This is a genomic window from Wolbachia endosymbiont of Onchocerca gibsoni, from assembly GCF_029169405.1.
Lineage (GTDB): Bacteria > Pseudomonadota > Alphaproteobacteria > Rickettsiales > Anaplasmataceae > Wolbachia.
Genome location: NZ_JABUMP010000001.1, coordinates 551592 through 604357 on the forward strand (window position 1 = coordinate 551592; position 52766 = coordinate 604357).

The 52766-nt window shown below is 32.1% G+C and carries 57 protein-coding genes, 3 tRNA genes, 1 rRNA gene and 2 pseudogenes; 9 read left to right on the plus strand and 54 right to left on the minus strand.

What is annotated here, in order from left to right; translation table 11 throughout:
* Together HSX44_RS02065 and HSX44_RS02070 are read left to right on the plus strand one after the other, a co-directional pair.
* A pseudogene (locus HSX44_RS02065) lies at window positions 1-258 on the plus strand (pantetheine-phosphate adenylyltransferase); the annotation flags it as partial.
* Window positions 259-323: 65 nt separating this feature from the next.
* A complete protein-coding gene (locus HSX44_RS02070; protein ID WP_275602091.1) occupies window positions 324-548 on the plus strand; it encodes a zinc-finger domain-containing protein in 225 nt (74 codons plus the stop codon).
* A 31-nt stretch (window positions 549-579) separates the two neighbouring features.
* On the opposite strand, the gene HSX44_RS02075 is transcribed toward HSX44_RS02070, so the two are convergent.
* From HSX44_RS02075 to rpsB, 7 genes are read right to left on the minus strand one after another with little or no spacing between them, the layout of a single operon-like run.
* Window positions 580-1206: a phosphatidate cytidylyltransferase gene (locus tag HSX44_RS02075; protein WP_338063366.1), complete on the minus strand. Its 627-nt coding sequence runs from the start codon at window positions 1204-1206 to the stop codon at window positions 580-582.
* Complete coding sequence (uppS, locus tag HSX44_RS02080; protein WP_275602094.1) at window positions 1196-1891, minus strand: polyprenyl diphosphate synthase; 696 nt, start codon at window positions 1889-1891, stop codon at window positions 1196-1198. The genes HSX44_RS02075 and uppS overlap by 11 nt, the downstream gene beginning before the upstream one ends.
* 6 nt (window positions 1892-1897) lie before the next feature.
* Window positions 1898-2233: a hypothetical protein gene (locus HSX44_RS02085; protein WP_275602095.1), complete on the minus strand. Its 336-nt coding sequence runs from the start codon at window positions 2231-2233 to the stop codon at window positions 1898-1900.
* Window positions 2234-2239: 6 nt separating this feature from the next.
* Window positions 2240-2797: a ribosome recycling factor gene (gene frr, locus HSX44_RS02090; protein WP_275602096.1), complete on the minus strand. Its 558-nt coding sequence runs from the start codon at window positions 2795-2797 to the stop codon at window positions 2240-2242.
* 7 nt (window positions 2798-2804) lie between these two features.
* Complete coding sequence (pyrH, locus tag HSX44_RS02095; protein ID WP_275602097.1) at window positions 2805-3554, minus strand: UMP kinase; 750 nt, start codon at window positions 3552-3554, stop codon at window positions 2805-2807.
* Window positions 3555-3563: 9 nt separating this feature from the next.
* Window positions 3564-4439 (minus strand): translation elongation factor Ts, encoded by an 876-nt coding sequence (gene tsf / locus HSX44_RS02100; RefSeq protein ID WP_275602098.1) that lies wholly within the window; start codon window positions 4437-4439, stop codon window positions 3564-3566.
* On the minus strand, window positions 4420-5268 hold the full coding sequence (rpsB, locus tag HSX44_RS02105; RefSeq protein ID WP_275602099.1) for a 30S ribosomal protein S2: 849 nt from the start codon (window positions 5266-5268) through the stop codon (window positions 4420-4422). The genes tsf and rpsB overlap by 20 nt, the downstream gene beginning before the upstream one ends.
* Before the next feature lie 183 nt (window positions 5269-5451).
* Here rpsB and HSX44_RS02110 point away from each other — a divergent pair.
* Window positions 5452-5525, plus strand: a tRNA-Asp gene (locus HSX44_RS02110).
* Between the two features lie 190 nt (window positions 5526-5715).
* Here HSX44_RS02110 and carB read toward each other — a convergent pair.
* From carB to HSX44_RS02130, 4 genes are all read right to left on the minus strand, one after another.
* Complete coding sequence (carB, locus tag HSX44_RS02115; RefSeq protein WP_275602100.1) at window positions 5716-9021, minus strand: carbamoyl-phosphate synthase large subunit; 3306 nt, start codon at window positions 9019-9021, stop codon at window positions 5716-5718.
* A gap of 146 nt (window positions 9022-9167) precedes the next feature.
* Entirely contained in the window at window positions 9168-9917 is a 750-nt protein-coding gene (locus HSX44_RS02120; RefSeq protein WP_275602101.1) for an SDR family oxidoreductase, read from the minus strand.
* Window positions 9918-9927: 10 nt separating this feature from the next.
* Window positions 9928-10671 (minus strand): YihY/virulence factor BrkB family protein, encoded by a 744-nt coding sequence (locus tag HSX44_RS02125; protein ID WP_275602102.1) that lies wholly within the window; start codon window positions 10669-10671, stop codon window positions 9928-9930.
* 1556 nt (window positions 10672-12227) lie between these two features.
* Window positions 12228-12410, minus strand: a complete 183-nt coding sequence (locus HSX44_RS02130; RefSeq protein ID WP_275602103.1) for a hypothetical protein — start codon at window positions 12408-12410, stop codon at window positions 12228-12230.
* Window positions 12411-13139: 729 nt separating this feature from the next.
* On the opposite strand from HSX44_RS02130, the gene HSX44_RS02135 reads away from it, so the two are divergent.
* Window positions 13140-14504: a phosphomannomutase/phosphoglucomutase gene (locus HSX44_RS02135; RefSeq protein ID WP_275602104.1), complete on the plus strand. Its 1365-nt coding sequence runs from the start codon at window positions 13140-13142 to the stop codon at window positions 14502-14504.
* Between the two features lie 827 nt (window positions 14505-15331).
* Here HSX44_RS02135 and HSX44_RS02140 read toward each other — a convergent pair.
* The 7 genes and pseudogenes from HSX44_RS02140 to HSX44_RS02175 all read right to left on the minus strand — a co-directional run bounded on the left by HSX44_RS02140 (window position 15332) and on the right by HSX44_RS02175 (window position 23308).
* Complete coding sequence (locus tag HSX44_RS02140) at window positions 15332-16552, minus strand: heme biosynthesis protein HemY (RefSeq protein WP_275602105.1); 1221 nt, start codon at window positions 16550-16552, stop codon at window positions 15332-15334.
* On the minus strand, window positions 16549-17280 hold the full coding sequence (locus tag HSX44_RS02145; protein ID WP_338063354.1) for a hypothetical protein: 732 nt from the start codon (window positions 17278-17280) through the stop codon (window positions 16549-16551). The genes HSX44_RS02140 and HSX44_RS02145 overlap by 4 nt, the downstream gene beginning before the upstream one ends.
* Complete coding sequence (locus tag HSX44_RS02150; protein WP_275602107.1) at window positions 17273-18502, minus strand: lipoprotein-releasing ABC transporter permease subunit; 1230 nt, start codon at window positions 18500-18502, stop codon at window positions 17273-17275. The genes HSX44_RS02145 and HSX44_RS02150 overlap by 8 nt, the downstream gene beginning before the upstream one ends.
* Window positions 18503-19619: 1117 nt before the next feature.
* A complete protein-coding gene (locus HSX44_RS02155) occupies window positions 19620-20864 on the minus strand; it encodes a hypothetical protein (protein WP_275602108.1) in 1245 nt (414 codons plus the stop codon).
* A gap of 85 nt (window positions 20865-20949) precedes the next feature.
* Window positions 20950-21315 carry a succinate dehydrogenase, hydrophobic membrane anchor protein gene (gene sdhD, locus HSX44_RS02160; protein WP_275602109.1) on the minus strand — a complete coding sequence of 122 codons (366 nt, stop codon included), beginning with the start codon at window positions 21313-21315 and terminating at the stop codon, window positions 20950-20952.
* Window positions 21312-21691 (minus strand): annotated as a pseudogene (gene sdhC, locus HSX44_RS03935) (succinate dehydrogenase, cytochrome b556 subunit). The gene sdhD and the pseudogene sdhC overlap by 4 nt, the downstream one beginning before the upstream one ends.
* A gap of 113 nt (window positions 21692-21804) precedes the next feature.
* A 16S ribosomal RNA gene (locus HSX44_RS02175) occupies window positions 21805-23308 on the minus strand.
* Window positions 23309-23463: 155 nt separating this feature from the next.
* Here HSX44_RS02175 and HSX44_RS02180 point away from each other — a divergent pair.
* Window positions 23464-24072 (plus strand): hypothetical protein, encoded by a 609-nt coding sequence (locus HSX44_RS02180; RefSeq protein ID WP_275602111.1) that lies wholly within the window; start codon window positions 23464-23466, stop codon window positions 24070-24072.
* A gap of 395 nt (window positions 24073-24467) precedes the next feature.
* Here the strand turns inward: HSX44_RS02180 and HSX44_RS02185 are convergent, their stop codons facing one another.
* Window positions 24468-24983: a Smr/MutS family protein gene (locus HSX44_RS02185; RefSeq protein WP_275602112.1), complete on the minus strand. Its 516-nt coding sequence runs from the start codon at window positions 24981-24983 to the stop codon at window positions 24468-24470.
* 95 nt (window positions 24984-25078) lie between these two features.
* Here HSX44_RS02185 and rlmB point away from each other — a divergent pair, with 95 nt between their 5' ends.
* The 3 genes from rlmB (at window position 25079) to HSX44_RS02200 (ending at window position 27177) form a co-directional block, all read left to right on the plus strand.
* Complete coding sequence (rlmB, locus tag HSX44_RS02190) at window positions 25079-25849, plus strand: 23S rRNA (guanosine(2251)-2'-O)-methyltransferase RlmB (protein WP_275602113.1); 771 nt, start codon at window positions 25079-25081, stop codon at window positions 25847-25849.
* Between the two features lie 68 nt (window positions 25850-25917).
* Window positions 25918-26640: a Bax inhibitor-1/YccA family protein gene (locus HSX44_RS02195; protein WP_275602115.1), complete on the plus strand. Its 723-nt coding sequence runs from the start codon at window positions 25918-25920 to the stop codon at window positions 26638-26640.
* Window positions 26641-27177, plus strand: a complete 537-nt coding sequence (locus HSX44_RS02200) for a cytochrome c oxidase assembly protein (RefSeq protein ID WP_275602116.1) — start codon at window positions 26641-26643, stop codon at window positions 27175-27177.
* A 1601-nt stretch (window positions 27178-28778) separates the two neighbouring features.
* Here HSX44_RS02200 and HSX44_RS02205 read toward each other — a convergent pair.
* The 31 genes from HSX44_RS02205 to carA all read right to left on the minus strand — a co-directional run bounded on the left by HSX44_RS02205 (window position 28779) and on the right by carA (window position 45855).
* Entirely contained in the window at window positions 28779-29795 is a 1017-nt protein-coding gene (locus tag HSX44_RS02205) for a substrate-binding domain-containing protein (protein ID WP_275602117.1), read from the minus strand.
* A gap of 157 nt (window positions 29796-29952) precedes the next feature.
* Complete coding sequence (gene rplQ, locus HSX44_RS02210; RefSeq protein ID WP_410543448.1) at window positions 29953-30333, minus strand: 50S ribosomal protein L17; 381 nt, start codon at window positions 30331-30333, stop codon at window positions 29953-29955.
* 7 nt (window positions 30334-30340) lie between these two features.
* On the minus strand, window positions 30341-31411 hold the full coding sequence (locus HSX44_RS02215; protein ID WP_275602118.1) for a DNA-directed RNA polymerase subunit alpha: 1071 nt from the start codon (window positions 31409-31411) through the stop codon (window positions 30341-30343).
* A 21-nt stretch (window positions 31412-31432) separates the two neighbouring features.
* The gene (gene rpsK, locus HSX44_RS02220) at window positions 31433-31819 is read right to left on the minus strand and encodes a 30S ribosomal protein S11 (protein WP_025264195.1); all 387 of its coding nucleotides are present in this window, start codon (window positions 31817-31819) and stop codon (window positions 31433-31435) included.
* A 22-nt stretch (window positions 31820-31841) separates the two neighbouring features.
* Window positions 31842-32210 (minus strand): 30S ribosomal protein S13, encoded by a 369-nt coding sequence (gene rpsM / locus HSX44_RS02225; protein WP_275602119.1) that lies wholly within the window; start codon window positions 32208-32210, stop codon window positions 31842-31844.
* A gap of 59 nt (window positions 32211-32269) precedes the next feature.
* Window positions 32270-32923, minus strand: coding sequence for an adenylate kinase family protein (locus tag HSX44_RS02230; RefSeq protein WP_275602120.1), 654 nt, complete (start codon window positions 32921-32923; stop codon window positions 32270-32272).
* A complete protein-coding gene (gene secY / locus HSX44_RS02235; RefSeq protein ID WP_275602121.1) occupies window positions 32920-34248 on the minus strand; it encodes a preprotein translocase subunit SecY in 1329 nt (442 codons plus the stop codon). The genes HSX44_RS02230 and secY overlap by 4 nt, the downstream gene beginning before the upstream one ends.
* Before the next feature lie 3 nt (window positions 34249-34251).
* Window positions 34252-34722, minus strand: coding sequence for a 50S ribosomal protein L15 (gene rplO, locus HSX44_RS02240; RefSeq protein ID WP_275602122.1), 471 nt, complete (start codon window positions 34720-34722; stop codon window positions 34252-34254).
* Between the two features lie 3 nt (window positions 34723-34725).
* Entirely contained in the window at window positions 34726-35238 is a 513-nt protein-coding gene (gene rpsE / locus HSX44_RS02245) for a 30S ribosomal protein S5 (protein ID WP_275602123.1), read from the minus strand.
* A 12-nt stretch (window positions 35239-35250) separates the two neighbouring features.
* Window positions 35251-35625 carry a 50S ribosomal protein L18 gene (gene rplR, locus HSX44_RS02250; protein WP_275602124.1) on the minus strand — a complete coding sequence of 125 codons (375 nt, stop codon included), beginning with the start codon at window positions 35623-35625 and terminating at the stop codon, window positions 35251-35253.
* Between the two features lie 5 nt (window positions 35626-35630).
* Window positions 35631-36176, minus strand: a complete 546-nt coding sequence (gene rplF / locus HSX44_RS02255; protein WP_275602125.1) for a 50S ribosomal protein L6 — start codon at window positions 36174-36176, stop codon at window positions 35631-35633.
* A gap of 16 nt (window positions 36177-36192) precedes the next feature.
* Window positions 36193-36588, minus strand: coding sequence for a 30S ribosomal protein S8 (gene rpsH / locus HSX44_RS02260; protein ID WP_275602126.1), 396 nt, complete (start codon window positions 36586-36588; stop codon window positions 36193-36195).
* Between the two features lie 26 nt (window positions 36589-36614).
* Window positions 36615-36923 carry a 30S ribosomal protein S14 gene (gene rpsN, locus HSX44_RS02265; protein ID WP_014869294.1) on the minus strand — a complete coding sequence of 103 codons (309 nt, stop codon included), beginning with the start codon at window positions 36921-36923 and terminating at the stop codon, window positions 36615-36617.
* Window positions 36924-36940: 17 nt separating this feature from the next.
* Window positions 36941-37474, minus strand: coding sequence for a 50S ribosomal protein L5 (gene rplE / locus HSX44_RS02270; RefSeq protein WP_275602127.1), 534 nt, complete (start codon window positions 37472-37474; stop codon window positions 36941-36943).
* 5 nt (window positions 37475-37479) lie between these two features.
* On the minus strand, window positions 37480-37797 hold the full coding sequence (gene rplX / locus HSX44_RS02275; protein ID WP_275602128.1) for a 50S ribosomal protein L24: 318 nt from the start codon (window positions 37795-37797) through the stop codon (window positions 37480-37482).
* Window positions 37797-38156, minus strand: coding sequence for a 50S ribosomal protein L14 (gene rplN, locus HSX44_RS02280; protein ID WP_275602129.1), 360 nt, complete (start codon window positions 38154-38156; stop codon window positions 37797-37799). Before rplN ends, rplX begins: the two co-directional genes overlap by 1 nt.
* Window positions 38157-38165: 9 nt before the next feature.
* The gene (rpsQ, locus tag HSX44_RS02285) at window positions 38166-38399 is read right to left on the minus strand and encodes a 30S ribosomal protein S17 (protein ID WP_275602130.1); all 234 of its coding nucleotides are present in this window, start codon (window positions 38397-38399) and stop codon (window positions 38166-38168) included.
* Window positions 38392-38595, minus strand: a complete 204-nt coding sequence (gene rpmC / locus HSX44_RS02290; protein WP_275602131.1) for a 50S ribosomal protein L29 — start codon at window positions 38593-38595, stop codon at window positions 38392-38394. The genes rpsQ and rpmC overlap by 8 nt, the downstream gene beginning before the upstream one ends.
* 11 nt (window positions 38596-38606) lie before the next feature.
* A complete protein-coding gene (rplP, locus tag HSX44_RS02295) occupies window positions 38607-39020 on the minus strand; it encodes a 50S ribosomal protein L16 (RefSeq protein ID WP_014869300.1) in 414 nt (137 codons plus the stop codon).
* A gap of 11 nt (window positions 39021-39031) precedes the next feature.
* On the minus strand, window positions 39032-39652 hold the full coding sequence (gene rpsC, locus HSX44_RS02300; RefSeq protein ID WP_275602132.1) for a 30S ribosomal protein S3: 621 nt from the start codon (window positions 39650-39652) through the stop codon (window positions 39032-39034).
* 38 nt (window positions 39653-39690) lie between these two features.
* Window positions 39691-40041, minus strand: coding sequence for a 50S ribosomal protein L22 (gene rplV, locus HSX44_RS02305; protein ID WP_275602133.1), 351 nt, complete (start codon window positions 40039-40041; stop codon window positions 39691-39693).
* 5 nt (window positions 40042-40046) lie between these two features.
* Window positions 40047-40331: a 30S ribosomal protein S19 gene (rpsS, locus tag HSX44_RS02310; protein WP_275602134.1), complete on the minus strand. Its 285-nt coding sequence runs from the start codon at window positions 40329-40331 to the stop codon at window positions 40047-40049.
* Between the two features lie 3 nt (window positions 40332-40334).
* On the minus strand, window positions 40335-41159 hold the full coding sequence (rplB, locus tag HSX44_RS02315) for a 50S ribosomal protein L2 (RefSeq protein ID WP_275602135.1): 825 nt from the start codon (window positions 41157-41159) through the stop codon (window positions 40335-40337).
* A 1-nt stretch (window position 41160) separates the two neighbouring features.
* Complete coding sequence (locus tag HSX44_RS02320) at window positions 41161-41448, minus strand: 50S ribosomal protein L23 (RefSeq protein WP_275602136.1); 288 nt, start codon at window positions 41446-41448, stop codon at window positions 41161-41163.
* Entirely contained in the window at window positions 41445-42059 is a 615-nt protein-coding gene (rplD, locus tag HSX44_RS02325; protein ID WP_275602137.1) for a 50S ribosomal protein L4, read from the minus strand. Before rplD ends, HSX44_RS02320 begins: the two co-directional genes overlap by 4 nt.
* A 2-nt stretch (window positions 42060-42061) precedes the next feature.
* Entirely contained in the window at window positions 42062-42787 is a 726-nt protein-coding gene (rplC, locus tag HSX44_RS02330; protein WP_275602138.1) for a 50S ribosomal protein L3, read from the minus strand.
* Complete coding sequence (gene rpsJ, locus HSX44_RS02335; protein WP_275602139.1) at window positions 42784-43140, minus strand: 30S ribosomal protein S10; 357 nt, start codon at window positions 43138-43140, stop codon at window positions 42784-42786. Before rpsJ ends, rplC begins: the two co-directional genes overlap by 4 nt.
* Before the next feature lie 16 nt (window positions 43141-43156).
* Complete coding sequence (gene tuf / locus HSX44_RS02340; protein WP_275602140.1) at window positions 43157-44329, minus strand: elongation factor Tu; 1173 nt, start codon at window positions 44327-44329, stop codon at window positions 43157-43159.
* A gap of 77 nt (window positions 44330-44406) precedes the next feature.
* Window positions 44407-44478: transfer RNA gene (locus HSX44_RS02345), tRNA-Gly, on the minus strand.
* 4 nt (window positions 44479-44482) lie between these two features.
* A tRNA-Tyr gene (locus HSX44_RS02350) sits at window positions 44483-44565 on the minus strand.
* Window positions 44566-44679: 114 nt separating this feature from the next.
* The gene (carA, locus tag HSX44_RS02355; protein ID WP_275602141.1) at window positions 44680-45855 is read right to left on the minus strand and encodes a glutamine-hydrolyzing carbamoyl-phosphate synthase small subunit; all 1176 of its coding nucleotides are present in this window, start codon (window positions 45853-45855) and stop codon (window positions 44680-44682) included.
* A 217-nt stretch (window positions 45856-46072) separates the two neighbouring features.
* On the opposite strand from carA, the gene HSX44_RS02360 reads away from it, so the two are divergent.
* On the plus strand, window positions 46073-46561 hold the full coding sequence (locus HSX44_RS02360; protein ID WP_275602142.1) for a hypothetical protein: 489 nt from the start codon (window positions 46073-46075) through the stop codon (window positions 46559-46561).
* A gap of 94 nt (window positions 46562-46655) precedes the next feature.
* Here the strand turns inward: HSX44_RS02360 and fmt are convergent, their stop codons facing one another.
* The 4 genes from fmt to HSX44_RS02380 all read right to left on the minus strand — a co-directional run bounded on the left by fmt (window position 46656) and on the right by HSX44_RS02380 (window position 49272).
* The gene (gene fmt, locus HSX44_RS02365; RefSeq protein ID WP_275602143.1) at window positions 46656-47564 is read right to left on the minus strand and encodes a methionyl-tRNA formyltransferase; all 909 of its coding nucleotides are present in this window, start codon (window positions 47562-47564) and stop codon (window positions 46656-46658) included.
* Between the two features lie 18 nt (window positions 47565-47582).
* A complete protein-coding gene (gene rplT, locus HSX44_RS02370) occupies window positions 47583-47948 on the minus strand; it encodes a 50S ribosomal protein L20 (RefSeq protein ID WP_275602144.1) in 366 nt (121 codons plus the stop codon).
* A gap of 20 nt (window positions 47949-47968) precedes the next feature.
* Window positions 47969-48175 carry a 50S ribosomal protein L35 gene (rpmI, locus tag HSX44_RS02375; protein WP_275602145.1) on the minus strand — a complete coding sequence of 69 codons (207 nt, stop codon included), beginning with the start codon at window positions 48173-48175 and terminating at the stop codon, window positions 47969-47971.
* Window positions 48176-49137: 962 nt separating this feature from the next.
* On the minus strand, window positions 49138-49272 hold the full coding sequence (locus HSX44_RS02380) for a MerR family transcriptional regulator (RefSeq protein ID WP_275602146.1): 135 nt from the start codon (window positions 49270-49272) through the stop codon (window positions 49138-49140).
* Window positions 49273-52766 lie beyond the last annotated feature (3494 nt).

Here is a 52766-nt window from a genome sequence, read left to right on the forward strand (position 1 = left end):
AAAACGCTTCTGTTACCATCAAGGGACTTAGAACAGTATCGGATTTTAATTATGAGTTTCAAATGAGTTAGGGTAAATTATAAACTTTCCATAAAATTGAGACTATATTTCCTCCTGCTCTGAAGACACTCAATTTATCTCATCAAGTTTTGTAAAAAAAATAGCAAGATTAGGAGAAAGTGTTAGCAAATTTGCTCCAGAAAGAGTTCAAAAGAGTTGATTAACTTCAACATGAATAAAGCAAGAAGTGAAGAATAGTATTTATTTTCCACTCCCAAATATATATATTTAACACATAAAATACTATAAACCAAAGGAGCAACATGACAGAAGTAAAGAATAATAGTGTAATAATAGTTTGTTGCCGCGGCGATGAGAAAGATAATGGTTCTGGTCATCCGCTAATATATTTGTATAAAGAAAAAGGAAAAACATTTTGTCCTTATTGTAATAAGCTGATGGATGAAGAATTTAAATCTAAAGAACCTAAACCCGCTGATAAATCTATCATGGAAGCAGCCAACAAAAGGAGAAAAATCCATGGGTGAACTTTAACAGCATTCCACTTTTTAAAATTAGCTAATTTATACAGATAGCAATAAGAGGAGTAGTGAAAATGAAGCTATCCATACGATCAAGTATTCCTCCATGGCCAGGTATCATACTTCCACTATCTTTAACATTATAAGCTCTTTTAATAAGAGATTCAGTGAAATCACCAAGTTGCGCTAGAATAGCAACTATAAGTCCAATTATTGGAGAATAAAAAATTGAAAATAGACCTAAAAATACTGATCCAAGAATCGCGCATATCATTCCAGCTAAGGTTGCACCAAAAAATCCTGACCAAGTTTTTCCAGGACTAACAATTGAGCAAATTCTGGCTCCACCAAAATTCTTACCAAACAGATACGCAGTAATATCAATATTCCAAATTGTTAAGATGAGCCATACTAATGTGTATTTCCCTTGTGGTAGATTATATAGGTATATCAACGAAGCATTCGGTAGTGCAATCAATAACAACGCGAAAACATATAAGATCCTGTTCCCCTGAGTTAGATTATACCACTCAAAAGAAGATAGAACTGCTATCGAAAGAACCAGTAGGTAAAATGATAAATCACTGAAATATATAGAAAAAAAGAATATAAGCAATATTATTATTGAAGACAGTACTCTAATTATAAAATTGTTATCTACCATACCTTTTCTCTCTTTTTGCATAGTCTTCTAATGCTCTGCTCAAATCTTGACAAGAAAAATCAGGCCACAAAGTATCACAAAAATATAATTCAGCGTAAGCTGCTTGCCATAATAAAAAGTTACTTAACCTTTTTTCACCACCAGTGCGAATTAATAAATCCAACTTTGGCAAATCTTTAGTATACAAAAATTTTTCAAATCTGTCCTCTGACACAGAATCAATATTTTCTTTTATAATTTTACTTATAGCATGTATAATTTCTTGTTTTGCTCCATAGCTAACCGCTACAGTAAGTAATAAGCTATCATTCTTACATGTCATTTCTTCCACTTTTTTTATTTGATCAAATACTTTTTGAGGTAACAAACTTAAATTTCCAACAAAATTCAATTTAATATTATAGTTACAAATAAAATCAACTTTATCTTTATCTGTCAAAGCAAAGTAAAGTAAATCAAATATGCAATCAATTTCTTCTTTGGGCCTGAGCCAATTTTCCATAGAAAATGCATATAAAGTTAAACATGGTATAGTTAAAGTTATGCAATACTTAGCAATATCGTATGCAACCTCACTACCTTTTCTATAACCATCAATTTTTATTTTCCCCTGCTTGTTTGCCCATCTACTATTACCATCCATTATGATCGCTAAATGTTTTGGTAGAGATTCTAAGTTCAACATTCAAATTTAACCAGGTTTTGACTTAAGTGAAAATTCTTTTGATTTCAGCTGGTACCTAGAAAGCACCATCTCAATATTCCAATTCTGAGATCCAGAAACCTTGATTGTAAACAATAAGCACATCAAGTTGATGAGCATAAAAGCAGCTGGTCTTATGTTATAAAATACAATATTCTTAATAAAGTTACTAAAAGCTGGATTCAAGTATCGGAAAACTGAGATGACACCCTTCCTGGCAGAAACTATTCTTAAACCGCAACACTCATACAGTCGCGCATCAGCTACCCGTATAATACCTTTTAAAGTAATTTGTTTTTCCTCACTATCGAAGGCTCCTTTCATATTAACTTAGCAATGCAATATCTCCTTTTCTTTAATAGACAATTCATCATCAATCTTTTCAATATTATCATCAGTAATATTTTGTATTTGCTTTTTAGCACCATGAAAATCATCCTCTGAGATTTCTTTACCCTCCTGCATTTTCTCTATTTCTTCCATAGCATCTCTACGTATATTTCTAATAGCAACCCGCGCATTTTCAGCGAACTGGTTCAATAATTTTACTAATCTTTCACGAGTTTCTTGCGTTAGATCTGGAAGAGTTACACGTATAGCATTACCTTCAACAACAGGGTTTAAATTTAGATTAGCACTTAATATAGCATTTTTTACTTCACCTATAATACTAATATCCCAAATTTTAATTGACAAAGTTTTATTATCTGCAACTGAGATACCTGCAACCTGATTTAGTTTTTGATGCCCACCATAGATGTTTACAACTATGCCATCTAGTAATGATGCGTTAGCTCTGCCGGTACGTATACCTTTAACATCATTATGAAAAGACTGAATAGTCTTTAGCATCTTTTCTTTTGTTTTAGTTTTTACCTCGTTCAACATAAATTACCTATCGTTTACAACCTGATAAAACTATAGTATAAGTACCAAGACCCTTAATAATATTAACTATTTTTTCCCCTTTCAAAGAAAAAACTATAATTGGAATAGAATTCTCACGCGCAAGAGAGACGGCTGATGCATCCATAATTTTTAAATCACGCGTTAATAAATCCATATAAGAAAGCCTATCATACATTATGGCATCTTCATTTTCCTCAGGATCAGCAGAGTATACACCATTTACTTGAGTGCCTTTCAGGATAACATCACAATTCATTTCAATAGCACGTAGAGCTGCAGCTGTATCTGTAGTAAAAAATGGATTACCAGTACCAGCTGCAAAGATTACTACTCTACCTTTTTCTAAATGACGAATAGCTTTTTCCCTTATATAAGGCTCACATATAGTGGTCATAGGTATTGCAGACAATACTCTAGAATTTACTGAATTTTTTTCTAAAAAGTTTTGCAAAGTTAGAGCATTGATTATAGTTGCAAGCATTCCAATATAATCACTACTTGCTCTTTCACAACTACTTAAAGATGCAGATGATGAACCACGGAAGATATTACCACCACCAACTACAATACATACTTGAACTCCAAGCTTGTAAACATCAGCTATACCTTTGCACAATTGATCTATAACTTCTATGTCGTGACCAAAAGGTCGTGATCCCATTAAAGCTTCACCAGAAATTTTCAATAATACCCTAAAGTACTTTAGCTTACTTTTCTCATCTGTTGCAGCAGTCATTTCTAACTACTAATTTTTATTACCCAAAATGAATAACTTATAATCAGACAATTTAATAGAAGAATTCACACTCAATTCACTCAACTTTATAAAATCAGAAATTTTTATCCTATTATCTTTGATAAATTTCTGCTCCAGCAAAACAACTTCTTCATAATACTTGACCATTCGACCATCTACTATTCTCTTTGTTACTTCTTTAGGCTTATTTAAGCTATTTACTTGTTCTTCAACTATAGAACGTTCATTATTCAACTTTGTATAACCTAAATCATCTATAGAAAGAGCTTCAGGCTTCATAGCAACTACGTGCATTGCTATTTGCTTTCCAATTTCCTGTAGCTTTAACTGATCACCTGATGACTGCAATGCAACCAAAGCCCCAGTTTTACCTAAGTTAGGTATATCACTATCACCATGCACGTAGCCAGCAATAACCCCATCCTTAACTTCCAGGTAACAAAGCTTGCTCAGCTCTACTTTTTCACCAAAAACAGACGTATTATTTATAATAGCTTCTTGCACTGTACCAATACCTTCATACTCAGCACTTTTTAAATTGCCAATGCTAGTACAACGTTTTTGATAAGCAATTGATACTAAGTTTGAAATCAACTCTATAAACTTTTCATTTCTCGCAACAAAATCAGTTTCACAATTGAGTTCTATCAATACACCACGGTTTTTATTTAAATGCATAGCAACTAGCCCATTCAAAGTTACCCTGTCAATCTTTTTATCAGCTTTAGTAAGTCCTATTGTACGTAATCTATCAATGGCTTTTTTAATACTACCATCACACTCTTCTAATGCTTTTTTACAGTCACTTAAACTAAGTCCTGTTCTACCGCGCAGTTCTCTTATACTATCTTGATTCATTTTCATCTATCACTAGCTCCTTTCCATCTCCTTTATGAACCTTACTATACCTCTTTTTAGCTTGTACAACATTATTTCCCTTCTCCTGAATAAACTCACTACCCTTTATATCACCAACCTTAACTCCAGACTTTGCCAAACTAGATTCTATCCCAGATAATATACAGTCAGCAGCTAACCTGCAATAAAGTTCTACTGATTTTCTTGAGTCATCATTCCCTGGTATAGGATAAGTAATATCATCCGGATTAGAGTTAGTATCAAGCACTGCAACTATTGGAATCCTTAATTTTTTAGCCTCTTTGACTGCAATGTGCTCTTTATTAGTATCGATAATAAATAAAATATCTGGAATTGCTCCCATTTCCCTAATGCCACCTAATGCTTTATCAAGTTTTTGCCTTTTCTTTTCAACATTCCCTAATTCTTTCTTCGTTAAAACGCTATTCTCATCATTTAAAATTTTCTCACACTGAATTAGAGTTTTTATCGAAGAAGAAACAGTTCCCCAGTTAGTAAGCATACCACCTAGCCAACGATAATTTACATAATATTGACCACAACGAATTGCTTCACTTGCAATAATATCTAAAGCCTGAAATTTCGTACCGACAAATAAAATGCGACCACCTTGAAATGCAACATCATATAAAGCTCTCATTGCCACCTGTAACAGTGGTAGTGTTTTTCGTAAATCAATTATATGTATACGATTTTCTTGATGTACTCCATATATATACGGAGCCATTTTTGGATTCCATCGACTAACCTTATGACCAAAATGCACACCAGATCCAGCTAAATCACGCACAGTAACTTCAGGCAAATTTACCATTCCAATTCCTTAAAATAGTTCATCTTTACATGGCAGAACCGTAACAAGACTATTTATATGAGCCATATGTGAAATAAAATTATTTTCATGATAATATAAAGAAGATTAAAATGCAAATAAAAAAATATTGACAAGATGAAGCATACTTATTAACCTTAAAAGTAAAGTTTCAAAAGGAAATGGGGNGGTGTAGCTCAGTTGGTTAGAGCGCATGCCTGTCACGCATGAGGTCATGGGTTCAAGTCTCATCACTCCCGCGTATAAGTTTCCTACAGAGCTTAAGCTTACTCTATTAGCTTTTTCTTCTTCGATTTAGATATATAACTTTATAGTAAATGAATCGTAGTATAATGCCAACAAATTTTAACTTCATTAGCTACAAGTAAAGAAAATTCTACTCCAAAAATATTAAAACTATGTATACAAAATTATTTTCACTTTTAGCATTTAAATATTCTGTATCTGTTGTAATGACTTCACTTCTAGCTTGCTATTCTTTAAATATTGGATTGCAAGCACTAGTGCTCTGCCCCCAGAAGCTGTAGTGCTATAAGCGATATTTTCCGAAATAGCAGTTCTACGAACATCTTTGCTATCTGAAACTGATTTTACACCTTTTGAAGTATTAATTACCAGATTTATTTTTCCATCTTTAAGCATATCAACTATATGAGGTCTGCCTTCTCTCACCTTATTCACAGCCTCTGCAGCTATACCATTATTATTCAGGTACAAAGCTGTACCTTTAGTGGCATATATCTCGAAACCCAGTTCTTCCAACATTTGTGCAACTGACAATATATACTCTTTATCATCATCCTTCACTGAAATTAGAGCTTTTCCTTCCGTTGGTAACTTATATCCTGCAGCCATGTACGCTTTCGCAAGCGCAGCTTCGAAGGATGAGTCAATTCCCATCACTTCTCCTGTTGACTTCATCTCAGGACCAAGTAAGGCATCAACTCCTAAAAAACGCGAAAACGGAAAAACAGCAGCTTTAACTGCAAAGTGATCAATAGATTTTTTTTCTTGGTCTAACTTTTTGCCTAAAATAACTTGAGCAGCAAGCTTCGCGATAGGAATATTGATTGCCTTAGAAATAAAAGGAACTGTGCGACTAGCCCTTAAGTTCACTTCAAGTATATATATATCACTTTCTTGAACGGCAAATTGAATATTTATCAGACCTTTAACTTTTAATTCAAGAGCTATTCTTTTAGTTTGCAGCTTAATTTCCTTCACAATTTTGTCACTTAATGTATTTGCTGGTATCGAACAAGTTGAATCACCGGAATGAATTCCAGCCTCCTCAATATGTTCCATAACCCCTGCAACGAAAACTCTTTCCCCATCACATATAGCATCAACATCAATTTCAACTGCATTTACCAAAAATTTATCAAGCAACAACGAGCCATGTCCAAAAATTTTAGTTTGACTAAGAACATATTCCTTAAAGCTGTCAATATCATGTTTGATTGACATAGATTGACCACCCAAAACATAGGATGGCCTAACCACTAATGGGAACCCAATTTTCTCTGCATTAGCTAATGCTTCTTCCACCGAAGAACAGATAGAACTCTCAGGTTGTTTTAAATTAAGTTGCAAAATAAGGTTCCTAAATCTCATACGATCTTCAGCAAGGTCTATAGAATCAAAAGATGTACCTAAGATATTAAAACCCCTTTTATTTAACGTTTTGGCTAATTTTAAAGGCGTCTGACCACCTATTTGGACTATAACACCAACCAGTGTGCCGTTTTCCTGCTCTTTACTTAGCACCTCAAGTACATCCTCTTCAGTTAATGAAGCAAAATATAAACGATCAGCAGTATCATAATCAGTTGAAACAGTTTCAGGGTTACAATTAATCATTATTGTTTCATATCCCATTTCTTTAGCAGCGGAAACTGCATGCACACATGCATAATCAAACTCAATACCTTGACCAATACGGTTTGGTCCACTACCTAAAATGACAACCTTCTTTCGGTCAGAAACGTTTGCTTCGCATTCTGCCTTATTCATAATCTCTCCTTCATAACACCCATACATATAAGCAGTACTAGACTCAAATTCAGCTGCACAAGTATCTACGCGTTTATAAACAGGTTTGATGCTAAACTTCTTTCTTATTGCTTCAATCTGCTCTATCCGATCTGGCATAGTTCTAGCACTTGAAGCCGAAATCTGCATTTGGATCTCAGTGTCAGCTATATGAATGACAGAAGTAGATTTATTGCTTAAACTTGCCAACCTTGCATCCGAAAATCCCATCTTTTTTAGTTCTAATATCTCGTGTGCAGCTTCAGGCAAACCGGTTTCCTTAATTTTCTGTTCAGCTAAAATAATTTGCTGTATATTCTGTAAAAACCATGGATCATACCTTGTAATCGAATTTATTTCTTCTATACTCATTCCATGACGCATTGCATCAGCAGCAGCCAGTAATCTGTTTGGTAGTAATTTTGCTAATTGAGATTTTATATGATTAACATCTGTGCCATTAGAGAACACTTCATCAAGCCCTGTAAGACCAGTTTCAAGTGAACGGAAAGCTTTCTGTATTGATTCATTAAAAGTACGTCCTATGGACATTACCTCTCCCACTGATTTCATAGAAGTTGATAATTCACAATCTGTTCCCTTAAATTTTTCAAACTCAAAACGAGGAATTTTAGTGACAATATAATCAACCACCGGTTCAAATGCAGCAGGTATAGTTGGTGCACAGTCATTGCGTATTTCATCAAGCGAATACCCAATAGCAAGCTTAGTTGCAACTTTTGCTATTGGATAGCCTGTTGCTTTTGAGGCAAGCGCAGAAGAGCGAGAAACCCTTGGATTCATTTCAATCACAACAAGGCTCCCATCTTCTTTAGGATTGACTGCAAATTGAACATTTGCACCACCAGCACTAACATCAATCTCTCTAAGTACTGCTATAGACGCATTTCTCATTTGTTGATACTCTGCATCGCGTAGAGTTAAAGCAGGAGCAACAGTAATGCTATCACCTGTATGAACTCCCATAGGATCAACATTCTCTATTGAACAAACCACTATACAGTTATCTTTACAATCACGAATAACTTCCATTTCATACTCTTTCCATCCAATAATGGATTCATCTATCTGAACTCCATTTATTGGTGAAACTTTTAAGGAGTTTTCTGCAATGTTGAAAAACTCTTCCTTATTATATGCTATACCACTGCCTGCACCGCCAAGAGTAAATGATGAACGGATAATTGCAGGCAAACCGACATAATCTAAAGCTTCCTTTATTTGCCTTTGATTTCNTATAATCATACTTTTAGGATACTTCAGCCCTATCTTATCCATAGACTGACGAAATAGCTCTCTATCTTCTGCTTTTTTAACTGCTTTTCTACTTACACCGATAAGCTTTACGTTATATGTATCCAATATTCCATCATCTGCAAGCTTCATTGCACAATTTAAAGCGGTTTGCCCACCCATAGTTGGTAATATTGCATCCGGCTTTTCCTTAATTAAGATTTTTTCTATGATCTCAGGTAGTATAGGTTCAATATACGTTGCATCAGAAAATTCAGGATCTGTCATTATAGTTGCAGGATTAGAGTTCACCAGAATAACTTTATAACCTTCATTCCTTAATACTTTACAACTTTGAGTTCCTGAGTAATCAAATTCACATGCCTGACCTATAACTATCGGACCTGCTCCTATTACTAATATAGATTCTATATCCGTGCATTTTGGCATAATATAACACAATCCTTACTTGAGTAATGTTACCAATCTTTCCTATAAATGTGAATTTTTATTGAATTTATGAGCTATATAATCAGGTGAAAACAATAGGTAATTTAAAATTAGTATAGTTTCCTAAAGAACGATATTCATATAACTCATTCAATAGATTTGCTCAATGGTAATATTTTTCCTGATATGTCACAATCCTCAGAAGCTAATTCCACAAATTTATCTGTCAGTTTATCAGATAACACTAGTTCAGGCATATCCTTTCCAGGAAAGGCTTGTTTATACATTTCGCTGTCAACAGGTCCCTCTGGATACACAGCATTTACGCATAGTTTTGTATGTTTTGTCTCAGATGCATATATCTTTACCATGATTTCTAGTGCAGCTTTACTTGCAGCATAAGGTACCCAATATGGGTAAGAAGATGGAGAAAGTGTTACTTCTGATGTCATGAATACTATCCTTCCAGAATTAGATTTCTTTAACACAGGATCTAAGTTTTTCAATAAGTACCAATTAGCAATAAAATTTGTATTCATTACATTCTGTAGCTCTTCAAGTTCGCAGTCATGAACAGGACTTAACTTACCTAAAATTCCAATACACGCAACTAATATATCAAGTACCCCAGACTCTGATAACTTCAGGCTCTCCATCATATTTGCTAATATCTTTACATTTTCAAAATCTAAAAGATCAAGCTGAATTAGCTTCACAGAGCCTTCTTTAAATCCTTCAAGTTTTTCAATTTCACTATATAGCGGCCTAAGATTATCAACAGATCTTGAAACTAAAATTACATACGCACCTTCCTTAATAAACCTTTTTGCAACAGCAGACCCTATTTCACTTGAAGCTCCAGTAATTAAAGCTATTTTACCTTCCAATTTACCCATCTATTTCTCCTCAGTGAAGCCCATTAAAGTATTTTAGCTGAAAATTAAACTTTGCTCCATATATAAAAATTAAACTTACTACATAAAAAAATAGTAATGACACTACCACACCACCTAAACTCCCGTATATCAAATCTAGTTGGCCAAAGGAAGCTTTTAAGTACTGCTTGAAAACCAAAGCAGAGATTGTCCAAAGCATAACAGCTACACAAGATCCAGGAAATACATCCGACAAGTTTTGTTTTATATTTGGCAATATAAAATATAGCCAAGAGACTACTATAAAGAGTACAAATTCAATAAGGAGATATTTTATGTAACTCAGTCCGTTATAGGAAAAACCTACTAGCATTGGCACTGATGCAGAGAATATTATAGTTAGAGTTATAATAAACGTAATTGCTAAAAATTGCAATATACTTAATATTCTCCTTAGTACATAAGGAGGAGAAACCGGAACTTTATAAGCTTTATTTAATGTCGTTCTAAGCCCCTCAACCGTTGATGAAGCAGTCCAAATAGCTCCTACAATTGCCAAAGTCAATAAACTATGTGGCGGACCTGATATTATCTCCTCAATGCGCGGCATTAAAGATGCTAAAATGTCTTGTGGCATATTGTCAATTATAGATGTCCAGCCAATGTTATATTGATCTAAGAAATTTGCAAATATTGATGCCAAAGCCATTAAGACGATAAGAAAAGGAAATATTGATAATAGAATTAAAAATGACAAGTATCCTGCATGCTCCATTCCGTCATTATAAATTGTATCAATCAAAGCACGATAAAGATAATAAATGATATTATAAAACTTATGCAGTAACTTATTCACTACAATGTAAATAAACTAAATAATATATTTTAAATGAAATAAAATGTATTTTTAAGTAAAAAACCCTTTAATGACATTAAAAATTGTTATGTATTACCATTTTTTTGCTGTTATAAATCCCTTCTTTTATCATTAAAGCCTTCAATGTTAGTTTTTAAAATAAAAGCTATAGAAATTACTTGATAAATTTTAACAACTTCATTATCTCGATATTAAGAGTGTTTTGACTACAAAGTCTATTTTTGGTATAAAGATTTAATGGTAAAATTTTCACTAAAAACTTAAAATTTAAGTGTCTTTTTTCGTGGATTATACAAGACTATAGTAGTTCCACATCTTTCAAGTTTTCCTTTACACATGGCTAAGTCGCGCTTAAACTAAGTGAAAGACTATCAGTGTTAGTTCATGGAATTAGAGAGTTAGGATCAGCTTCATCAAAAAAGTCTTGTGTACCATCAGAAGTAAAATTATTTGAGCTAATGAAATGGCCAGTGTAACTTTTCTTTTTTTCGATTACAAATAATTACCTACATCTTTTTCCTACTGTAAAAATCAAGTCCCTTTTAAATAGGTTAACTCATAATCATAATATTTCGGGGTTAAGTTCCTACTTTTATAACTTCTTTTTCATTTATTACAGGTAGTTGATTAACTCTTGCACTTTATAGTAGTTGTTTACTTTCTTCTCGCAATTACTTTAAACTTTTATTTAATTCATTAACCACTTTCACATTACATTTCAATTGTTCAAATATAGTTAATTTATATCCAGTTAAACTTTTATTCTCTTATCTCAATTTACCAATTTCTCACTTGAACCTTTATTCACAGCTTATACACCTTAGTCTTGTGTTCTACTCTCGTTACTCTGCCTTACCATTATGTTCAAAACTTCAGTTTAGGATTGACATAGCTACTGTTTCTCCTGACCTTCTTACTATAATATTATTCTGCAATTACTCTAGATTCTCTTTAACAAATCCAATTCCTCTTCTGCAATTACTAACAACATATTTTTCCTTTCTTTTGAGCTATAACACTAAGCTTTCCTACTCTCTTCTAAGTATTTCCCTTGTTTAGCTTACCTGCCAACAACTTATTACCTCTCTATTAGATCGTTGATTTATCATTCCTAACCTTCTTCTTTTTCTCTGCGTAGCCAATTTAACACTTCAGCCAATTCTTGATCCTTTAATTGCTCCTTACTTAACTGATCTATTACATCAGCTATTCCTTTATTCTATTTGTTAATTGAACTTTACTTTTTTACCTGCCAATTGAGATTTTAAATCTATTATTTCACTATCTTTATCTTTTAACTCTTGCTGCAATTCACTTATTCTTTGCTCTAACTCCCAACGCCTTAATTATTTTAGCCAATTTTTTTGTCTTCTTTTTTTTAACTTATAGCCTTTTAAGTTTCTTAACTTTTTCTTCCAAAGCTTGCTTCTTTATAGCCTTCTTCTACTATTTTCTCACCACAGTTTTTTAACTCTGCATTTTTTTCCTAAGATACCAGTTCCTTCTTCTAATTTCTTTCCCAGCTTATGCGTTTCTTCACCACTAAACTCACTAACACTAAACAAAGCCTTTCCCCATAAAGAAAAGGCGAGTTTTCCTTCAAGAGAAGAACATAAATTACTGCTCGATATAGACACTACGGTAACATAGGTGATCTCGTGTCAACATTACTTACTTTAGTATCTGGCTGATCTCCTCTATTTTAGAGCATATCAGCAAAAGCGTGATACAAAGTTTTTCTATTAAGAAATAACTTCTTTATTCTGTTTAACTAATCTCAACATTTTATTTTCTTCTCCTTTGGCAATAGATCCATAAACCTTGAATCACCAAATTTCTGTTCATCAATTATCCCTTATACCATCTCAGATCTTACTGCTGTAGTAATATCACACCTACACTATCACCCTTTAGAACCTTTATCTTGTTAGTTAATTGGCTTTTTACATAAACCAGAGCTAGGGGAAACTATAGTTCCCATCACTACTACTTTTCTTGAATACAGTTACTCGATTAACTTCTCCTAAAGGCATACTTCAAATCTAATCTCCTTATTAGCCTCTAAAATAGAGATAGTCTTCGTTAGCTTTTTTTCATTTTCTAACCTACTTTTAACGAAATCCTAAAATTACCACAAGACTCAATGAAACTCAAAATATTATTTTTCCTCTGCTTATCCACATCCAAATTTTGGTTTCTAACAAACATACTTTCATTCTTCTTCTACGTAAGTAGACTTTTTCCCTTTGCATTGCTTAATTTTTCTAAAAAATATACTTAAACTTAACTAACTATACAAATGAATAAAGAAGAAACTTGAGCATCTATCTACAATATTATATAGTAGTTATCCTAAGCAACACAGTATGGACAATACTATTATAAGAAAATATGATATTAGAGGTATAGTAGGCAAAGATCTACAGATCAATGATGGATATGAAATAGGCAGAAAATTTGGCCAAACCGTATCCAGTGTTTGTATAGGCTATGACAGCAGGATAGATTCACCAAGTATAGAAAAAGAACTAATCAGAGGTTTGACTTTGTCCGGAGCAAATGTTACACGTGTTGGACTATGTTCTTTACCCATGCTCTACACTGCAACACAAATTATGCAGGCAGATCTTGGTATTATGATTACTGCTTCACATAACCCCAGCAAGTATAATGGCTTTAAATTTTTTAGCAGTAAAAAAACTTACTCAGATCAAGAAATAAGGGAAGTTACAAGTAATCCGATTAAAAACAGTACAAAAACTGGAAGCTTAATTAACATAAATATATATGGCGAATACATTCGCATATTAAAAAGTGCATTAAAGACCAACAATACTACGCAAAAGCTAAAAATGGCCTGGGATTGTGGAAATAGTCCAGTAAGTGGAATTTTAAGGCACATTGAAACAATCCTATCTGGTCATACGCATATTGTAGTCAATAACTCTATAGACGGAGCATTTCCACTACATGATCCAGATCCTATAGAAGAAAAAAACCTCGCTCAATTAATCGATATCGTACAAAAAGATAAATGTGATCTTGGCATTGCACTTGATGGCGATAGTGACAGAGTGTGCTTAATTGACAATAAGGGTAATATCGTTTTCAACGATCATTTATTTATGATTTTCGCGCGTGAAGTACTAGAAGAATATCCACAAAGCAAAGTTATTGCTAACATAAAAATGAGTATGAAAGCACACGATTTTGTCAACAAGTTAGGAGGACAAGTAATTATTTGTGCTACTGGGCACTCACTAATTAAGAAGAAAATGTTAGAGGAAGAAGCAAAGTTTGCTGGTGAGTTAAGCGGACATTTTTTCTTTTCTGAACTAGGTTTTGATGATGGAATGTATTCTGCTATCAAAGCTATTGACATTCTGCTCAAGAAAAACCAAAGCCTATTTCAGATGATTGAGGATTTACCAAAATTATATATCACTCATGAAGTGAAAATTGTGGTTAAAGACGAAAAAAAATTTCAAATTATTGAATTAATAAAGAAAACACTAAAACAACAAAATATCATATTTTCAGAGTTTGATGGCATTAAAGTAACCAATAACGATAACAAAGGCTGGTGGCTTCTTAGAGAATCAAACACACAAAATTGCATCACAGGAAGATGCGAAGGAAATACTTTAGAAGACTTTGAACTTACTAAAAAGACTTTATTTTATTATATTGATGAAGTAAGGTCCCTTAATTGTAACCATCAAAATAAGTAGTTTATAAAGCTCCCCCTACCCTGTCTTCTTATGTTTCCCATAGTGAGTGTCCTTAAGGTACACACCAAAAAAAGGCTAACAAGGTTGCTAAAGCATTACACTTAATAATATTCAAATTAAAAATATTAACTAAATTTAGCTAGTATGCAGGAGAAATTTTATGTTTAAAAGAATCAATTCAACAAATTTTTTGACAAGCCTAACTTGGTAAAGGAAATGTGTAAAAGAAATACATACTGCACGAAGCAATACTTAGAAAAGGTAAATTTATATCACAAGGCATGCAGTAATAATAAGAAATTAAAAATTTTTGATAAAAACAATATAAAGATTATCAAAGTGAATGCAATAAAAAAGCACTAAATGAAAGAGAGAAGTGTGAGAAAAAATGCAGCATTAAAAAAAATTATAGAGGAAGCAACAGAAAAATACTAATGATATAAAAGATAGCACAATAAATCAAGTAGCAGAGGAAGAGTTATAAAATGCAAAGAAAAGACTATATCGGAAGCAGTATTATAATATAAGCAAGCGCATGAAAAAGCAGAGAAAGAATATAAACAAGATCAAAATAAACAGAGAAAAAATGCGTATAAAATACGNNAAAAGTAAAAAGCTTATGGAAAAGCCAGATTATGAACCTTATGTAGAGGCATGATAAGAATATAACCATAATGGAAGAAAATCGTGCAAATAATACCTCTATTACGGCACTTGATCTTTTATATAACAAATAACACTGTTCTTCTTTTAGAAGAAAACAGTAAAATAGATAAACAAGACAGCAATAAGAAACTTTAACTTAAAAACAGTTAAAATGACTTATATTACTGAACATAATATATACAGTTAANGCTATTGCAACTTGAACACTTATAGCCCCACTGCTTTAGCTTTTTATTACAATCTGCACATTTCCAATATGGATCAGATATAGCCTCTGAGTCCATCTTGTTTAGCCAATAAATTACTTGTTCATACTCTTGTAATGCAACTTTGAGCTGTATCATAATAAGATAGATTGACACATAATTAGCTTTTCTCATAGCAATATCTAAATGTTGACTTGCAAGATCATATTTACTTAAGCTAATTGAAGATAAAGCAAGTAAACAATAACTAAAATAATAATCAGAACGTAGGTTATATAGCTTTTCAGCACCTTTACTATTTAAACTAATGTAAATCTTAGCTGATTGGGGAGTAGGATTTACTGTATACTCTTCTTCTAACACTACAGAAGCTTTTCTAATTTTTCCAAGTTTAATATATAACTCTGCTCTTAAATAATTAATTGGCTGAAAAGCTGCACAATAACTTTGTGCTTTAAATAAAGAACTCAAAGCTTTCTTGTAATTCCCTTTATTTTCATATTGTTTTGCCGAAGCACAATAAAAAACCGCTAACATTTTCTCACAATCAAAGGGAAGAAAAATATTAAACTTTATAGCTTCCTTTAACTTCAAAATTGCGTTAATCCAATCCTCGTGCAATATGCAACGCTCTATTTGAAAGGGAATAGACAGAATTTTATCGTTAATTGAACTAGAACAATACTCTATGAATTTTTGAAAGACTGCTTTTTCTTGTTTAAGATGAACAATTAGCTTATTAATTACAAGGAGAGCTAAGTTAAGATTTTTATTTGCAACATTTAATAAACTATTGCTAAAAAAGCTATAATTTCCCATCTTACATGAGTCAAAGAGCTTTATTAAAGATAATCTACCATTTTCTCCACTTAAATTCTTAACTAGCCTGTGCGCATTTTCTATATTGCCTAAATCCATACTAAATAAAGCTTCAAAAAGAAGCAATTCCTCTCTATCTCTTTTTCTATTTCTCATACTGACAAATATTGATAAAATAAAAAAATAAAAATATATAAGTACAATTAATAAAAATAATAAAAGTACACAAGTGAAAATAATAAAATACAGATCAACACTTATGATGTAACTAACTGATTCCAACTTTATTACTTCACCACCCATCTTGATCCACATGCCAAATAAAAAAGAGAGAGTGAGAACTATAAAATAAATCATGAAATATATTGCAATAAATACCGATATATTGTTGAAATATTCTTATACGCTATAATAAAACTATTTAATCTATTAAGCCATGGTTTAAATTCTGGGTGTGTTAAATTACCTACTACAGTAGTTATTTCTTGCCAATTATTATCGTTTATTAACTCCTCAATCTCTACAAGTTTCATCCTTAGTGGATCATTTTTATCTTTTATCTTTACCCAGTTTGAAATAATTTTTTGAAATAGTATACTTTTATTATAGTTAATAGCATCAATGATTTTCTCAAAAGACGATCTCAACTCGTGTAAAGTACTTACCTCTTTCAAACCTCCCAATTCACTTAGAGCATTTTCTAATTCTGGATCATCAAGTTCTAATATTAAGGGCCTTATTGCGTTTACATAATCATCAAGTTTTTCCTTTTTTAACAACGAATTCTTCATTTTAACTACAAGTAGCAGTAATTTTGCAATATTCTTATGCCTTGAACTACCATTATCTTGCTCACATTGAGTGAGTAAATTTTTCTTTAATTCAAATATTTTTTTTTCTATTCTAGATTGGTTAACATCAAGCAACATCTTTAACTCATCTATTTTTTCTGCTAAACTCTTTATATTACTTTCGCTTTCTCGTTGATTCATTTTTAAAAATATTATGCTGTTTATCATAATATAAGTAATACTCAATACCATAATCAAAAACCAGCTTATATACTGTCGTTGAATATCATTCATAACATAGTATCTCCGCAGGATCTTGCGCAGCTGCTTGTAATGCAGGAGCAATTGTTGCTAAAAATGACAAGAATAGTGCAAGTATAGAAATATTCACTACGTCTTGAGGAACTAATATTACTGGCAAATTTGAAAAAAAGTATATCATAGGGTCGAGCAGTTTGATATTAGTAATATTTTCTAAAAATACTCTAATATTTTCAATGTTAAGAGAAAAAACAATACCCGCAATACACCCGAGGCAAGTTCCTGCAATACCAATAAGTAGACCACAAGTGCAAAATATACGTATAATACTTCCACTTGTTGCCCCAAACGTTCGCATAATTGCAATTGCGAATTTCTTTTCTTGCACTATTATCATTAAACTTGAAACAATATTGAATGCCGCTACAATTATAATCAAAGTAAGAATTAAAAACATTACATTCCTTTCGGTTTTTAAAGCATGAAAATAGTTGCTATGTTGTAACTGCCAACTTTCAGCTCTCATTCCTGTTTTTTTTTCTATAGCACTTGCTAGTTCACTCACCCCAGCAGTGTCGTCCACAAATACTTCTATATTTCTCACGCTATCTTTATAATTAAAAAAAGCCTGTGCTGATTTTATGGGCATATATATTAAAGTACTATCATACTCGAGCATACCCATATCAAATATTGCTACAACCTCATATTCTTTCACTTTCGGCATTACACCAAATAATGCATCAAATCCTTCAGGTGATATAAGCACAATTTTATCGCCATAATTAATGTTTAAAGCTTCTACTAATCGAGCTCCTACTATTACCCCTTTATCAAATTCTTTCGCATTACCCACAATTATATTATCTGTAATAGTAGTAGTATAAAATAAGTCTTTAGTTGACATGCTTCGTACTATGCTACTTGCAATTCTATCATTTGCCGCAACAATAACTTGATCATTGGTCATAGGAATTGCTTTTAATACACCTGGAATTTTCTCGATAGATTTTGATACTGCACGATAATCTGAATTTACGTTTCTATCGAAATAAACATTAATATGACCATCAATACCAAGTATTAAGTCAAGTAACTTTACCTTAAATCCATTCATCACAGACATCACCACTATTAGTGTTGCAACTCCAAGAGCAATGCCAACAATAGAAAACAAAGTCGTTATAGAGCAAAACTTAGCATTTTTCGCCTGTAAATAGCGAATAGCCATAGTAACTTCAAAGGTAATGGACATTATAAAACATTTTGAAATTAAGCATTATATCCCTAAAATATCACGCAATTATAAATCTTTCTTTACTTAAAAACTAGAGATTTTTACCTTCCTAGATTTAGAAAACTCTCTACTTTAAAAAGCCAACTACCTAAGTAGAAGGCTTATACTTCTATTTTTAATCTTATGAGAAACTTTACTTAGAATCTTTATTACATAATCTTTTGCTATAACATAGCCTGTCATCTAAATTATTATGCCTAACCCCTGATAGGACCATCATATAATATTCTATTCATTTCATAGTGATGAAATCATTTAGAAATAAAGCTTAATAAATTAATAAAAAGATTCTTTATAAATAAGAAAACCTTTACACACTAAAATTGCACTACAAAATCTCCATTCCTCAATTTCTTTAGTCATGATTAGAGCATCTTGCTGCTTCATAAATTTTATCTAATAAATTTTTAACCTCACATATATAGCGCTTTGCTTTAAACACAAACACGCTAAAACTCCAGTAACAACTATTACTAAACTCATTCAGGTTTCTCTATAGAATTCTCTTCACTATATGGTACTTCTCCATTCTAATTATAAAGTACATCGATACAGCTATATTCACAACCAAATTCAATAAAGCTTCACCTCAAAAAGGACCATAAAGTCAGTCTTATAGACTATCTAAGATGTTTTTTGAGCAGAAAGCATAAAAATTACTTTAATCTGAAGGCAGAACCAACATTATCTTGTTCCCATTGTAGAAAAGTGCAACAATATGCTATTCAACTTTTACTAGTTTAAAATTACTTCATATTCTGCAACACATATGACTCATTCATCACAACAGCTTATACCCATATATTTATAGCAATTATAGGTAACACACAGCTAGTTTCCTAGTTTCAAAACAAAGTGTTCTAAAACAGAGCATTATAGCTAAATATTTTCTGAAACTACTTTGTCTTATGGCTTATACAAAGGCCAAAATATACTACCACCACATAGTGTTATAGGGCACATTTAGTTAAGATATTAACTAATACTTTATGCTAAGCATAAAATGCATACAAGCTCTTGCCGTAAAATGATTAAAGTAGAAAGTGGATAATATTAACTTAAAAGTAACCACAAATTAGTACGTATGTAGTTTATCGTCTTGCCCTTGCTGTGAGTTTCTCCTATTTTGCTCCTTCCTAATGTAAACATTGCTGTTCCTCTGATTTCTAAACTCAACTATCCTTTTATCAATTTCATTTTGCGATTTCTTTCTATTTAAGCTTTGCTTCTCAGACTTATTTATATCTTCACTACTATTAACTCTCTCTTCTAAGCCTTTTTCAACAAATAGCTTCCTAACATTAAGCTCTTTCCACGTTCCTATAATCTTTTCATCATCTTTATCCCTTAATTCTTCCCTTTTTCCAGCTCCAATAACGCTAAAGTCTTTCATGAATTCTTTCCAGTACTCACGTAATTGACAATTCCACATAGTCAGGTAAGCATCACCATACTTTTTTTTATTTGCTACAAACAATAAAATTGGAGCTTTCAACATAGTAGTTCCTATATTTACCAAGTTCTTCACCATTATTGCAGTGGTAAATAAAAAGTAACCACAAGATTTTGCAATTAAATTTTGCCTTCTCATTAAATACTCAGCTAACTTCATAGGAATGAAAGCTAACAACTTAGCACAAATCTTAGCTAAGCCTGCAATAAAGACAACAGAAACAGATATAAGACTCTTATCTAGCTCAAGGTTATTACCCTGAGCTCTAATTTCAAAAAAACTAGTGCTTAATTTTTTATAATCACTAGTGTATAATAATTCTCCGTTTCTTCCTTTTTCATCAATGAACTCTTGAACTTTACCTTCTTTACTTTTTTCCTTTTTAGTCAGTACAGAAGAATTAATTAACTTAAGTAAACTAGTGTCAATCTCAAAAACTGGTAAATGTCCTGCAAGATCAAATTTTTTAAACTTAAATGGCTCATAAAACCCACGATAATCGTCATTACAATCATGTTTGTCTCTATTAACCTTACCTTTATCAACTAAAAATTGAATAGTAAAATAACTTTTACCGTCCCTTGTTTTAAAAGGTTCTCCTTTTTCATCTGATAAAACAGAAATTAAATTATATTTATATCCACCATAACGAAGCTTATACATATCCTTATTATTATCTTCACCTTTTTCGATTTTACCAAACCTAACAATATGATCATAATTCTCTGGATATCGACACTTCCGCCCGTCTTTGTACACCATCACCTTTCTGAGGTCTTTGACGTAAATTTGAGATTCAGATGGAGCAAATAGATCTTTTATCTTTAGTACAAGATTTGTTCCTACTTTCTTTAATACCTCCAACATATTATTAAACTAAGATCACTATAAGCACTATAGTTCAATAATAAAACCAACACGTTAATAACATATTAACATAGAGTTGACGGTCTTATAAAAAAATATGCCTGTAAAAGAAAAAAATTGTAAAGGCAAGGACTATATAAGTGACGCTCGATAAGTACTTTATGCATGTAATTATAAAAAACTTTATAGGTATGCTATGTATATAATCTTCGCATACTACCTGTATTCCAAGAACTGCATGCCAAAAAATATAAAATAGTAATATAACAAAAAACAAAAGTTCTAGAGGATGATCAATAGCCTGAAGTAATTTTTCATTAAAAGATAAAGAAGTATTTGCATAAAATGCACAAAAACCCAAATAGATAAACCAAGGGAATAAAAGTAGCAAAACCACTGCAGAAATACGCTGTACCCACCAATAATGTACTGAATTTCTAAACTGATTCATATAAATATAAATAAAAAAGCCATAGTAAAAAGAAGCAACATTACCGTCAGTAGTATAGCACTTTTCGAAACATCAGTAATTCTTAAGTTAAACCCAACATCCCATAATAAATGACGAATACCATTGAAAAAATGATATAGGAAACCTACAAAACATAAAACGTAAGCTAATTTAGCAATAGGAGTAGATAANNCAATACATTTAAGTACTTTACTATAAACAGTTTAGGAAAATAAACATGTAATATAAAATACCAAGAAAGCATTACTAACAAAAGAAATAGCAAGATACCAGTTAATCTATGTATAATAGAGAAAAGATTAGTAATTTGTATTTTATATATTTGTAGATGTGGAGAAATAGGCCTATCACTCATAAAATCTCATACCAAGAAATTAGAATAGGAAGATCAAAACAAAGAAGAAGTAAAGACAGCAGTATAGTGCATAATAGCACTACCATTAAAAGCAGTGAGCTATGCACAAAGCCTAAGGAGGTAATCCAGCTGCAGATTCCCCTACTGCTACCTTGTTACGACTTCACCCCAGTCACTGATCCCACTTTAAATAACTCCTTCCTTACGGTTAGGTCATTAGCTTCGAGTGAAACCAATTCCCATGGCGTGACGGGCAGTGTGTACAAGACCCGAGAACGTATTCACCGTGGCATGCTGATCCACGATTACTAGCGATTCCAACTTCATACACTCGAGTTGCAGAGTGCAATCCGAACTGAGATGGCTTTTAAGGGATTAGCTTAGCCTCACGACTTTGCAGCCCATTGTAGCCACCATTGTAGCACGTGTGTAGCCCACTCCATAAGGGCCATGATGACTTGACGTCATCCCCACCTTCCTCCAGTTTATCACTGGCAGTTTCCTTAAAGTCCCCAGCATTACCTGATGGTAACTAAGGATGAGGGTTACGCTCGTTGCGGGACTTAACCTAACATCTCACGACACGAACTGACGACAGCCATGCAACACCTGTGTGAAACCCGGCCGAACCGACTCTATCCCTTCGAATAGATATAATTTCCATGTCAAGGAGTGGTAAGGTTTTTCGCGTTGCATCGAATTAAACCACATGCTCCACCGCTTGTGCGGGTCCCCGTCAATTCCTTTGAGTTTTAATCTTGCGACCGTAGTCCCCAGGCGGAATGTTTAACGCGTTAGCTGTAACACAGAAAGTAACCTTCCCATATTTAACATTCATCGTTTACAGCGTGGACTACCAGGGTATCTAATCCTGTTTGCTCCCCACGCTTTCGCACCTCAGCGTCAGATTTGAACCAGATAGACGCCTTCGCCACTGGTGTTCCTCCTAATATTTACGAATTTCACCTCTACACTAGGAATTCCTCTATCCTCTTTCAACCTCTAGACCAGCAGTTTTAAAAGCAATTCCAAAGTTAAGCTTTGGAATTTCACTTTTAACTTACTAACCAGCCTACGTGCTCTTTACGCCCAATAATTCCGAATAACGCTAGCCCTCTCCGTATTACCGCGGCTGCTGGCACGGAGTTAGCCAGGACTTCTTCTGTGAGTACCGTCATTATCTTCCTCACTGAAAGAGCTTTACAACCCAAAGGCCTTCTTCACTCACGCGGCATGGCTGGATCAAGCTTCCGCCCATTGTCCAATATTCCCCACTGCTGCCTCCCGTAGGAGTCTGGACCGTATCTCAGTTCCAGTGTGGCTGATCATCCTCTCAGATCAGCTATAGATCATAGCCTTGGCAGGCCATTACCCTACCAACTAGCTAATCTAATATAGGCTCATCTAATAGCAATAAATCTTTCCCCCGTAGGGCGTATACGGTATTAGTTGTCGTTTCCAGCAATTGTTCCGTACTACTAGGTAGATTCCTATACATTACTCACCCGTCTGCCACTAAGTTATACTATAGCAAGCTATACCATAACTCCGTTCGACTTGCATGTGTTAGGCCTGCCGCCAGCGTTCATTCTGAGCCAGGATCAAACTCTCAAATTTAAACTTCAACCCATAAAAGGTTGAGGGTATATCGGATAAAATCCGATAAAGAATAATTTAGCTTTATACTGCTGTCTTTATTTCTACTTTAGAAATATTTTTAATCTTCAACTATTCAAACAACTTTAAAAATATTATTATATGATATAATCATAGTGTCAATATGTTTTTGCAAATCAAAAGCATTAATATATAAATATACATTTACTAAGAGTACTACTATGAAGAAATACATCCTTTTACTTATATTAATACCATTTCTAGTTATTATCATATTGTACTCATTATATAATATTGATAGCACAAAGCAATCTATAACCGCAGGCAATAAGTTTTATAAAGCATTATTTTCCAAAAAAGATATAAAGTTATTAGAGGAAATAGGCTCAAGTTGGAAGTGTTTAGCAAATTTCGAAAGCGCATTCAACCATATCTCAAATTTAACACCAACAGATGCAGTATCTATTTACAACGATATAGCAGATGATCAAGATATTCCTAATGTTCTACGTGAATTAGCACAATATTTAGAAGTAATGAGTTTATTTTACAATAATGAAAAAATAAATAAAGATAAAATTAATAATTTAGAATCAAGTATAGTATACCCTTGTTCAAGTCAAGAAGCTATTGCTATAATAAAGATACATAATAATGACATCAAAGGCGCAGTTAAAATATTACACTCATTATTAAATGACAGAAAATGCCCTACTCTAATAAAAGCTAACGCACAAGAATTACTTCGGATATATGAAAGTTAAAAGACTGCTTTTGTACATGGCAGAAATGGAAGAAGCTATTTAATAAACTTCACTAGTTCCTCTTAATTATGGTACTAAAGGTACTCAATTACTTTTAATCCGTGCAGATTAAAAGACGAAAGCATTACATAGTTGAATTCTCATATTTAATTTTTATGCTATGTGTTTCATGTTCTCTTTTTTTTATCTAGTAAATTTTTTAAAAAATTATAACTAAATGTTAGTTGTATTAAGAATGCAACTGAGTCGCAGTTTTAAAATAGACATTAACCAAAGTCTGTTTTACCTTTTTCTTACTTAGCCAAAAGGCCATCAATGTTTGTAGCTAAAATAACGAAAAAGCGACTAAATTACCCTTGCTCTTTACAAATTAATGCTTAAAACTCCATCAACAACTAAGCCAATCTTCTATGTAATCTAAGATTTTTATTCTTTCTCAACAAGACATAAAAAGCTCCTTTACCACCATGTTTTTTTGTAGCTTGTCGACAGTATAGAACCATATGCTGAATTTTAGTATCATTTAACCACTTACTTAAATTATTTTTTATAATATCTGTTTTACCTACCGTACTTCCTTGTCCTGTAATTATTAACAAACATCTACTCCCTACTTGATAACTTTTAATAATAAAACCCACTAATCTATAGTAAGCATCCTCTATACTATAGCCATGTAGGTCAAGCTTATCACTTATGAAACATTTTCCTTTATCAACTTTTAACTTTGTGTTGTAGTCAAGACAAAATGGCAAGTTACCATTATCAATATTAAGAAAATTTTCTTGTAAGTAAGATGCATCTTTACTGACTATAGATTTTATATTTACTTTATGATCAACTCTTAAAGTCACTTTTTCAGACCTTATTGGTTTAACGTTTTTTTGCCAATTTAACTCATTATTTAACATAAATACACTATAATCATATCTTACAACTTTACAATAATATCTAAGCATANGTAAAATATTACTTATTTTATAGAAATACGATCCCCAACAGTACAATGAAACCATTAAAAATTAATGAAAGTTTTTGGCTGTATGGAAAGCACACTTGCATGTCAGCACTAAAGAATAAAAATAGGCAGTGTATAAAACTGTTAATAACAAAAAGTTTCTATAAGGAACATGAAAAAGAAATTAGGCAATGTGTAGATAATAAGGGCATTAAATTCCAATTAGTAGAAAATAAAATATTTAACAATATTTTACCAAAAAGTGCTAATCACCAAGGAATTGCTTTAAAAGTTGCTCCTATTCTCCACAGCTTAAGCATTGAAAAAATAACTAAAAACTCAAGCGAAATTTCCACTATAGTTATTTTAGATCAAGTTACTGACACACATAATATAGGGTCAATTTTAAGAACATCAGCTTGTTTTAATGTTGATGCAGCAATTTTACCTCATAACTATTCACCAAACGAAAATGCATCTATTGCAAAAGCAGCAAGTGGAGCATTAGATATTATGCCGCTAATATACATTACAAACATAGTAAAAACTATGGAGCATTTAAAAAAGGTCGGCTATTGGTGTTATGGATTTGATAGCAATGCTAAAGAGCATATAAATGAAATAAAAAGATTTTGGAAAAAAAGAGTAGTTATTTTTGGCTCTGAAGAGAAAGGAATGCGGAGATTAGTTAAAGAAAATTGTGACTATCTTTTAAAAATCCCAATGTCAAATGCAATTGATAGCTTAAATGTTTCAAATGCAGCAGCAATAGGATTATACTCTATATACAGTAAAACACCGCATATAATAATAAAGTGATTTTTTTACTTGATAAAGATATAGTTTCGTACTACAATAACGCTAAGGAATAAAAAGGAGTCATATTTATGTCTTACATGAGAAATGAGCGAGGTGTTTGCTCTCAAGGTATTTATTATAGCGCTGGACTTAGGAGTTACCTAACTAAAGTATATAATTACATGGCTCTAGCTTTAGGTATTACTGGACTTATTGCGTTTTTGACGGTGTTTTCTGGTCTTTTTCAGGTAATTTATTCCAATCCAGTTCTGTCACTTATAGTGATGCTTTCTCCAGTTGTACTAGTATTTTATATGTCTTTTAGGCTTCAATATCTGAGCTCTCAGTCTACAGTTACTGTATTTCTCTTATTCTCAGTCTTAATGGGGCTTTCCTTATCCCATATCTTCATAGTTTACATAGCAAAAAATATAGCAAGAGCATTTTTTATTACATCGTTTATGTTTGGCTCCATGGCTTTATATGGTAATACTACAAGAAAAGATCTGACTAGCATGGGTTCTTTTCTAATTATGGGAATCTGGGGATTAATCATTGCGTCCATAGTTAATTTATTTCTTGGAAGCAGTTCTCTCTATTTTGCAATATCATTCATATCAGTAATAATTTTTACTCTAATTACTGCATACGATGCTCAAAGGATAAAAGATGTCTATTATAGGTACAATGATGGATCAGAACTCGCAGCCACTAAGCTAGCTATACTTGGTGCAACTAATCTTTATTTCGACTTTATCAACATCTTCCTCAATCTACTTAGGTTACTTAACTTGTTTAATAATAGAGACTAGATGTTTTCCTTCTTAAGAGGAAATAGTAAAGGTTCTATAGCTTTTTTTTTGATATCCTTAGTGATATTAATGCTATGTCTTACATACATTTCGGTACCACTATATAGTACCTTTTGTAAAGTTACCGGGTATGGCGGCACAACGAGAAAAGTAATCAACACAACAACAAATATAACTAATCAAAAAATTAGAGTCTATTTTAACGCTGATATAATGCCAGATTTATTATGGAAATTTTACCCAGAAACTAGCTACATTGATGTGAACATAGGGGAACAAAATTTAGCTTTCTATTACGCAAAAAATTTATCTGATCAGCTTTCGCTTGGAATGGCAGTATACAACGTCACACCTTTTAAAGCAGGTAAGTATTTTAACAAAGTTGCATGCTTTTGCTTTGAAGAACAAACGCTATTGCCGAAACAAAAAGCAGCCATGCCAGTTTCCTTTTACATAGACCCTGAGATCATGCATGATAATAGCACAAAAGATTTAAGTGAAATAACACTATCATATACGTTTTTCAAGCTTAAATAGTAGGAAATGGAAGAAAGGTTGTAAATCTTGTTTCTAAAGTACATATATGAGTCGTAAACGCAGCAAAAAAAACTTTTTTAATTAACTAAACACTACTGCAACATTTGCATAGCAATCCAGACAACATTTATGTATAGGTAAGTGCGTCAGCAACCTTCTACTATTCAAAGTATCAAGATTAGTTTTTTCTTATAATGAATATAGTAAAGATATAATTATAAATATAAAATTCTTAATTATTTTAAATGATATAAAAACTTATGTGAAGGAATTATATGTACCAAATCAATCAAAATGCATTCTAGAATATAGAGATTGTTTACCACTACAATAAAATGTGCTTGTTCAACGCGATACAATTAAGCAGCGATTTTATCGCGAAGAAATCTTATGTAGGTTCTCAAATTTATCTTATACACTAGATTAGCTATTTCTCCTATTAAGCAACAAGAGTTTGCTTATGCAAAAATAGATTGGCAATATTTTTACAAGTGTGCTTTTATCAAGCAACAATTTTTAAAACAATAGAAATAGCTTCATTTCATTACCAAAAGAGAAAATAACCACTTAACGAAAGATTTTGATTCTATCCGCTTGCAAAAAGCAACTACATTCCCTAACTAATTAAAGGCAAAAAAGAGCCAAGACTGAAATAAAGTCTCTAATTCATGTGATCATATATCACAATGATACTCCTAAGTTAACATTTTAATATAACTAAAAATAAAACAATAACTATCTTGATGAACAAAAGGCTTATTCATCCATAGTAAATATAGAACAGTTTTGTACTTTTAAAGTAGCTAAGAAAAGCTAGAGAACCCAAGGTTATAAAGACGATTAGTATGAATTTCAAGTAAGAAAGTATTATAGAGTATCCAGAATTACTATAGGAAGTATAAGCCCACTAGTTGATACCATTAAACATTCCATGATATGTTGTGTTAAATAATGAAATATCAGCCAAAATAATAAGAAAATATATATATCAAGAAATCAGGCTATAATGATTCACCACTTCGTGTATTTAGTAATCTTCTTTTCGTAGTATTTGAATACTTAGAATAAAGTAAATTATTTAAGACTTAGAACTTTGAGAATCTAGAAAAAAACTGCAATCACTATACAACAATTAATTATACCAAAATCTTCTATGCAGTGTGTAACATTGCTCTCCATAGCAGAATTTCCTAGAGACAGCCTATTTCAACATCACTAAACACAAGTTGCTCATGTTGTCTATAAAAGACAGATCTACTTCAATCAATACATTAATATAACTCAAGACTATCCAGGATAGAATAACTGCAAACAAGAAATAAAAACAACCCAAATATAACTGACAACCGCAAAAACTGCTGATATTCTACGCAATCTACTCAACTTTACCCAGCAAAAAAAGTTGAACTAGATGTGCAGGTAATCATATAAACGAGCTAGGAAAATTTTTCATCCGTAGTACAAATACTTATCAGTAATAACAATAATCACCATCATTAAGCCGAACAACAATAGAAATATTTCAGTAATAAGCATAATTGAATATAAGACCTGCAAACGTTAGTAACTTTCTATAGATCTATTTTCTAAAACAAAAGATATTACACTATATCATAAACTTTCGCTAAAACTTTCTTTATATCATCATTCGAAAGCGGAATCAGACCAAGCCTAGATAAGTATCCATTCTTAGCACTGATTGAATCTATCACCTCTCTAATGAACTCTTTTAATCCATCAGTGATATTTAAGTGCTCTTTTTTTATGTAAATATACAGAGGCCTTGCTAGTATATATTTTCCTGACGATATATTTTCATAAGTTGGTTCAATTCCTGCAATTGTGCTCCCTTGTACTTTATCTTGGTTCCTCACTAAAAAGCTAAAACTAAATATCCCTAAGGCATTTCTATTGCTTTTCAATTTTTGAATTATTATATTTTCATTACTTCCAACTTCTATGTATCTTCCATCATCTCTTATACTACTGCATGCTTTTTTTCTTTCTTCTGGATCCTTATAGCTCTCTTTGAAAACTCTTGAATTCATGCATGAGTATTGATCAAGCATAACGAAATTAATCAAAGTATTATAAGTACCTGTATTTTGATGTGGACCATAAATTTCAATTTCTGTTTTTGGTAAAACATGATTTATATCAAACCAAAACTTCTTATTATTTTTAACCAGTTTACCATTTTCTTCGGAATACGCAGATAAAGTTTCGAACAAATCTTTTTTTGTAAAATCAAACTTATAACTTTGATTCGAATTTGCAATTACAACTCCGTCATATCCAATGATGATTTCTACCACTTCATTAACCTTATTTCTCTTACATAACTCTCTCTCCGCCTCCTTTATAGGACGAGATGAAGCAGCGATATCTGGCGTGTTCTTTCCTATACCTGAACAAAACATCTTGAATCCTTGGCCACTTCCTATCGATTCTACAACTGGAGTTCTAAAAGAAAATACACGACTGAAGTCTTCAGCTATAAATGAGATAAAAGGAAAAACCGTCGAAGATCCAACAATTCTAATATATTTCCTTGCATCAACATCTGATAGCGGCATAAACACTACAAATATAAAAATTAAGAGAAAGCTCCTAGGCATTATTTTTCATTAAAGATATAAACCTATAATTATTATAACAAAAGATCAAATTAAAAAATTCCAACTAAGGTACAAACTATTTACCATAAAAATAGATAATTATAATAATAATTAATTTTTATAACTACTTTAATTTCTTCTTTTTTTATTACTAACTTTACTTTTTGCTACAGTATTCCCTATCAACAAGTTCTACCACCGCCATTGAAGCACAATCACCTTTTCGGGTGTTAAACTTTATTATTCTAGAATACCCACCTTTACGATCTTGATAACGGGTAGCAGCTAAAGCTAGTAACTTATCAACTGCTAACTTATTATTATGAAGGCGCGAAAGTAAAAGCCTTCTGCCATATAAAGTATTTTTATTCTTAGCAATTGTAATAAATTTTTCCACATACGGGCGAAGCTCCTTAGCCTTCGGCAAAGTAGTTATAATCTGCTCATGGTTTATTAAGGAAATAGACAGGTTCTTCAGCATCGATAATCTGTGCTTAGTTCGACGAGAGAGTTTACGCTTTTTTATTCTATGTTTCATATATCATTCAATCTTCATCAGTATGTTGTCTAGCTAATTCATCTATATTCTTAGGTGGCCAATTTGGGATATTCATACCTAAAGATAAACCAAAATTATTTAAAACTGCCTTGATCTCATTCAAGGACTTTCTGCCAAAATTAGCAGTCCTCAACATTTCACTCTCCGTTCTCTGAACAAGATCACCTATATAAGTAACATTTTCATTTTTCAAACAATTATGTGACCTAACAGACAACTCCATTTCATCTACCTTACGTAATAAGATAGGATCATAACCTAAATCTCTATAACTACTAGACGAAGAAACTTGTGACGACTTTTTATGACTCGCATCAGAGTTAATAAAGGGCTGCAGTTGCTCTTGTAATATCCTTGCAGCAGAATCAACAGCTTGACTTGGAGAAATTGTACCATCAGTTTCAATCGACAATATCAACTTATCCTTATCAGTAACTTGACCAACACGACTATTCTCTGCTTTATACGAAACCTTGTTAATAGGACTATACAAAGCATTAACTGGGATGAACCCCTTTAAATCCCGTTCACTAATAAGCTTCAAAAGCTCGTTTTCTTTATATTTGGTAACAGGAAGGTAGCCTTTTCCACTAGCTACATATATAGTCATATTGAGCTCCACATTCTGCCCGAGGGTACATATTAGCAAATTCTTATTAACAATAGAACACTGATCATCAGCTTCTATCATTCCAGCCACTACTTGACAAGGCCCTTTAGCACTCAAATTTAAGCTCTTATTAAGAGTACCATTCAATTTACACCTCAACATACCTACATTCAATACTATATCAGTTACATCTTCTCTTATCCCTTGAATTGAAGTAAACTCATGAGTTACACCTTCAATTTTTATTCCATAAACAGCACTACCTATAAGAGAAGATAACATCACACGCCTCAATGCATTACCAAGCGTCAAAGCAAAACCACTCTCCAATGGTTCTAATACTATATCACCTTTTTCATTTGAATTACCTGGTAATACCTTGATTGAATTAGGCCTAGTCAATTTACTTAAACTACTAAAAACAGTAACATTGTCATTACGATACATAAAATACCCTTTTTAAATATTCTATACTCTTCTTTTTTTTCTTAACCTACATCCATTATGAGGAATTGCGGTTTTATCTGCAATTGAGGTTACTGTTAACCCACAGCCTTGGAGTGCTTTAACCGCAGCTTCAGCCCCAAAACCAGGACCACATATTATCACGGAAACAACTTTCATACCAAATTTTTCTACCGCAATCCTTGCAGCAGATTCTGAAGCTTTCCCCGCAGCATAAGGTGTAGATTTTCTTGAACCTGAGAAACCATGTGCGCCAACAGAAGTTTGGTACAAAGTGTTACCTTGAACATCAGTTACATTTATAAAAGTATTGTTAAAAGTTGCACGAATATGAACAATTCCAGTAACAAACTTCTTTGTACTTTTACTAACTGTTCTGAACTTCTTCATAAATTCATAATAACCACAAATTTTATTTCTTTCCAGCAATAGATAAACGAGACCTACCCTTACGAGTCTTAGCATTGGTATGAGTCCTTTGTCCTCTTACAGGCAAACCTTTTCTGTGCCTCACTCCTTTATAGCACCCCATTTCTACTAAAGACTTTATATTCATAGCCACTTCTTTCCTAAGTTCACCTTCTATGGTATAATTTTGTCTAATGAAATTACCGATCCTCTCTATATCCTTATCTTGTAATTCTGAAATACGTTTACCTTTATTAATTTCACAAGCACGGCAAATTGTATTTGCAGTAGCGATACCTATACCATATATATAAGTTAATGCAAAAGGAACACATTTCTTTACTGGAACATTTACACCTGCAACGCGTACCACTAATACCCCAATACTTCATTAGTAATAATTTTTAACTTATACCATAAAATAACTTAGAATCAAATCAAATTACAAGAAATTTTGCTCTCAATCTTTTGTTTCACCTGAACAATATTGAGATTAGCATTAACTGTTAACAATTTATCTTTATAATATTCACGTAAACCACCTATTTGTACATAATACTCACTTATTCTTTTACTAATTATAGATAAGTCAGAATCATCAATTCTTCTTTTCAGCCTTGTCCTTTTACATTTTATACAAACAAAATTATCGTTCTTCTTAAAAAAAGATACACTATATGTGCTCTTACAATCCAGACATATAAGTCGATTTCTTAATCTATCAATTGCAATCTTATCATCAATCTCTAACTCAATAACAATATTCACATTTCTATCATATTTCTCTTGCAAAATTTGGGTTAGAAAATAAGCTTGATTTAGATTTCTCGGAAAACCATCCAATAAAAAATTATCATCACCTATCAATGCAAGCTGATTGCATAATAATTCAAATATGACCTCATCTTGAATTAAATTACCAGACTCTACAGTATTCTTTATTTCTTCACCTAACTCACTATTGCTAGATATAATACTTCTCAATATATTTCCTACTGAAATTAACTTTAAGTTATACTTTGCTACTAGAAAACTTGACTGAGTACCTTTACCGGAACCAGGAGGACCAAAGATTATAATAATCATCTTAATTTTCTTGTTCTAGACTCATACTTCTTTATCCAACTATCATACCTATTCGAAAAAATGTAAGATTGTATTTGCATAATAGTATCAGTAACAACATTGACTATAATCAATAAGCTTGTTCCACCAAAAATAAACGGTATACTATAATAATATCTTATAACTTCAGGCACAGCACATATAACCACTAGATATACAGAGCCAATAAATGTTAACTTTAGAACTATTTCTTGAAGATAATCAGAAGTATGTTTTCCAGGCCTTCTACCAGGTATAAAACCACCATTTCTTTTAAGAAAATTAGCATTTTCTTCTGAATTAAATATAAAATTGGTATAGAAAAAGTTGAAAAATACTATAAGTGCTAAATAAGCTATAATATAAATTACTTTATTTGCTACAAAGCAATTTAAAATAAAATCAGAAAAAGCATAACCCTTATAAAAATTTGCAATTGAAATAGGGGTTAATAAAATTGCATTGGCAAAAATAGTTGGTATTACACCAGATAAATTAATCTTTAACGGTATATAGGTAAAATCGTCATTATGTAACTTTTTAAACTGCTTTCTAGGATACTGAACAATGACTTTTCTATAAGAAGACTCTGTAAAAATAACTAAAAGCAACAGCAAGAAAAATACTATTAAAATAAAAAGTATAATAAGCAACGATATACTACCATTTTTATTCAATGTCAACAGTGACGAAAAAGCACTATATAATTCTGATATTATACCTGTAAAAATGATTAATGAGATACCGTTACCTACACCACTAGCACTAATTTGTTCACCAAGCCATATTAGAAATATCGTTCCACCTAAAAGGCTAAAGGCCCCTACTGTACGAAACATAAAACCAGGCTCGACTACAATCAGTACTCCTTCCTTATTCATTCTTTCTAATCCTATTAAAATAGTAACTGATTGAAATAGACAAAATACTATAGTCATATAATATATGTAAGAACTCATCTTTCGACGTCCCAATTCTCCATCGTTCTTAACTTCACTAATTCCTTTGATTGCAGAAGATAATAACTGCATAACTATAGATGCAACTATGTACGGCATAACACTTAATGCCAAAATTGTCATTCTAGCTAATGCACCACCAGAAAACAGATTAAATACTCCAAAGACACCAGAACCTTCTTTAGGGAAGATATCATTAATTATATNAAGATTAATTCCAGGAATAGGCACATAAGTACCCAAACGATAAAAAATTAAAGCGATTAGCGTAAAAAATATACGCTTCAATAAATCACCTTTATACAATAATGCAGTATCCAAATTATTAAATGCGGACTTGCTATTCATTATTTATGATAGTACTTCTACACTACCACCAACTAAAACCACAGATTTTTTTGCAGCTTCCGATGCAAAGTCAACATAAAACACACATTTCTCACTCAACTTACCTTTATTAAGAAGCTTGATTTTGTTCTTAACAGACTTTATAAAACCTAATTTACATAGTATTTCCTTATTTACAACAGAACCTTTTACTATCCTTTTAGCCTCTATTAAACGCTGCACATCACCAACATTAATTATTGAGCATATATTTCTACGTACAGGATTAAAACCTCTTTTAGGTAAACGAGTATATATAGACTGTTGTCCACCTTCAAATCCATTTATAGAAACACCACTCCTAGCCTTCTGCCCTTTATGACCCCTACCAGATGTTTTACCTCTACCACAACCAATACCTCTACCTAGTAACTTAGATTTTTTTTTCTTTGACAACTTATTAAATATAGAGTTTAATTTTATAGTACTATTCATATTTTACCTATTTTCAACTATCTCACTAATTTTTTTACCTCTTTTGCTCGCAACTTGACGAGGAGATAACATACTACTAAAAGCCTCAAATACTGCATAAATAACGTTATGAGGATTATTCGATCTCATAGACTTAGCTACTACATCTTTTATACCTAGAACTTCAAAAACTGCCCTAATCGCCCCACCAGCAATAATACCTGTTCCAGCTCTAGCTGCCCTTAAAACTATCTCACCAGAACAAAACTTAGCTTTAATGTCATGATGTAGAGTTCTACCTTCACGCAAGTATACTCTAATCATCGATTTTTTTGCAGCATTCACAGCCTTTACTCTTGCTTCAGCAACTTCTGCATGTTTACCCATTCCACACCCTACTCTACCCTTCTCATCTCCAACAACAACTAAAATTGAAAATGAAAATCTCCTACCACCTTTTGTAACTGTCGTCACTCTCCGTACTGAAACTAAAAGCTCTGATAAATCGTCATTACCTCGTAAATTCTTTACAGCCATATCCAAAACTTCTTAAAACTTAAACCCAGAATTTCTTAAAGAATCAGCAAATTGAGAAATTAACCCTGTGTACTTATATGGTCCGCNATCAAATACCAATTTTTGTTCTAACTTCATATTAGATAACCGCTCAACCATTAAAGAAGAAACTTGTTTTATAGTTTTAGCGTTAACCTTACTTTTACATGCATTCCTAATTTTAGCATCTAAAGTAGAAGCAGAAACGAGAGTTACTCCCTTTTCATCATTGATTAACTGAACGTAAAAATGCTTATTAGACTTAAATATGGACATACGTAAACGTTTCTTATCACCATTATTAAGCTTTTTTCTATTACGCAACTTCCTTTTTTCAAAATTACTCAGAAAATTATATAACCTTCTCATCTTAATTAATTTTTTTTACTTACAACTTTACGCAACATAAACTTGCCTTTCATTATAATACCCTTACCTTTATAAGGGTCATATTTTCTAATTTTACATATATCAGATGCTACCATATAGACTTTCTGCTTGTCCATGCCACTAACTACCAAGTGAATTGGTTTTATACACTTAATTTTAATATCTTTAGGCACTTTATACTTAACATTATGACTATAACCAAGATACAAAGTCAAATATTTACCATCACACTCTGCTTTATACCCTACACCATTAACCTCAAGATCAACAGAAAAATCATTAATCATACCATTAATAATATTATTAATATTACTTCTATAAGTACCCCACATAGGCTTTATTTCATCATAATCACCCTTGCCTTGATTAATAGAAAGCAGCAACTGATTATCAACAACACAACACACAATACTACTGTTTAATCTAAGTCTTTTTTCTGCTTTAACACTTTTTATCAATATCTCACCATCATCATACTCAACTGAAACACCAACAGGAATATTTACAGGTGCGGCACCTACACGAGACATAAACTTCTCCTATTACTTAAAATACACGACACAAAATTTCCCCGCCAACTTTTAACTTACGCGCATTGTAGTCCGTCATTACCCCTTTAGACGTAGATATAATAAAAACACCAAGCCCATTATATGCTTTAGCAATATCCTTATACCTAGAATAACGACGACAACCCGGTTTTGATACTCTAACTATGTCAGTAATTACAGGCAACCTCTCGTAATACTTCAATTTTATAACAAAAAACGGCACATTACCTGTAACCTCCTTCTGATAATCAAGAATATATCCTTCATCTTTCAAAATCTTCAGTATAGAAGAATTTACTCTAGAGAACAAAACTCTCGTTGTCCTATGCATTGCTAATTGAGCGTTACGTATCCTTGTTAAAAAATCCCCAATACTATCAGATAAAGCCATAATATACTCCTTATATTATATTATATTCACCAACTAGATTTTGTAACTCCTGGGATTTTTCCAAAAGCACATAAATCACGCAAAACAATTCTACATAAACCAAATTTCCTATACACTCCCCTTGGCCTACCAGTTAAAATACACCTATTTCTAATTCTGATTTTAGAAGAATCTCTAGGCAATTTTTTAATTAACTTATTTTGAGCAGCAAACCTTTCATTCATAGGCATATCTTTATTGTTTACTATAGATTTTAATTCCCTTCTTTTTTCCTTATACTGATCACACAACTTCACTCTACGAAGATTCCTTTGTATCATAGATTTTTTTGCCATATATTTATCCTCTCTAATCAATCAAAAAAGGGAAATCTAAAAGCTAGTAATAACTGTTTTGCTTCTTCATCACTACTTGCACTTGTTATAATATTTATATCCATACCTCTAATTTTACTTACTTTATCATAATCTACTTCTAAAAATGAGATATGTTCCTTTATTCCAAAGGAAAAATTACCATTACCATCAAATTGTTTTACACTGAATCCTCTAAAATCCTTTTCCCGTGGCAAAGTGATATATATCAATCTTTCTAAAAATTCATACATTTTATCCCTACGTAAAGTTACCTTACAACCTACTGTAGCATCTTTTCTTATCTTGAACCCAGAAATAGATTTTTTTGCAGAAGTTAAAACAGGCTTTTGCCCTGTAATTAAATGTAGACAACCAAACGGCTCATTTATTGCTTTACTATCCACAGCAGCATCACCAACACCCATATTAATACATACCTTAACAAGCTTAGGCACTTGCATTACATTGCTATAGTTAAACTTATCTTTCAAGGATTTTATTATGCTACCTTTATACAATTCTTTAAACATATTACCTAATCTATTACTTCCTCAGAAACTTTCGCAAAACGTACCTTTTTACCATCTATAACCTTAAACCCTATTCTAGTTGGAGCTTTATATTTAGGATCCAACATTGCAATGTTAGATATATCAATAGCCAATTCTTTACCTAATATACCACCACTATTACCTGCTTTTGGCTTGGTATGCCTTTTATAGACATTTACTCCAGAAACAATTGCCCTTTTTTTAGCATTATGTATTAAAATTTTAACTACCTTGCCAATTTTTCCTTTATCCCTGCCAGCTAAAACTATAACGTCATCGCCACTTCTTATTTTCGCACTCATTATAAAACCTCAACAGCCAGTGACATTATTTTCATAAAAGAACCAGACAACAATTTTTTCACTGGACCAAATACTCGAGTACCAAGCGGTTCACCTTGATTATTAATTAAAACTACAGCATTGCTAGAAAAACGAATCACAGAGTTATCAGACTTTCTAATATGACTTTTCACTCTAACAACAACTGCTCTATATACTTTTCCCTTTTCAACTTTCCCCTTCGGGTTGATAGATTTAGCAGATACAATAACTGTATCACCTACAGATGCAAACTTCCTACCACCCAACAAGCCAATACAAAGCACTTTACGTGCACCAGAATTATCAGCCACTTCCAACAATGTATTTTTTTGAATCATATGAACATCTTACCCAACTTGAACAACAATCCACTTTTTAGTGGCAGAAATAGGTTTATGTTCTTGTATAAAAACTTTATCCCCTGCTTTGCAACTATTATTTTCACTATGCGCTGTATACTTTTTATATTTTTTTATGACTTTTTTATATAGCCTATCCTTATATACCTGCAGTACTAAAACCTTTACAGTTTTATCACACTCAGCTTTAATTACAACACCACACAAAATTTTCTTAGGCATTCTTTCCCTCTATCGTTCTTTCATTTAACACAGTTAAAATACGAGCTATATTTTTCCTTATCAAACTAAAACGCGTAACATTGCTACACTGTCCCAATTTTTTTTGAAAAACCAAATTAACAAACTCTTTCCTTAAATTTATAAGAACTTCATACAACTCTTGCGAGGATTTCGATCTAATCTCAATTATACCCATCGTAATTTTACTCAACTATAATTAGATACAAATTTACATTTTATAGGAAGCTTGGCAATTGCTTTTTCAAGTGCTAATTTTGCCAAATGCATGGAAACACTACCACTAATTTCAAATAATACCCTACCAGGCTTAGTTTTAAATATCCAAAATTCAACACTACCTTTCCCTTTACCCATCCGCACATCAGCAGGTTTTTTACTAACAGGAATATCAGGAAAAATTCTTATCCACACTTTACCAGAGCGTTTCAATGTTCTAGATATCACACGCCTTACAGCTTCAATATGCTTAGACTGAATCCTACCTGCTTCTATAGCTTTTAAGCCATAATCTCCAAAAGACAATGTACTACCAGCTTTTGTACTACCCTTAATTCTCCCTTTAAACACCTTTCTATATTTACTTTTTTTAGGGACAAACATTTCAATATACCTTAATTAATAATATAAACCCAAACTCTAACTCCTATAATACCATATACAGTCTTTGCTTCACATAAAGCATAATCTATATTAGCACGTAAAGTGTGTAAAGGTAAACGACCTTCCTTATACCATTCGGTACGAGCTATTTCAGCCCCACCAAGACGTCCAGAACAACTTATCTTAATACCTCCTCCTCCCATCCTCAAACAACTTTGAATAGCTTTTTTCATCGCTCTTCTGAATGAAACCCGTTTTTCTAACTGCTGTGCTATGCTGTTTGATATCAAGGCTGCATCTATTTCAGGCCTCTTTACTCCTACCACATTCACTTCTACATTATCTTTTACTTTTTGAATTATTTTTTGCTTTACCTTCTCAATATCCAAGCCTTTCTTACCTATTATCACTCCAGGTCTAGAAGAGTGTATTGTTACAGACATCAAATCACCTTTACGCTCTATAATTATTCTGGAAAGACCTGCATGCTTAAAAGATTTATTTATATAACTACGAATAAACAAATCCTGGTGCAATTTTTCTTTATAATCTTTATTAGCATACCAAATGGAATCCCAGGTATTAGCATTTATCTTCAACCTTAATCCTATAGGATTAACCTTTTGTNCCATATTTTATACTTTCCTCACTAATTTTATATTTTTACAAATTATACAATTTCCTCTAGCTTTATAGTTAAATTACTGTAATACTTATTAACCCTATTAGCCCTACCCATAGCCTTTGGATATATTCTACGCAAAGTAAAAGACTTGCCTACCAAGATTTCCTTTATATATAGACCGTCAATATCTAACCCATAATTATGTTGAGCATTGGCAACTGCAGAATCTAATACTTTTGCTATAAGACCAGCAGCTCTCTTTTCACAAAACTTCAACTGAACATTAGCAAAAGAAACCTTTTTATTACGTACTAGATTAGCAACTAAACTCAACTTACGAGGAGTTGATTTTAAAACTCTAGAACTAGCTTTAATTACTGTGAATCTGCTTTTCATACCAATTACCTTCTTACTGCTTTTTTATCACCACTATGACCATTAAATTTACGGGTAGGTGAAAATTCACCAAACTTATGACCTACCATATTTTGATCATTAACATTAACAGGAACATAATCTTTACCGTTATAAACAGCAAATTTTAAACCTAAACAATTAGGAAGAATTATAGAAGCTCTAGAGTGAATCTTTATTACTTTATTAATAGTACCCTCTTTTAAAACCCTATTCACCAATTTTAATACAGAAGGATGACAAAAAGGTGGTTTCCATACAGATCTACTCATAAACTAACCTTTCAACTGTTTTATATACTTGTCACTAAATTTATTTTTCTTTCGAGTTTTTTTTCCTTTTGTTGCAACACCCCAAGGAGTAACAGGATGACGTCCACCAGAGGTTTTTCCTTCTCCACCTCCATGAGGATGATCAACTGGGTTCATAGCAACTCCACGAACAGTAGGTCTAATCCCCAACCATCTACTTCTCCCTGCTTTACCCAGTTTTCTATTCTTACGATCAGGATTAGATACTGTACCAATAGTAGCCTTACAAGAAGATAAAACCAATCTAACTTGACCAGACCTTAACCGTAATAATACATAGTTACCATCATGACCGACAATTTGTGCATAACAACCAGCAGCTCGAGCAATTACAGCACCATTACCTGGCTTCAATTCAACACCGTGAACAAAAGAACCAATAGGTATACATTTTAATGGTAAACAATTACCTGCTACTATATCAGCACTATCACTTGACATCACATAATCACCAGGCTTTACATTTTGAGGAGCTAATATATAAGATTTAGTATTACTACTTCCATATAATATTAACGCTAAAAAACCACTCCTATTCGGATCATACTCTATTTTTTCAACTATACCTTGATCACCTCTATTGCGTTTAAAATCTACAATTCTATACTTTTTTTTATGGCCACTACCCTTATGAAGAGTTGTAACCCTACCACAATTATTTCTTCCACCGCTAGATTTTTTACCAAATGTAAGAGATTTCTCTGGCTTACCTTTTGACAACCCAACTCTACTTACCAACACAGTTCCACGAGAAGACGGAGTAACAGGATTAAGAAATTTTACGCCCATATTAAACACTCATTATATTTAATTTTTGACCATCTATTAAAGAAAAATAAACTTTCTTTTTTTGTTTTTCATAACCAGAAAGACCTTTAAAACGCCTACGTTTAGGCCTAACCATAACAACATTTATAGAGGAAACTTTAACTCTAAATAGAGATTCTATTGCCAACTTTATTTTATGCTTATTTACATTCACAAAAACATACAAAGAATATTTATTAAATTTCTCTTTCAAAAAAGAAGCTTTCTCTGTAACTATAGGACATTTTATTATATTATTATATTTTATCATAATAACCTCTCTTCAAGGTCTTTTAAAGCATCATGTGTTAGCATTACGCACTCATGATTTAATATATCAAAAACGTTTAATCCGATAGGTTTGATCAAGTTTATATGATGCAAATTTCTAGTAATCCGCAATAAATTATCTCCATAGTCACCAACCATCAAAAAGGAAGAAAATTTAAAATTTTTAATAAATTTACATACTTCAGATGTTTTCTCCACATTAATATCTAAGCTATCAAGAATAATTATTTGATTATTAAAGTATTTCAAAGATAAAGCGATTTTTAAACCAAGCTTACGCACTTTTTTATTAAGAGAATAGGCATGACTTCTCACAACAGGACCAAAAACAATTTCCCCACCTCTAAATTGAGGAGATCGTAAGCTACCTTGTCTTGCCCTACCAGTACGTTTTTGACTATAAGGCTTAGCTGTTGTACCAGAAATATCACTGATACCTCTTGTTTTATGAGTACCAGCTCTTCTTTTTGCTAATTGCCATGTAACTATATCGTGCAAAATACTCAATTTTTGTTTAACAAAAAATATCAAAGGGTTAAGCTGAACAACACCTACATCACCACTAGACAAATTAACCAATTTACATTCCATAACTAACTTACCAAATTACTAGTATTAACATCATTTGTATCTAACAGCAAACTTACTGAAAAAAGAGCATTTTTATGTAAAGGCTTCTTAACTGCATCCCTTACAAAAACATAAGAATTTCTAAATCCAGGAACATTATTGCCTTTTATAGCAATAATACTATTTTCATGATCAATAAATAATACCTTCATATTCTGTACAGTTACCCTACTACTACCTAAATGACCAGCCATTTTCTTTCCTTTAAAGACTCTACCAGGATCCTGACATTGACCTGTAGAACCTTGCGACCTATGAGCAATAGAGACACCATGAGACGCTCTAAGTCCACTGAAATTATGCCGCTTTATTACACCAGCAAATCCTTTACCAATCGAATATCCTGTAATATCAAGATATTGACCAACTATAAAATGGCCAACATCTACTTTCTTACCACATCTTATCCCTGAGAGGTTATTTAATCTACTTTCATATAACCTACATCTACTTTTTATTCCTCTTTTCTTCAAATATTCTAACTGAGGCCTTGCAATATTTTTAAAATCTCCAGTACCTAAAATAACTGAATTATACCCACACTTATCCTGCTCTTTTACATCAACAATATAAGTTTCATTGAGATATAATAAAGTTACAGCTACATGACCACTATTATAATATATAGCAGTATGACCAACATTTTTCATTAACAAACCAATTCTTTTCAGTGAACTTATTCTTTTCATTCCCTCTTCCTAAACTTTATAACCTTCTTAATTTTTGAATTAACTTCTACTCCAGGAAGAGGAGAAGGGAAAGATGAACTTCCAAGCATTTGTACTATAGTAGGAGTAGGATTATATAGAACAATCAAACGCTTAGAAGTCCTCCGTTCAAGTTGTTCACGAGATTTTTTATCAACGTGAGGAGATCTATTAACATTAAATTTAAGATTTCTCCTTGGCAAGGCAACCGGACCAGATAATCTTGTGCCAGAATGTTTTAACTTATCCTTAAATTCACGCACAAACTTCCTAACATATTCTTCCAATCTTGAACAATCAAAAGCTTCTATTTTAATGTGTATTTCTTGCTCCATCTTAGTTACCACAAACTTATTCTAAAATTTCGGAAACAACACCAGAACCAACGGTTCTACCACCTTCTCTTATTGCAAAACGCAATCCCTTATCCATTGCTACCGTTGCCTGCAATTCTACTTCTATACTCAAATTATCTCCTGGCATTACCATTTCTTTCCCTTTTAACAACCTTATACTTCCTGTTACATCTGTAGTTCTTATATAAAATTGCGGCTGATAATTTTCAAAAAATGGTGTATGTCTTCCTCCCTCTTCTTTTTTTAATATATATACCTCTGCCTTAAACCTCTTGTGCGGTGTTATTGAATTTGGCTTTGCCAACACTTGACCCCTTTCTACTTCTTCTCTTTTCGTTCCTCTTAGTAACACCCCTACATTTAATCCAGCAGATCCCTTATCTAGACACTTCTTAAACATTTCTACTCCTGTACATATCGTCTTTCGTGTTGCTTTTAAACCTACTATCTCTACCTCTTCGCCCGTTCTTATTTCTCCCCTTTCTATCCTCCCTGTTACTACTGTTCCACGTCCCAGTATTGAAAATACATCCTCAATTGGCATTAAAAATGGTAAATCCACAGGCCTTGGTGGAACTGCCACATATTCATCTAACTTTTCCATTAATTTTTCTATTGACCTCTTTCCATATTCACTATCTTCATTTTCCAGAGCTTTTAATGCAGACCCAATCACCACAGGAACATCGTTACCAGGAAATTCATACTTACTCAGCAATTCTCTGACTTCCATTTCTACCAAACCAATCATATCGTGATCAGCCACATCAGCTTTATTTATATACACAACGATATACTTAACACCAACTTGCTTTGCAAGTAATATGTGTTCTCTTGTTTGTGGCATTGATCCATCAACTCCAGACACTACTAATATAGCCGCATCCATCTGTGCTGCACCTACTATCATATTTTTCACATAATCAGCATGCCCAGGACAGTCAACATGTGCATAGTGTCTCTTATCTGTTTCATACTCAACATGTGCTGTTGCTATCGTTATTCCCCTTTTTCTCTCTTCAGGCGCTTTATCTATTTGATCATATGCTACGAAATTTCCATAATACTTCGTTATCGCAGCTGTTAACGTTGTTTTTCCATGATCCACATGTCCTATTGTTCCCACATTTACATGCGGCTTACCAAATGCCTCTACTATTCGTGCCATAATCTAAATTCTTCTACCTAAAATGTAAATACATCAACAGTAATATATTGATTTTATAAAAATACAACAAAAAAANGAGCGGATAGTGGGATTCGAACCCACTTCACTAGCTTGGAAGGCTAGAGCTCTACCAATTAAGCTATACCCGCACAATGGAGGAGATAGGATTCGAACCTATGTACGCTTTCGCGGACAGATTTACAGTCTGTTACCTTTAACCACTCGGTCACCCCTCCATAAAAACCTGTTAAAAAAGTATTGTCCCAGTATTTCAACCTAATCCTTCATTATATTTAATAATAAATACCTAAAATTAAAAAATCAAGCAGTAAAATCTTTAATAATTTTAATTATGCAGACTTTATTTTATATAATTTAATATTGTTAATAAAGTACCTAAACAAATAATGTGAATCATGAGTACCTGGCGCTTCTTCTGGATGGTATTGCACAGAGAAAACTGGATAATTTTTCATCATTATTCCTTCTATACTGTTATCAAATAGAGAAATGTGAGTAATCTCTACGTTTCTTGGTAAGAAAAACGGATCAACAACAAAGCCATGATTTTGGCTAGTGATCTCAATTTTCCTGCTATTTACATTATAAACTGGATGATTGCTCCCTCGGTGACCAATATTCATCTTAATAGTTTTTGCTCCCAAGGCAATCGCAAGTAATTGATGACCCATACATATTCCAAGAATTGGTATTTTGGACTTTATAATGACATTTATTTCTGGGGTTACGGTCTCTCCTATTTCTTGTGGATCACCAGGACCGTTTGAAAGCACTATGCCATCCGGACACATATTTAATATTCTTTGAGAAAAACCTTTATCTGGCTTAATTAATTTAATTATGCAGCCAAGTTCTATCAAGCGTGAAACTATACTAGATTTCACGCCAAAATCAACTATTATGACTTTATACTTTTCAATATTTTGAGCTCCGGTGTCAGTAACCTGGACAACAGAAGACTTACTAATATCATTGTTTAAACTGACTACATCAATTATTTCCATTCCATTTATAGGTTTATATTCACCCAACTCGTTTGATAGATCTTCTATCACTTGAATAGTGCGATCACTATAGGCACCAGCATTACATCCTGAAGGATAGGTTAATGAACATATTATTCCATTTTGATACCCATGCTTCCTTAAGTGTCTCGTTAAGGCTCTAGTATCAACTCCTGATATTCCAACTACATCATTTCTCTCTAACCAATCATTTAAACTAATATATGAAGAAGGATGGGATGCAGGAGAAAGTTCACGCATAATTACACCGCTTGCAAAAATTTTTTTTCCTTCATTATCTTTGCTGTTTATCCCAATATTACCAATATGAGGGAAAGTAAACATTATAATTTGATCAGCAAAAGAAGGATCAGTTATAGTGTGCTGGTAACCAGTAGCACCAGTAGTAAAACAGATCTCACCTACACACTTGCCCTTTTTGCCTATTGACTTTCCCAAAAAGCATTTACCACTTTGTAAAACTAAAACCGCTTCCTGCACTTAATTCTCTCTAATTGATTCAAGGTAGTATATAAGAGTTTTTAACAATACGATAGGTAAAAAACTCCTTCTAAAATTTTAAACCGTAATTGTAAATGGGCAAAGAATAACATGGGAAACACTTTCAACATATTCTTACATAAAACATGTCTTGACCACTTTCACACTTCATGTTAATTTAAATAAGTTATTTTTTAAGTAGAATGAAGAGCTTGCGATGTACAATAATGAAAATCAATCTAAGAGAATAAATAAAAAGTGGCACATTATAGCAGCTAGTCTATTATTACTCGTAATAACGCTATCATCAATTTTTTTTTTAGCAAAAATGGTTATAGGATTAGCTATAGCTTCAATTATAGCAACAGCAACAAAAATTATCTCTAAAGCAGTATCGAATGTCTTAAAGGATAAACAGGCAAATCAAAACCAAGTAACACAAAAAATTACACAAGATAAAATCACAAATTTAGCTATTGGACTAATGTCTATATTTGCAGGAGGATTATCACTGCTTATTTTAGTACAAACTGGGTTGACTTCAGCATGTGCAGCCATAGCTGCTTTAGCTCTATATGAACCTCTTAAAGGCGAGAAAATAGGCAAAAGCATAGACGAAAAACTAGATAATGCAGTTAATGGTACAACTCATTTTGTTATTAGTAGTGTTGAGAAATTTATTTCACTACAAAGCTGTCAGGTATAGCCTGCTTTGATGTTTGCAGTACATCAATCAAGTAAATTGTATAATTCATTTGTATTTCTCCTACTAATATAAATTGAATATACGTAGGGTACACTTACTCTATAAATTTTTTCACCATGCTTGATTTTAAACCACGGATAAAATCTGCAACCATGCAAGGATTTCTTCCTTCCATTTGCACCACTTTAGGAATTAAAACGCCGCTTTCTAAGCTTATGTGCATATCATCATTAATAATTTCACCTTGTGCTGAAGTTAAAGATAGATTTACTTTAAAATCAGCATCAAGTATTCTGAGACGTTTATTTTCTATTTTGACAAACGCCTTAGGATAAAACGCTTTAACTTTCCTATAGGCAACTTCACAAGCATTACTTGCATATATTCTATAATCTTCCACTTTATCAGCGTAACATACATTATCATCTCTCTGTTCTAAAGGAACCTGTTTTTCAATTTTATTCAATATCTCCATCAGCAAATTACTACCTAATATAGATAATCTATCATACAACGTCTTGTAATTATCATTTTTTCCAATAATAAACTTTTTCTGCTTTAAAATAGGACCAGAATCCAACCCTTCATTCAACTGTATAATGCTAACCCCAGTTTCTTGGTCTCCTGCTAGAATTGCATGTTGTATAGGAGCTGCACCGCGCCATCTAGGCAACAATGAAGGATGAATATTAATACAACCGTATTTGGGAATATACAAAATTTCTTTTGGAAGAATCAATCCATATGAGACAACAACTACAATATCTGGTTTAAAATTTCTAAGCTTTTCTTGCTCCATTAAAGATTTTAGAGACGTAGGAGTACATACCTCTATATCATTTTCTTCAGCGATAGCATGTACAGGAGATTTTGTTAGCCTTTGCCCACGCCCTGATGGTTTTGGAGCCTTAGTATATATTGCTATTACCTCATTTTCTGACTTTAATAACAGGTTTAGTGTGCCAACAGCAAATTCAGGCGACCCCATAAAAACAACTCTCATTCTACTTCGTTTAGGAGATTAAGAATTTTCTACTAACTTGCTGCTGACAGTTTCTACTAATTTTGTGAAATCATCTTTATAATTAACAGCCATTTCAGCAAGAATTTTTCTATTTAAATCAATTCCAGCAAGCATAAGCCCATGTATAAACCTACTATAAGTAAGCCCATGTTCTCTTACTGCTGCATTAATACGTATTATCCACAAACTGCGAAAATCACGCTTGCGATTTTTTCTATCCCTGTAAGAATACAGCAATGCTTTTTCAACCTTTTGCAGAGCAATTCTGTAACAATTTTTTGCACGTCCCCTATATCCCTTTGCTAATTTTAATATTTTTTTATGACGAGCGTGAGTAGTAACTCCACGTTTTACTCTAGCCATTCTATTTTACCTCCATCTTATTAGACACCATAAGGCATATAAAGCTTAACTATACGTGAGTCAGACTTACCAAGAATTATCGTACCGCGCTGATTACGAATGCTAGATTTGCTCCTTTTTACCATACCATGTCTTTTGCCTGACTGAGTAGAAATAACTTTACCTTTAGCTGTAAGATTAAAACGTTTTTTAACAGAAGATTTAGTTTTTAATTTCATTTTCTTCATATAAATTCACAAACATTATCACTGAACTGCTTTTTATGAAAAATAGCTAGCATAGCATAAATAACTTTATTAAAGAATAAAACAGCATTATAACTTATAATGCTATAATATGCAATACACATATTTTTTTCAAACCCGTAGAATTGAACAGCCTTTCCTCTTACGTTTTCATAAATATAACCTCGATAATAAAATAATGCTGCCAAAGATTCCATCTAAAAGCTACAGCACAAGCTAAAATTGTATATTAAAGAAGCTTAGATGCAGCCAAGCCCAGTACGTGTGTTATATTTTTTATCTCTGAGTGGTAACAACACCTGCTTCATTTTACGCTTTCTTCCTTTTTATTGATCAAGCACTCACTATCTATTACAAAGTCAAATTTATCAATGATTATCTACTTCATATAACTACAAAAATAGTGCATCAATTGCATATTTACTATCAATATTTCAGCAATGTCTGTATTGTGCCTTTCCGGCCAGATTCTTATCTGATCCTTTTGCCTCATTCCAGTACTGAGTCACTACATTTGCTATTCTTCTTTCTTCACATGTATAAAATTCCATTCTAACATTCACATACAAAACATAGATATAAGCTAAATTTATTGTGAATTATTGATTTTTTCTTAATCGCAAAGGTACTTATTAATTAAATTTTTACTCTACTATTTAACTTACAGATGCTTTTAACGTAAGTCCACACTTTTTCAGTTAGCTTTTTGGCTATGAACACAAAATTTACATCTCTACACCTATAGCTATTCATCACTACTTTCTTCACTATTTACTTTACCGATCAAATAATCTCTTAAGTCAGTAAATTCTTATAATAAAATTATTCAAACTACGATTGACTTTTATACCATTATTAAATTCTTTTTGTACTCTTTCTATTATATACTTTTTATCATACAGCATGTGCTTTATCTTCCTTATAATCCTTCTATACATTTATAATCATGGTCTCCTTCTTTTATGTTTTACAGGTTTCATTTGACAGAATTGACTCTCCCAGAATCTTAAAACACGTTCTTTCAAGTATAGCTTTTCAGCAACTTTTCCAATAGCGTAGAGTAAATTTTCCCTACCCACTAATTAATTTTTTATTACTTTTAAGAATTTTAAAAAGACTGAATTTTTGCTTAAATTATCACTTGTTTGATGTTTTCGATATATTTCCTGGTCTTTCCTTCTTTTTTTAACCAAGAATATTTCATAAGCTTACCTTTACTTCATCCAATATATTCCCTATTATTACAGCAGAGTTTTTTTCAACAATTAGATTTCTTGATTTATACCTTCACTATTATTGTTTTAGTTACTGTTACATCTCTCACCGTAACGTAATTTACAATTTATATAAAATACAATGATCGACTCGAGATTCAGCTACTTTATTTTCATAATACATCTCTTCTATAATAGAATTAAAAATATTAACTGGCAACTGCCAACGTTTTAAATATTATAAANAACGCTATTTAATGATCTGTAAGAAGTGCTTAAAATTGATGCTATGGCTCTTCTACCTCCATAGTAAACATAAACCTGTTGAAATAATAGACAACGATATACTAATGTTCCCTCGTTTTACAATTTTTCCTCCAACAATAAAACAAGCACATATACTCTGCAAAAAAAACAAACATCAACACTCAAAACATATGATATAAACTTTTAAATAACTGTATAGTAAAACAATAATTGAAACACCTTGTAACAGAGTAGAAGCAGAAATGACATATCTTCTATTTTCAAGTAAATTCGAGATTCAATTTGTAATTAAAACACCAATTACAAGACTAAACTATACAATATTGCAGCTTGCTATACTGACTTTATTGTATTAAATACTAAGTTGCTCAATAAGCTTAAAGCCCATCAAGGTATTAAGCACTAGAAATATTCTAGAAGTAATAGTATCCATCTACTATTAAGGTTATATCTAAGAGATATCTTCTTGGTTTCAGTACCACAAGCACAGAGCATATTACCATTTTTATGAAGCTCTTTATTACATGTTTTTTAAAAGCCGCTTTCCGAAAGTGTGTTTAGATAAAAAACATAAATACAAACACAAATACTAAAATAGCACTATGCATAAATCTGGCTTTCTAATATATACCTTAGCAAGAAAGCTAGAGAACAATACTTGAACTATCAGTGCAGGAAAGCTTAAAATTGTCTGCATTAGTGAAAACATCAGTTCAAATCGAACAAGGAAAAATAAGTGCTGCTTACATAAGTAGCCACAATAAAACCAAACGATGTTCCAATTGCAGTTACTACTTGAGATAAAATTTAATGAGAAATATTTTCACTATTAATAGGAATAAAAACCTAAGAACCATAATTAATAATAAGAAAAAAGTAATNTTTTTTCACTAAGAAAATATTAAATATCGCTCTACTGAAAAAACTGTAAGATGGCAAAAATTCAAGTATATGCTGAATTAGCCAGTGCAATTTGCACGATTATAGGACTAAGTTCTTTTTCAAAATTCACACTTACATAAAGTGTAGATTATCTGCATGTTATTGATTACAACAACTGGGTTATTAATCAGCCAAATAGACTCAGATTTAACTCTACTTTCCATAAAACTTGTTTTTATAAGTAGCTCATTGATAACTCGATACCAACTCTTTTTCAAAACTATATGTAACCATGTTTCATGGTGATAGATATAAGTGTTAAAGACAAGAACTCTTAACCTTTTAGATTTATTATATTAAACAGTTTTCATCTTAGTAATATAGCACAACAAAATGAGTCTTAATTCAAAAATTGAGCAATACATTTGCAAGGGTAAATAATAACATTGATTCTGTAAGGTTAGTTATACTGAATTTACGAGGAAATAAAAAACTAGTTAAAGAAAAATTTTAGCGCCATATATTAATGGTAAAAAGAACTGTCGGTTTAATTCAAGTTTAATACTCAAGTTATATAATAGTTGCAATAATATTACAGAAACAGCGCTATTGAGTAATATAATTAACTGCAAAGAAAAAGAAGCCGCACGTGTGCTACTAATCAAATATTTATTAAAAAAGATAGCTAATGTTAATATAAAAGATAGCTATAGTGAAAACCCATAGTATTATTTATATCAAAAAAGGTAAGAATAAAGAAGTAGCAAAGTTATTATTAGACACAGGAGCAGACAAAATTCAATAGATATGATAACGCTCATGATTCAAAAACTTTACTATTTATAGTATGCTGTTATTCTGGTGAAAGTCTTAATATAGAACCATCAATACCTTTTTACATCAGCTTATCCATCAAACGTTTATGATATTAGATAAAGAGCAAACTTCAAAGAACAACTTCCCGATTTGATAAAGCTCCTTATAGAACAATGAGACTAACATTTATGCTAATAATAACCAAAATGATATCCTTGAAGATCTTATTGCCAAGAGTTGTATAATCATCACACGTAAACGATAAGAAATTTGTTACCTCTGTACAAAAATTTTAAAAAAAAAATAAAAACATCAAGAAAGTAACATAGAAAGTTATTTAAGGTAGCAGAGTAAAAAAGACTTTAGATCATTTGTTGATATTATAATGAAAATAGTTCAATCAGTATAAGAAGCATTCAAGTTTGCAATAAAAGTAGTAATTCAAATACTTGGAATACAAAGTATAAAATTTGCCACTAAAAGTGCTCTTAAGAAATAGGATAGCTTGTTACCGAGGTGTTAATTGTCTTGGAAGTTGTTCACAAATTAGTAAAATTGAAGAAAATTACTTTTTTACCATAACCTTAGTTACAGCAAGATATATAAAATTTTTACTAGATATTGCAAATAAATCTTATTCTTTGATAGCCTTCTGTTCTTGTTGATCCAAGCAAGAAGCACTTTTTGCAACCCGCTTTCTTAGCCGTATTTTTAAATCCTTACTTTCTTGTTGATAGCAACCTAGTTAGGGTATCTCTATATATCTAAAGTCTACTATGCCTTTTTCCTTACCTTTTACTTTTCTATCCTCACCGTAGTTTTTAACTCCCCTTTTCCTACTGTTTTAACAGATTGACTTTAACTTATACAAGGCTTAGCTGTTTATTTCTTCTTATCTCTCTCTTAAATATGTTCAAGAATTCATAATTCAATTTCTTAAGGATTCACCGCTTTTCACAACAGAAAATTGAATGATAAGTACCTACATTGACATCCTCTACATAATATCTGCAAAATCGCATTTAATATTTATCTTCCGTTGTATTTTAATGATCTCCTTACTTCTAGATATCTTTCCTCATTTCTCACTCACTACTTTATCGCCATATACTACTACCCATATCCCTTAATTTGTCGATAATTTCCAATGGCTATATCAGCATTAGAGAAGATACAAAAAATATCAGCAATAGGTTCTTCTGAGAAAATGAATAAAATTAATAAACAAAATAATGAATGACAAACTAAAAACATAATTAGGTTAACCAAATACACTGAAACACATTTAGTAGTTTTTGCACACAGTTTGCTTTAATATTCATGTTCCATCTTCTATATCGCTGTTTCATCCACTTATTAATAGTTAAACAGCAATAAAACTGTCTGTGTTACTA

Coding starts and splice junctions, on each gene's coding strand:
- HSX44_RS02070 (WP_275602091.1), top strand. CDS start 324: ATGACAGAAGTAAAGAATAATAGTGTAATAATAGTTTGTTGCCGCGGC.
- HSX44_RS02075 (WP_338063366.1), bottom strand. CDS start 1,206: ATGGTAGATAACAATTTTATAATTAGAGTACTGTCTTCAATAATAATA.
- uppS (WP_275602094.1), bottom strand. CDS start 1,891: ATGTTGAACTTAGAATCTCTACCAAAACATTTAGCGATCATAATGGAT.
- HSX44_RS02085 (WP_275602095.1), bottom strand. CDS start 2,233: ATGAAAGGAGCCTTCGATAGTGAGGAAAAACAAATTACTTTAAAAGGT.
- frr (WP_275602096.1), bottom strand. CDS start 2,797: ATGTTGAACGAGGTAAAAACTAAAACAAAAGAAAAGATGCTAAAGACT.
- pyrH (WP_275602097.1), bottom strand. CDS start 3,554: ATGACTGCTGCAACAGATGAGAAAAGTAAGCTAAAGTACTTTAGGGTA.
- tsf (WP_275602098.1), bottom strand. CDS start 4,439: ATGAAAATGAATCAAGATAGTATAAGAGAACTGCGCGGTAGAACAGGA.
- rpsB (WP_275602099.1), bottom strand. CDS start 5,268: ATGGTAAATTTGCCTGAAGTTACTGTGCGTGATTTAGCTGGATCTGGT.
- HSX44_RS02120 (WP_275602101.1), bottom strand. CDS start 9,917: ATGGGTAAATTGGAAGGTAAAATAGCTTTAATTACTGGAGCTTCAAGT.
- HSX44_RS02125 (WP_275602102.1), bottom strand. CDS start 10,671: ATGGAGCATGCAGGATACTTGTCATTTTTAATTCTATTATCAATATTT.
- HSX44_RS02135 (WP_275602104.1), top strand. CDS start 13,140: ATGGACAATACTATTATAAGAAAATATGATATTAGAGGTATAGTAGGC.
- HSX44_RS02145 (WP_338063354.1), bottom strand. CDS start 17,280: ATGAATGATATTCAACGACAGTATATAAGCTGGTTTTTGATTATGGTA.
- HSX44_RS02150 (WP_275602107.1), bottom strand. CDS start 18,502: ATGTCCATTACCTTTGAAGTTACTATGGCTATTCGCTATTTACAGGCG.
- HSX44_RS02155 (WP_275602108.1), bottom strand. CDS start 20,864: ATGTTGGAGGTATTAAAGAAAGTAGGAACAAATCTTGTACTAAAGATA.
- sdhD (WP_275602109.1), bottom strand. CDS start 21,315: ATGAATCAGTTTAGAAATTCAGTACATTATTGGTGGGTACAGCGTATT.
- HSX44_RS02185 (WP_275602112.1), bottom strand. CDS start 24,983: ATGTTAAATAATGAGTTAAATTGGCAAAAAAACGTTAAACCAATAAGG.
- rlmB (WP_275602113.1), top strand. CDS start 25,079: ATGAAACCATTAAAAATTAATGAAAGTTTTTGGCTGTATGGAAAGCAC.
- HSX44_RS02195 (WP_275602115.1), top strand. CDS start 25,918: ATGTCTTACATGAGAAATGAGCGAGGTGTTTGCTCTCAAGGTATTTAT.
- HSX44_RS02200 (WP_275602116.1), top strand. CDS start 26,641: ATGTTTTCCTTCTTAAGAGGAAATAGTAAAGGTTCTATAGCTTTTTTT.
- HSX44_RS02205 (WP_275602117.1), bottom strand. CDS start 29,795: ATGCCTAGGAGCTTTCTCTTAATTTTTATATTTGTAGTGTTTATGCCG.
- rplQ (WP_410543448.1), bottom strand. CDS start 30,333: ATGAAACATAGAATAAAAAAGCGTAAACTCTCTCGTCGAACTAAGCAC.
- HSX44_RS02215 (WP_275602118.1), bottom strand. CDS start 31,411: ATGTATCGTAATGACAATGTTACTGTTTTTAGTAGTTTAAGTAAATTG.
- rpsK (WP_025264195.1), bottom strand. CDS start 31,819: ATGAAGAAGTTCAGAACAGTTAGTAAAAGTACAAAGAAGTTTGTTACT.
- HSX44_RS02230 (WP_275602120.1), bottom strand. CDS start 32,923: ATGATTATTATAATCTTTGGTCCTCCTGGTTCCGGTAAAGGTACTCAG.
- rplO (WP_275602122.1), bottom strand. CDS start 34,722: ATGAATAGTACTATAAAATTAAACTCTATATTTAATAAGTTGTCAAAG.
- rpsE (WP_275602123.1), bottom strand. CDS start 35,238: ATGGCTGTAAAGAATTTACGAGGTAATGACGATTTATCAGAGCTTTTA.
- rplF (WP_275602125.1), bottom strand. CDS start 36,176: ATGTCTCGTGTAGGTGCCGCACCTGTAAATATTCCTGTTGGTGTTTCA.
- rpsH (WP_275602126.1), bottom strand. CDS start 36,588: ATGGCTTTATCTGATAGTATTGGGGATTTTTTAACAAGGATACGTAAC.
- rpsN (WP_014869294.1), bottom strand. CDS start 36,923: ATGGCAAAAAAATCTATGATACAAAGGAATCTTCGTAGAGTGAAGTTG.
- rplE (WP_275602127.1), bottom strand. CDS start 37,474: ATGTTTAAAGAATTGTATAAAGGTAGCATAATAAAATCCTTGAAAGAT.
- rplX (WP_275602128.1), bottom strand. CDS start 37,797: ATGAGTGCGAAAATAAGAAGTGGCGATGACGTTATAGTTTTAGCTGGC.
- rplN (WP_275602129.1), bottom strand. CDS start 38,156: ATGATTCAAAAAAATACATTGTTGGAAGTGGCTGATAATTCTGGTGCA.
- rpsQ (WP_275602130.1), bottom strand. CDS start 38,399: ATGCCTAAGAAAATTTTGTGTGGTGTTGTAATTAAAGCTGAGTGTGAT.
- rpmC (WP_275602131.1), bottom strand. CDS start 38,595: ATGGGTATAATTGAGATTAGATCGAAATCCTCGCAAGAGTTGTATGAA.
- rplP (WP_014869300.1), bottom strand. CDS start 39,020: ATGTTTGTCCCTAAAAAAAGTAAATATAGAAAGGTGTTTAAAGGGAGA.
- rplV (WP_275602133.1), bottom strand. CDS start 40,041: ATGAAAAGCAGATTCACAGTAATTAAAGCTAGTTCTAGAGTTTTAAAA.
- rpsS (WP_275602134.1), bottom strand. CDS start 40,331: ATGAGTAGATCTGTATGGAAACCACCTTTTTGTCATCCTTCTGTATTA.
- rplB (WP_275602135.1), bottom strand. CDS start 41,159: ATGGGCGTAAAATTTCTTAATCCTGTTACTCCGTCTTCTCGTGGAACT.
- HSX44_RS02320 (WP_275602136.1), bottom strand. CDS start 41,448: ATGATAAAATATAATAATATAATAAAATGTCCTATAGTTACAGAGAAA.
- rplD (WP_275602137.1), bottom strand. CDS start 42,059: ATGGAATGTAAATTGGTTAATTTGTCTAGTGGTGATGTAGGTGTTGTT.
- rplC (WP_275602138.1), bottom strand. CDS start 42,787: ATGAAAAGAATAAGTTCACTGAAAAGAATTGGTTTGTTAATGAAAAAT.
- rpsJ (WP_275602139.1), bottom strand. CDS start 43,140: ATGGAGCAAGAAATACACATTAAAATAGAAGCTTTTGATTGTTCAAGA.
- tuf (WP_275602140.1), bottom strand. CDS start 44,329: ATGGCACGAATAGTAGAGGCATTTGGTAAGCCGCATGTAAATGTGGGA.
- HSX44_RS02360 (WP_275602142.1), top strand. CDS start 46,073: ATGTACAATAATGAAAATCAATCTAAGAGAATAAATAAAAAGTGGCAC.
- fmt (WP_275602143.1), bottom strand. CDS start 47,564: ATGAGAGTTGTTTTTATGGGGTCGCCTGAATTTGCTGTTGGCACACTA.
- rplT (WP_275602144.1), bottom strand. CDS start 47,948: ATGGCTAGAGTAAAACGTGGAGTTACTACTCACGCTCGTCATAAAAAA.
- rpmI (WP_275602145.1), bottom strand. CDS start 48,175: ATGAAGAAAATGAAATTAAAAACTAAATCTTCTGTTAAAAAACGTTTT.